At 68.1% G+C, this 57,671-nt stretch carries 51 protein-coding genes and 1 riboswitch (1 of these 52 running past the window's edge); of the genes, 20 read left to right on the top strand and 31 right to left on the bottom strand.

Translation table 11 applies throughout. The features are described 5' to 3' along the window. From RJ1_RS19500 to RJ1_RS19535, 8 genes are all read right to left on the bottom strand, one after another. Positions 1-562 (bottom strand): GNAT family N-acetyltransferase (locus tag RJ1_RS19500; RefSeq protein ID WP_073363087.1); only part of this gene is annotated, 562 nt, incomplete at its 3' end. Positions 563-598: 36 nt separating this feature from the next. Continuing rightward, positions 599-1,588, bottom strand: coding sequence for an LLM class F420-dependent oxidoreductase (locus RJ1_RS19505; protein ID WP_073362824.1), 990 nt, complete (start codon positions 1,586-1,588; stop codon positions 599-601). A 13-nt stretch (positions 1,589-1,601) separates the two neighbouring features. Then, a complete protein-coding gene (locus RJ1_RS19510; RefSeq protein WP_073362827.1) occupies positions 1,602-2,825 on the bottom strand; it encodes an MFS transporter in 1,224 nt (407 codons plus the stop codon). Then, complete coding sequence (locus tag RJ1_RS19515) at positions 2,822-4,168, bottom strand: LLM class flavin-dependent oxidoreductase (RefSeq protein ID WP_073362830.1); 1,347 nt, start codon at positions 4,166-4,168, stop codon at positions 2,822-2,824. Before RJ1_RS19515 ends, RJ1_RS19510 begins: the two co-directional genes overlap by 4 nt. Positions 4,169-4,194: 26 nt before the next feature. Then, positions 4,195-5,064 (bottom strand): ABC transporter permease, encoded by an 870-nt coding sequence (locus tag RJ1_RS19520; protein ID WP_073362833.1) that lies wholly within the window; start codon positions 5,062-5,064, stop codon positions 4,195-4,197. Continuing rightward, positions 5,057-5,893 carry an ABC transporter ATP-binding protein gene (locus RJ1_RS19525; RefSeq protein WP_073362836.1) on the bottom strand — a complete coding sequence of 279 codons (837 nt, stop codon included), beginning with the start codon at positions 5,891-5,893 and terminating at the stop codon, positions 5,057-5,059. The genes RJ1_RS19520 and RJ1_RS19525 overlap by 8 nt, the downstream gene beginning before the upstream one ends. Further along, complete coding sequence (locus RJ1_RS19530; RefSeq protein ID WP_073363090.1) at positions 5,890-6,978, bottom strand: ABC transporter substrate-binding protein; 1,089 nt, start codon at positions 6,976-6,978, stop codon at positions 5,890-5,892. Before RJ1_RS19530 ends, RJ1_RS19525 begins: the two co-directional genes overlap by 4 nt. Before the next feature lie 38 nt (positions 6,979-7,016). Then, positions 7,017-8,087, bottom strand: a complete 1,071-nt coding sequence (locus tag RJ1_RS19535; RefSeq protein WP_073362839.1) for an ABC transporter substrate-binding protein — start codon at positions 8,085-8,087, stop codon at positions 7,017-7,019. A 281-nt stretch (positions 8,088-8,368) separates the two neighbouring features. On the opposite strand from RJ1_RS19535, the gene RJ1_RS19540 reads away from it, so the two are divergent. Then, on the top strand, positions 8,369-9,289 hold the full coding sequence (locus tag RJ1_RS19540) for a sigma-70 family RNA polymerase sigma factor (protein ID WP_073362841.1): 921 nt from the start codon (positions 8,369-8,371) through the stop codon (positions 9,287-9,289). Here RJ1_RS19540 and RJ1_RS19545 read toward each other — a convergent pair. Next, positions 9,264-9,863 carry a carboxymuconolactone decarboxylase family protein gene (locus RJ1_RS19545; protein ID WP_073362844.1) on the bottom strand — a complete coding sequence of 200 codons (600 nt, stop codon included), beginning with the start codon at positions 9,861-9,863 and terminating at the stop codon, positions 9,264-9,266. The two genes, RJ1_RS19540 and RJ1_RS19545, sit on opposite strands and share 26 nt — an antisense overlap. Positions 9,864-9,983: 120 nt before the next feature. Here RJ1_RS19545 and RJ1_RS19550 point away from each other — a divergent pair, with 120 nt between their 5' ends. Both RJ1_RS19550 and RJ1_RS19555 read left to right on the top strand, forming a co-directional pair. Beyond that, positions 9,984-11,171, top strand: coding sequence for a pyridoxal phosphate-dependent aminotransferase (locus RJ1_RS19550; RefSeq protein ID WP_073362847.1), 1,188 nt, complete (start codon positions 9,984-9,986; stop codon positions 11,169-11,171). After that, a complete protein-coding gene (locus RJ1_RS19555) occupies positions 11,168-12,199 on the top strand; it encodes an AraC family transcriptional regulator (RefSeq protein ID WP_073362850.1) in 1,032 nt (343 codons plus the stop codon). The genes RJ1_RS19550 and RJ1_RS19555 overlap by 4 nt, the downstream gene beginning before the upstream one ends. A gap of 9 nt (positions 12,200-12,208) precedes the next feature. Here the strand turns inward: RJ1_RS19555 and RJ1_RS19560 are convergent, their stop codons facing one another. From RJ1_RS19560 to RJ1_RS19570, 3 genes are all read right to left on the bottom strand, one after another. After that, positions 12,209-12,634 (bottom strand): VOC family protein, encoded by a 426-nt coding sequence (locus RJ1_RS19560; RefSeq protein WP_073362853.1) that lies wholly within the window; start codon positions 12,632-12,634, stop codon positions 12,209-12,211. A gap of 66 nt (positions 12,635-12,700) precedes the next feature. Next, the gene (locus tag RJ1_RS19565; RefSeq protein WP_073362856.1) at positions 12,701-13,744 is read right to left on the bottom strand and encodes a zinc-binding dehydrogenase; all 1,044 of its coding nucleotides are present in this window, start codon (positions 13,742-13,744) and stop codon (positions 12,701-12,703) included. Positions 13,745-13,856: 112 nt separating this feature from the next. Further along, positions 13,857-14,504 (bottom strand): LysE family translocator, encoded by a 648-nt coding sequence (locus tag RJ1_RS19570; RefSeq protein WP_073362859.1) that lies wholly within the window; start codon positions 14,502-14,504, stop codon positions 13,857-13,859. Between the two features lie 145 nt (positions 14,505-14,649). On the opposite strand from RJ1_RS19570, the gene thpD reads away from it, so the two are divergent. From thpD to RJ1_RS19585, 3 genes are all read left to right on the top strand, one after another. After that, the gene (thpD, locus tag RJ1_RS19575) at positions 14,650-15,561 is read left to right on the top strand and encodes an ectoine hydroxylase (RefSeq protein ID WP_073362863.1); all 912 of its coding nucleotides are present in this window, start codon (positions 14,650-14,652) and stop codon (positions 15,559-15,561) included. Between the two features lie 171 nt (positions 15,562-15,732). Continuing rightward, the gene (locus RJ1_RS19580) at positions 15,733-17,883 is read left to right on the top strand and encodes an MMPL family transporter (RefSeq protein ID WP_073362866.1); all 2,151 of its coding nucleotides are present in this window, start codon (positions 15,733-15,735) and stop codon (positions 17,881-17,883) included. 160 nt (positions 17,884-18,043) lie between these two features. Beyond that, positions 18,044-18,691: an alpha-ketoglutarate-dependent dioxygenase AlkB gene (locus RJ1_RS19585; RefSeq protein WP_073362869.1), complete on the top strand. Its 648-nt coding sequence runs from the start codon at positions 18,044-18,046 to the stop codon at positions 18,689-18,691. Here RJ1_RS19585 and RJ1_RS19590 read toward each other — a convergent pair whose 3' ends face one another. Further along, on the bottom strand, positions 18,692-19,780 hold the full coding sequence (locus tag RJ1_RS19590; protein ID WP_073362873.1) for a 3-deoxy-7-phosphoheptulonate synthase: 1,089 nt from the start codon (positions 19,778-19,780) through the stop codon (positions 18,692-18,694). Between the two features lie 281 nt (positions 19,781-20,061). On the opposite strand from RJ1_RS19590, the gene RJ1_RS19595 reads away from it, so the two are divergent. The 10 genes from RJ1_RS19595 to RJ1_RS19640 all read left to right on the top strand — a co-directional run bounded on the left by RJ1_RS19595 (position 20,062) and on the right by RJ1_RS19640 (position 32,027). Continuing rightward, complete coding sequence (locus RJ1_RS19595) at positions 20,062-21,012, top strand: ABC transporter ATP-binding protein (RefSeq protein WP_073362876.1); 951 nt, start codon at positions 20,062-20,064, stop codon at positions 21,010-21,012. Next, positions 21,009-21,785, top strand: coding sequence for an ABC transporter permease (locus RJ1_RS19600; protein WP_073362879.1), 777 nt, complete (start codon positions 21,009-21,011; stop codon positions 21,783-21,785). The genes RJ1_RS19595 and RJ1_RS19600 overlap by 4 nt, the downstream gene beginning before the upstream one ends. Before the next feature lie 19 nt (positions 21,786-21,804). Then, positions 21,805-22,920: a sensor histidine kinase gene (locus RJ1_RS19605; protein ID WP_240319779.1), complete on the top strand. Its 1,116-nt coding sequence runs from the start codon at positions 21,805-21,807 to the stop codon at positions 22,918-22,920. Next, on the top strand, positions 22,917-23,525 hold the full coding sequence (locus tag RJ1_RS19610; protein WP_073362885.1) for a response regulator transcription factor: 609 nt from the start codon (positions 22,917-22,919) through the stop codon (positions 23,523-23,525). Before RJ1_RS19605 ends, RJ1_RS19610 begins: the two co-directional genes overlap by 4 nt. A gap of 124 nt (positions 23,526-23,649) precedes the next feature. Continuing rightward, a riboswitch (cobalamin riboswitch) is annotated at positions 23,650-23,855 on the top strand. A gap of 128 nt (positions 23,856-23,983) precedes the next feature. Then, positions 23,984-26,245 carry a 5-methyltetrahydropteroyltriglutamate--homocysteine S-methyltransferase gene (metE, locus tag RJ1_RS19615; RefSeq protein WP_073362893.1) on the top strand — a complete coding sequence of 754 codons (2,262 nt, stop codon included), beginning with the start codon at positions 23,984-23,986 and terminating at the stop codon, positions 26,243-26,245. A gap of 156 nt (positions 26,246-26,401) precedes the next feature. Then, entirely contained in the window at positions 26,402-27,832 is a 1,431-nt protein-coding gene (locus RJ1_RS19620; protein ID WP_073362896.1) for a GntP family permease, read from the top strand. 25 nt (positions 27,833-27,857) lie between these two features. Further along, on the top strand, positions 27,858-29,111 hold the full coding sequence (locus RJ1_RS19625) for a CaiB/BaiF CoA transferase family protein (RefSeq protein WP_073362898.1): 1,254 nt from the start codon (positions 27,858-27,860) through the stop codon (positions 29,109-29,111). After that, a complete protein-coding gene (locus tag RJ1_RS19630; protein WP_073362901.1) occupies positions 29,108-30,046 on the top strand; it encodes a hydroxymethylglutaryl-CoA lyase-like TIM-barrel protein in 939 nt (312 codons plus the stop codon). Before RJ1_RS19625 ends, RJ1_RS19630 begins: the two co-directional genes overlap by 4 nt. Continuing rightward, a complete protein-coding gene (locus tag RJ1_RS19635) occupies positions 30,043-31,038 on the top strand; it encodes a 2-hydroxyacid dehydrogenase (RefSeq protein ID WP_073362904.1) in 996 nt (331 codons plus the stop codon). The genes RJ1_RS19630 and RJ1_RS19635 overlap by 4 nt, the downstream gene beginning before the upstream one ends. After that, positions 31,035-32,027, top strand: coding sequence for a glycerate kinase family protein (locus tag RJ1_RS19640; protein ID WP_073363093.1), 993 nt, complete (start codon positions 31,035-31,037; stop codon positions 32,025-32,027). Before RJ1_RS19635 ends, RJ1_RS19640 begins: the two co-directional genes overlap by 4 nt. Here RJ1_RS19640 and RJ1_RS19645 read toward each other — a convergent pair. Then, positions 31,993-32,778 (bottom strand): IclR family transcriptional regulator, encoded by a 786-nt coding sequence (locus tag RJ1_RS19645; RefSeq protein ID WP_073362907.1) that lies wholly within the window; start codon positions 32,776-32,778, stop codon positions 31,993-31,995. The genes RJ1_RS19640 and RJ1_RS19645 overlap by 35 nt on opposite strands. 323 nt (positions 32,779-33,101) lie before the next feature. Here RJ1_RS19645 and RJ1_RS19655 point away from each other — a divergent pair, with 323 nt between their 5' ends. Then, entirely contained in the window at positions 33,102-33,569 is a 468-nt protein-coding gene (locus RJ1_RS19655; RefSeq protein ID WP_073362913.1) for a DIP1984 family protein, read from the top strand. A 267-nt stretch (positions 33,570-33,836) separates the two neighbouring features. On the opposite strand, the gene RJ1_RS19660 is transcribed toward RJ1_RS19655, so the two are convergent. The 3 genes from RJ1_RS19660 to RJ1_RS19670 form a co-directional block, all read right to left on the bottom strand. Beyond that, complete coding sequence (locus tag RJ1_RS19660; protein ID WP_073362916.1) at positions 33,837-36,257, bottom strand: ATP-dependent Clp protease ATP-binding subunit; 2,421 nt, start codon at positions 36,255-36,257, stop codon at positions 33,837-33,839. Positions 36,258-36,412: 155 nt separating this feature from the next. Next, entirely contained in the window at positions 36,413-37,300 is an 888-nt protein-coding gene (locus RJ1_RS19665; protein WP_073362919.1) for an arginase family protein, read from the bottom strand. Between the two features lie 83 nt (positions 37,301-37,383). Beyond that, the gene (locus RJ1_RS19670) at positions 37,384-38,397 is read right to left on the bottom strand and encodes an Lrp/AsnC family transcriptional regulator (protein ID WP_073362922.1); all 1,014 of its coding nucleotides are present in this window, start codon (positions 38,395-38,397) and stop codon (positions 37,384-37,386) included. Positions 38,398-38,538: 141 nt separating this feature from the next. On the opposite strand from RJ1_RS19670, the gene RJ1_RS19675 reads away from it, so the two are divergent. The 3 genes from RJ1_RS19675 to RJ1_RS19685 all read left to right on the top strand — a co-directional run bounded on the left by RJ1_RS19675 (position 38,539) and on the right by RJ1_RS19685 (position 43,396). After that, the gene (locus tag RJ1_RS19675; protein WP_073362924.1) at positions 38,539-40,002 is read left to right on the top strand and encodes an MFS transporter; all 1,464 of its coding nucleotides are present in this window, start codon (positions 38,539-38,541) and stop codon (positions 40,000-40,002) included. 28 nt (positions 40,003-40,030) lie between these two features. Beyond that, positions 40,031-41,296 (top strand): amidohydrolase, encoded by a 1,266-nt coding sequence (locus tag RJ1_RS19680; protein WP_083400503.1) that lies wholly within the window; start codon positions 40,031-40,033, stop codon positions 41,294-41,296. 75 nt (positions 41,297-41,371) lie between these two features. Next, positions 41,372-43,396 carry an APC family permease gene (locus tag RJ1_RS19685; RefSeq protein WP_073362927.1) on the top strand — a complete coding sequence of 675 codons (2,025 nt, stop codon included), beginning with the start codon at positions 41,372-41,374 and terminating at the stop codon, positions 43,394-43,396. On the opposite strand, the gene RJ1_RS19690 is transcribed toward RJ1_RS19685, so the two are convergent. The 14 genes from RJ1_RS19690 to RJ1_RS19755 form a co-directional block, all read right to left on the bottom strand. Continuing rightward, on the bottom strand, positions 43,365-44,981 hold the full coding sequence (locus RJ1_RS19690) for an FAD-dependent monooxygenase (protein ID WP_073362929.1): 1,617 nt from the start codon (positions 44,979-44,981) through the stop codon (positions 43,365-43,367). The genes RJ1_RS19685 and RJ1_RS19690 overlap by 32 nt on opposite strands. Before the next feature lie 96 nt (positions 44,982-45,077). After that, positions 45,078-45,836, bottom strand: coding sequence for an ABC transporter permease (locus RJ1_RS19695; RefSeq protein WP_073362930.1), 759 nt, complete (start codon positions 45,834-45,836; stop codon positions 45,078-45,080). Between the two features lie 42 nt (positions 45,837-45,878). Continuing rightward, on the bottom strand, positions 45,879-47,192 hold the full coding sequence (locus tag RJ1_RS19700; protein WP_338049567.1) for an MFS transporter: 1,314 nt from the start codon (positions 47,190-47,192) through the stop codon (positions 45,879-45,881). Between the two features lie 17 nt (positions 47,193-47,209). After that, the gene (locus tag RJ1_RS19705; RefSeq protein WP_073362931.1) at positions 47,210-48,241 is read right to left on the bottom strand and encodes an ABC transporter substrate-binding protein; all 1,032 of its coding nucleotides are present in this window, start codon (positions 48,239-48,241) and stop codon (positions 47,210-47,212) included. Continuing rightward, a complete protein-coding gene (locus tag RJ1_RS19710; protein ID WP_073362932.1) occupies positions 48,238-49,263 on the bottom strand; it encodes an ABC transporter substrate-binding protein in 1,026 nt (341 codons plus the stop codon). The genes RJ1_RS19705 and RJ1_RS19710 overlap by 4 nt, the downstream gene beginning before the upstream one ends. Positions 49,264-49,330: 67 nt before the next feature. Further along, entirely contained in the window at positions 49,331-50,170 is an 840-nt protein-coding gene (locus RJ1_RS19715; RefSeq protein ID WP_073362933.1) for a metallophosphoesterase family protein, read from the bottom strand. Positions 50,171-50,202: 32 nt separating this feature from the next. Continuing rightward, entirely contained in the window at positions 50,203-51,093 is an 891-nt protein-coding gene (locus RJ1_RS19720) for a carbohydrate ABC transporter permease (RefSeq protein ID WP_073362935.1), read from the bottom strand. A gap of 8 nt (positions 51,094-51,101) precedes the next feature. Further along, positions 51,102-52,055, bottom strand: coding sequence for a carbohydrate ABC transporter permease (locus RJ1_RS19725; protein WP_073362937.1), 954 nt, complete (start codon positions 52,053-52,055; stop codon positions 51,102-51,104). After that, positions 52,055-52,918, bottom strand: coding sequence for a phosphodiesterase (locus tag RJ1_RS19730; RefSeq protein ID WP_073362940.1), 864 nt, complete (start codon positions 52,916-52,918; stop codon positions 52,055-52,057). The genes RJ1_RS19725 and RJ1_RS19730 overlap by 1 nt, the downstream gene beginning before the upstream one ends. 26 nt (positions 52,919-52,944) lie before the next feature. Continuing rightward, on the bottom strand, positions 52,945-53,694 hold the full coding sequence (locus RJ1_RS19735) for a tyrosine-protein phosphatase (RefSeq protein ID WP_073362943.1): 750 nt from the start codon (positions 53,692-53,694) through the stop codon (positions 52,945-52,947). 31 nt (positions 53,695-53,725) lie between these two features. Beyond that, entirely contained in the window at positions 53,726-55,087 is a 1,362-nt protein-coding gene (locus RJ1_RS19740) for an extracellular solute-binding protein (protein WP_073362945.1), read from the bottom strand. Then, positions 55,087-56,238, bottom strand: a complete 1,152-nt coding sequence (locus RJ1_RS19745) for an ABC transporter ATP-binding protein (RefSeq protein ID WP_073362948.1) — start codon at positions 56,236-56,238, stop codon at positions 55,087-55,089. The genes RJ1_RS19740 and RJ1_RS19745 overlap by 1 nt, the downstream gene beginning before the upstream one ends. A 147-nt stretch (positions 56,239-56,385) precedes the next feature. Then, positions 56,386-57,255 carry a MurR/RpiR family transcriptional regulator gene (locus RJ1_RS19750; protein ID WP_073362950.1) on the bottom strand — a complete coding sequence of 290 codons (870 nt, stop codon included), beginning with the start codon at positions 57,253-57,255 and terminating at the stop codon, positions 56,386-56,388. 88 nt (positions 57,256-57,343) lie between these two features. Beyond that, on the bottom strand, positions 57,344-57,671 hold the 3' portion of the coding sequence (locus RJ1_RS19755) for a carboxymuconolactone decarboxylase family protein (protein WP_073362952.1). The gene runs 260 nt beyond the window's last position; the window shows 328 of its 588 coding nt (coding positions 261-588); its start codon lies off the right edge, out of view — the gene reads right to left on this strand; the stop codon is at positions 57,344-57,346.

A 57,671-nucleotide genomic window follows, 5' to 3' on the forward strand; every position in this document is an offset into this window, starting at 1 on the left:
AGCCGGGCCAGCCGTCGGCCGGTTCCCGTGGGTCGTCGGCGAGCAGGCCGGCCACCCACGAATCGCGTCGGACACCGCGCTGCATCAGTCCGGCGCGCTGGACCCCTTCGAACCGGAATCCGACCTTGCGGGCGACCGCCGCGGAGTCGCGGTTGCCGACGAAGGCGCGCCATTCGATGCGTTCGAGTCCCATGCCGTCGGACCGAAACGCGAAATCGCACACCAGGTTCACCGCGGTCGTCATGAGTCCCCGCGAGCGGGCGGCGGGCGAGAGCCAGTACCCGATCTCGGCTGCCGTCATGTCCCGTGACATCAGTCCGATCATCCCCAGCACGGGTCCGGTTTCGTGTTCGCGCAGCGCCCAGGTGGGACTGCGGTCCGCCCAGCCGGACGGCACCGTCTGCCGGACGAACTGCTCGGCGTCCGACCGCGCGTAGGGTGCGGGCATCGTCGTCCACTCGGCGATCGACGCGTCGCTGCACGCCGCGCAGATCGCATCGACGTCGGTGACGACCGGCGGACTGAGCCACAGGGTGTCGGCGGCGAGGGTGACGACGAACATGCCCGCCACTCTATGCCCGGTGACGCGGCCTGCTGATCAGCGCAGCGCGGGCAGGACCTCTTTCTCGAAGAGTTCGATGCCCGACGTGTCGTAGGCGGCCTCGGGGAAGTAGAAGATGCCGTAGGACATTCCCTGGTCCTTCAGCGCCGACAGTTTCTCGACGATCTGCTCCGGCGTTCCGACGCCGGGCATTCCGCGGAACGCGCCCAGCGCACCCTCCGCGGCGTCGGCGCCGACGTGCGGGGTGAGCCGCTCCTTCAGAGTGAGCAGTCGCTGCTCGACCTCCGCCTCCGTGGTGCCGATCGCGACGTTGTAGTTGGCCGAGCGGACGATGGCGTCGAAGTCGGTGCCGACGGTGTCGCAGTGCTTCCGCAGAATCTCGGACTTGAGCGCGAATCCTTCGGGTGTTCCGTCGAAGTTGGTGTACTGCGCGTACTTGGCCGCGATCTTCAGCGTCACCTTCTCGCCGCCGCCGGCGATCCACAGCGGAATTCCGCCTTCCTGCAGAGGAAGTGGGCGGACGATGGCGCCGTCGACCTGGTAGTGCTTACCTTCGAGGGTCGCGGTGCCGTTGGTCCAGGCCTGGCGCATGATCTGCACGCCCTCGTCGAGGCGACCGAGACGCGTACCGGCAGAGGGGAATCCGTACCCGTAGGCCTGCCACTCGTGCTCGTACCAGCCGCCGCCGATGCCCATCTCGACTCGCCCGCCGGAGATGAGGTCGGTGGTGGCGGCAACCTTCGCGAGGTAGGCGGGGTTGCGATAGCTCATGGCCGTGCACATCTGGCCGAGCCGCACCCGCGAGGTGACCGCGGCGAAGGCGGACATGAGGGTCCACGCTTCGTGCGTGGCCTCCTCCGTCGGTGCGGGGACGGTGTGGAAGTGGTCGTAGACCCACAGCGAATCCCACGCGGAACCCTGGTCGGCGCGCAACGCGAAGTCGCGCATCACCGACCATTGATCCGCGGGATCGATTCCGACGAGATCCAGACGCCAACCTTGAGGAACGAACAATCCGAAGCGCATGAAACGAATGTACCTATGCTTCCTGTTTTTCGAGCGGTGGGGAATCCGGCGCCGGCGTGGCCGGTGGTGGCCACGGGGAATAGACCGGGATGAACCGGAAGAGGAGTCCGGCGCCGACCAGCGCCGCTCCCCCGATCGCGGCGACGGCCGCACCCAGCGGGACGACCGCGGCGAGCGCGCCGACCCCGAAGGGCCCGGCGAACATGCCGGTGTCGTGGGTGAGCCGCCAGGCGGCGAGGAATTCGGCGCGCGTCGCCGGTGGGGCGATGTCGGCGCCGAGCGTCATGATGACGCCGTTGCCGAGCCCGTTGCCGATTCCCATCACGACGGCGACGATCCCGATCGACAGCAGGTCGTGTGAGAACGGCAACGCCAGGTAGGAGGTCCCGATCACCAGCAGCGACGGCACCGCGATGAACCGGCGGCCGTATCGGTCCATGAAATGTCCGGCCGGGTACGAGCACAGCAGGTCGACGGCCGCACCGACACCGAAGACGAGGCTGACCTGGGCGGCGTCGAGTCCGAGGTGCGCTGCCCACAGCGGCAGCACCGCCTCCCGGGACGCGCGGGCCGCTCCCATGAGGAGCGATCCGGCGCCGAGGGTGGCCAGCAACTTCCGGTGTCGACGCAGAATCGACGGCAGCGTGGCGTGTGCACTCGCGGTGGCGCTGCGACGCGGCGGGTCGGGGACCCTCGACATCAGCCACCCGGACAGCACGACGCCGACGAACTGCACCATGAACCCGCCGCGGGCACCGACCACGAGGATCACGGCGGCGCCGAGCAGCGGTCCCACGAAGAAGCCGAGCCGCCACATCGCCGCGAACGACGACATCGCCCGGGCCCGCAGCCCGATCGGCACGGCGTCGGCCAGGTAGCTCTGGCGGGCCAGCCCCCACACGGCGTTGGCGAGCCCCGTCAGCAGTGCGCCCACACCCAGCATCCACGGTGTCTGCGCGAGCAGACACACCAGCACACCGACGGCGCCGACGGTACTGCCGCCGATGATGGACCGCCGCTCCCCGAACTTGGCGACGATCCGGCCGGCGGGCAGGTCGCCGAGGACGGCGCCGAGCCCGACGACCGCGACGATCAGCCCCGACACGGCAACGGACGCGCCGAGTTCGCGGGCCGTCAGCGCCATGACCGGGGCGGCGGCGCCCTGGCCGATGCCGAAGATCGCGGCGGGAACGAAGACGGTGGTGACGAGAGGTTTCAGACCGGTCTGGCCGCTCATGCGCTCGCTTCGTCGGCCGCGTCCACGAACCGATTACCGACGTCGGCGAGGCCGTAGTGGCCGCGCAGCGTCGTCGCGGTGTATTCCGTGCGGAACAGTCCACGCTGCTGCAGGATCGGGACGACCCGGTCGACGAAATCGTCCAGGCCGCCGGGCAGGTACGGCGGCATGATGTTGAAACCGTCGGCCGCGCCCTGCTCGAACCACGTCTGCAGTTCGTCCGCCACCTGTTCCGGGGTCCCGGCGAACGTGCGGTGTCCGCGTCCGCCGCCGAGCAGTCCGATCAGTTGCCGGACGGTGAGCGAACCGTCCGCCGCGAGATCTTTCACCAGCTGGTACCGGCTCTTGTTGCCCTGGATCTCGTCGAGGGGCGGCAGCGGTGGAAGCGGCGCGTCGAGGGAATGCTTCGTCAGGTCGACACCGAGCATCGTGGACAGCTGGCGCAGCGAGTACTCGGGCGAGATCAGGTCGGTGAACGACTGCTCGAGCGCCTCCGCCTCTTCTTTCGTGTCCGCGATGAACGGGACGATGCCGGGCAGGACCTTCAGTTCGCCCGCGTTGCGGCCGTGCTTGACGACGCGGGCCTTGAGGTCGCGGTAGAACTCCTGCCCCTGTTCCAGGGTGCGTTGTGCGGTGAAGACGGCCTCGGCGTACCGCGCGGCGAACTCCTTGCCGCTCTCGGACGACCCGGCCTGCACCAGCAGCGGCCGCCCCTGCGCGGACCTCGGCGAATTGAGCGGACCCCTGACCCGGAACCGCGGTCCGTCGTGATCGATCGTGTGGACCTTTCCGGGGTCGGCGAACACGCCGGTCTCCGGGTCGAGCACCACCGCGCCGTCCTCCCAGCTGTCCCACAGCGCGAGGGTGACGTCCACGAATTCCTCGGCGCGCTCGTACCGTCCGCTGTGCGCGGGGATGCCGTCGACGCCGAAGTTGGCCGCCTCGTCCGCGCCGGCCGACGTCACGATGTTCCACCCCGCCCGGCCACCACTGATGTGGTCGAGCGAGGTGAACTTGCGCGCCAGGTTGTACGGGTCGGAATAACTCGTCGACGCCGTGGCGATCAGGCCGACGTGTTCGGTGGCGACGGCGATCGCCGACAGCAGCGTGACGGGTTCGAAGATCGCCTGGGTGTTGTGCGCGATCCGCGGTCCGACGGCGAGGCCGTCGGCGAAGAACACCGAATCGAGCTTGCCCCGCTCCGCGATCCGGCCGAGTTCCTGGAAGTGCGCGACGTCCAGAACGCGGTGGGCTTCGGTGCGGGGGTGCCGCCACGCCGCCTCGTGATGTCCCACGCCCATGAGGAACGCGTTGAGGTGGAACTGCTGGGAATCCTGTGACATGTGGAGTTTTCTTTTCCGGTAAGTGACTAGACCCGCCAGCGGGACAGCCTGCGTTCGATCAGTACGAGGACGGCGTTGAGCGACAGCCCGAGAACGGAGATGGCGACGATGCCCGCGTACATGTTGGGGATCTGGAAGTTGAACTGGGAGGCGGTGATCAGGTAGCCGAGCCCGGCCTTCGCCCCGACCATCTCGGCGGCGATCAGCACGAGGATGGACGACGCCGCCGCCATGCGGATGCCGGTGAAGATGGTCGGCACCGCCGCGGGCAGCACGACCTTCTGGAACAGACGCACCGGCGACAGCCCGAGCGAGGACGCCGACTTGATCAGCAGCGGGTCCACGGTGCGCACACCGGAGATCGTGTTCAGCAGGATCGGGAAGGTGCAGGCGTAGATCACGAGGGCGATCTTGGATTCCTCACCGATGCCGAGAATCAGGATGAAGACGGGAAGCAACGCCAGCGCCGCCGTGTTGCGGAACAGCTCCAGGATCGGGTTCAGGAAGTCCGACACGGGCCGGTACCAGGCGATCGCGATGCCCAGCGGGATCGCGATCACGACCGCCACGAAGAATCCGATCAGGGCCCGGGAGAGGCTGGCGGACACGTGCTGCCACAGTTCACCGCTCTTGACCAGATCGAAGAATGCCTCGACCACCGTGCTGAACGGGGGCAGGAACACCTCGTCGACGAGACCGACCCGGGGGGCGATCTCCCACAGTGCCAGGAAGGCGACGATCGCGACGGACGGCTTGAGGATCCGCCAGGCAATCGGCCCGAGGACCGCACCGACACGCTGGGCGGCACCCGGCTCCGGCGGGGTCGGAGCCGGTGCCCCGACCGCGGTCGGATCGGTGACGACGGGAGCTTCCGGTGTCGCGAGTGCGCTAGACATGTGCTTCCTCCTTCTCGATCACCTGTGCACGCTCTACTTCGCCGTGCAGCAGCGTCCAGATGCGGTGGCGGTAGTGCCGGAACTGCTCGTTGGACCGGACGTCCTCGCCCGAGCGATCGATGTCGATGTCGACGAACGTCTTCACCCGGCCGGGCCGCGACGTCAGGACGGCGACCCGCTGCCCGAGGTAGATGGCCTCGTCGATCCCGTGGGTGATGAACAGGATGGTCTTGCCGGTGGCCTTCCAGATCCGCAGCAGTTCGTCCTGCAGCGACTCCCGGGTCTGGGCGTCGAGTGCGGCGAACGGCTCGTCCATCAGCAGCACCTCGGGGTCGAACGCCAGGCTGCGGGCGATCGCGACACGCTGCTTCATGCCGCCCGACAGCTCGTGCGGGTACCGGTCGCCGAACCCCTTCAGACCGACGAGTTCGAGGTAGTGCTCGGCGAGTTCGCGCCGTTCCTTCTTGGGCAGTCCCTTGGCTTCGAGCCCGAACTCGATGTTGTGCCGGGCCGTCCGCCACGGCAGGAGTGCGTACTGCTGGAAGACGATTCCGCGGTCCAGACCCGGCCCGGTGACCGGCTTTCCGTCGAGCAGGATCCGGCCGGACGTGGGCGTGCTGAGCCCACCGAGAAGGTCGAGCAACGTGGACTTTCCGCAACCACTCGGCCCGACGAGGACGAGGAACTCACCGTCCGCGAGATCGATGTCGATGTCCTCGATCGCGGTGAACTTGTCCTTGGACCCGCGCACGTCGAACTGTTTGGTGACGTGTTCGAGGCGGAGCTTGGGCGTCTGAACCCGATCGGGGTTCGGGGCGATGGTGCTCATTTCTGTCCTTCCAGTACTTCTCCGTCGGGCCCGCTCTCGGGCTGGAACGTGCCGTTGGCGTACGGGTTGAATTCGTTGGTGTAGAGGTCGGTTGCGGTCAACTTGCCCTCGTCGAGCTCACCGTTCCGGACGAGCCAGTCGATCCACGTCTGCAGCTCCTTCTCCTGGATCACGGCTCCGGCGACGGGAATTCCGGAGCTGCGCCAGTAGTCGATGGCCTCGTCGCTCTCGTTGCGGCCACGCCGGTCGATGATGCTCTTGAACCGTGCGACCACCTCCTCGCGCGGTGTCACCTGGGTCCAGCGGATGGCCCGGGCCGTGCCCTGCACGAAGTCCGCGACGGCGTCCTCGTTCTTCGCCAGGAAGTCGTCGCGCACCACGTAGGTGCCGTAACTGAACGCGCCGAACAGATCCCGGTCCGTGAACAGGGGCCGGATACCGCCGCGCTCCTGCGCGGTCTCGCGGAAGATGCCGTTGATGGCGGCCACGTCGATCTGACCTTCGCGCAGAGCCGTTTCGTTGTTCACCGGCGGAACCACGGTCAGCTCCACCTGCTTGATCTCGTCCTGGGTCAACCCCTGCTGTGCCAGCCACTCGCGGACCAGGAACTCGTGGTGCGCACCGAGCGTGTTCATCCCGACCTTCTTGCCGATCAGGTCCCGCGCCGAGCGAATGGGGCTGCCGTCGAGCACGAAGTATCCCGTGTACTCGCCGGCATCCGCGCCGTAGGAACTGAGCACCGACGTGATCGGTGCCCCCGCAGCGTTGAGCTTGACGACGGCCCCGTTGAAGGCCGAGCCGAACTCGATGTCACCGGTGGCCGCCGACTGGATGTCCTGCGGGCCGCTGGTGGTGTCACCGACCCATTCGAGCTTGATCTTGTCGTAGTACCCCAGGTCCTCGGCGAGTTCGTGGAATCCCACGTCACCGGCCCACCCCTGGTAGCGCAGGACCGTCTTCCCGTCCTCGGTGGTGGCGGTATCCGACGAGCCGGCACACCCCGCCACTCCCGAGGCCAACGTGAACAGTGCTGCGGTGGCGGCGAGTGCGCGCACGGCACCGCGCCGGAACCGGGAGTTCGACATCGGAATCACTTTCTCTTCGTGGGGATCTGGGGTTCAGGTCACTTGACGGCGAGCGCCTGGCCGTCGGCACCGCTGTCTGCGGGGTACGTGCCGTTGGCGTACGGGTTGTATTCGTTGGTGTAGACGTCGGCCGGCGTGAGCTTGCCGTCCTCGAGTTCGCCGTTGCGGACGAGCCAGTCGATCCAGGTCTGGATCTCCTTGTCGGTGATCACGCCACCGGGACCCGCCACACCCGGCGACTTCCAGTAGCCGACGAGGTCGGTGGTTTCGTTGCGGCCGCGCTTGGTGATGATGTCCTTGTACTTCGCGATGACCTCGTCGCGCGGAGTCGTCTGGGTCCAGCGGATGGCGCGGGCGGTGCCCTGCACGAAATCGGCGACGGCGTCCTTGTTCTTCGCGATGAAGTCGTTGCGGAACAGCAGCGAACCGTACGTGAAGGAACCGAAGATGGATTCGTCGGTGAACAGCGGACGGATACCGCCGCGTTCGACGGCCTTGTCACGGAACACGCTTCCGAGCGTGCCGACGTCGATCTGCCCCTGCCGCAGCGCCTGTTCGGTGTTCACCGGTGGCACGACGGTCAGCTCGACCTGCTTGATCTCGTCGGGGGTCAGCCCTTCCCGTGCCAGCCACTCACGCACGAGGAACTCGTGGTGTGCGCCGAGCGTGTTCATGCCGACCTTCTTGCCGATCAGGTCACGTGCCGACGTGATCGGGCTTCCGTCGAGCACGTAGTACCCGTTGAACGTCTCCTTGTCAGAGCCGTAGTAGCCGATGACGGACGTGATCGGGGAGTCGGCCGCGGCCAGCTTCAGCACCGCACCGTTGAACGCTCCGCCGAAGTCGGTCTGCCCCGTGGCGGCATTCTGAATGCTCTGCGGCCCACTGGTGGTGTCGCCGATCCAGTTCAGCTCGACCTTCTGGTAGTAGCCCAGGTCGGCCGCGAGTTCCGGGAACGAGACCTGTCCCGTGGTCCCCTCGTAGCGAAGTACCGTCTTGCCGTCGGCTGTCGTGGTCGTCTCCGAACTGGAGCACGCGACAGCAAGGCTGGTGAACGTGAGAAGGGCGGCCGCTGCGGCCAGAGTCCGCGCGAAACGTGGACGAATCATCGAAGGTCTTCCTAGTGTGTGATGCCCGCGGACGACGAAGCGGCGGGTCGTGCGACGCGCACTTTCCGAACCCGCACGGCGGGTCGCCGAGCGAGGTGTGCAGAACGTGCTGAAAAAGGGGGTGCGAAAAAGCCAGGTCAGCTACGACAGCCGAAACACTGGAACATGGCAGACTCCCTGGAGGTGGTGTGGTCGCCACACCATACGTCCGGACCCACCACCAGGGTCAACGGTTACGCACACGGCGGATTTTATGTCTGGACCGCACGTAGGATATCGGCATGCCCACTGCGACGCTGGTAGACGAATTCGAGTCCCACCGGCCGCATCTGCTCTCCGTAGCCTACCGGCTGACGGGCAGCGTCAGCGACGCGGAGGACGCCGTGCAGGAGTCGTGGCTGCGACTCGACGACACGGACGCCGCGAACATCCGCGACCTCGGCCCGTGGCTCACGACGGTGGTCGGGCGGATCTGCCTCGACCGGTTGCGTTCGGCCGCGGTGCGGCGCGAACAGTATGTCGGTCAATGGCTTCCGGAACCCGTCGTCACCGGCCTCTCGCCGTCGGCCGAACCGGATCCTCTGGAAGCGGTTGTCCGGGAGGAGGACAACCGCCTGGCCGCGCTGATCGTGCTCGACACGCTCACCCCGCAGCAGCGGGTCGCGTTCGTGCTGCACGACGGTTTCGGGGTGCCGTTCGACGAGGTGGCCGACATTCTCGGGATCGAGACGCCGGCGGCGCGGCAGCTCGCGTCGAGAGCCCGCAAGGCCGCCGCCGCAACCATACCCGCCGTCCCCGACGAGGAGCATGCCCTCGCCGTGCAGCGACTGCTCGAGGCGCTTGCCGAGGGTGACCTCGACGCGGTGGTCGCGGCGCTGCACCCGGAGGCCCTGGTCCTCGGCGACGCCAACGGCACCACGCGCACCGCCGTCAACGTCATCCGGGGTGCGGACAAGTTCGCGCGATTCTTCCTCGGCCTCCTGCAGCGGTACGGACCGGAGGTGTTCACAACGCTCCAGCCGGTGCTGGTCAACGGCCAGCTCGGCGTCTTCACCGCGGGATACACCGGCGACGATGCCCACCGCAGCTCGCCGCCGCGAGTGGGTGGGTTCACCGTCCGGGACGGGCTCGTCTACGCGGCGTACGACATCGCCAATCCGGAGAAGTTCACCGGGATCAGACTTCCGGACCCTCCTTCGTGACCGCGGTGTCGTCGGCCCACGGCACCCGGCACGAATCGGTGCCGAATCCCTGCTCCGTGATGCCCAGCGCCGAGTACATCCGGGCCCGCATGTTCTCGATGCCGATCTGATAGGACAGTTCGACCACACCGGCGCGGCCGAACCGGCGCTCGAGATCCGCCACCTGTTCGTCGGTGACCGTGGTGGGCGTCGCCGTCATCGCGTCGGCGTATGCGATGGCCGCGCGCTCGTCGTCGCTGTACGCGGGCGAGTCGGCGTAGTCGGCGATGTGCTGGAGCCGCTCCACGTCCAGGCCGTCGAGGCGTTGCAGCATCGTCCCGAAGTCCACGCACCACGAGCAGCCGATCGTCCACGCCACGCGGTAGACGGCGATCTCCCGGACGTTGGCGGGAAGTACGGTCGACGCCTTCTGCACCGCCATTTCGTGGCGGGCCGACGCGACGAACAGCTTGCGGTGATGGGCGAGCACGGCGAACGGCTCGGGCACCTCGTCGAACTTGTGGGCAGCGAACTTGTACGCGACCTTGACCAGCGGGCTCGCGTCGGCCGGGGCCACTGCGGGAATGCGGGGCATTGCGTCCTCCATCGTCACCGGGCGCCCTTCGCGCGCCGTCTACAGAGAAGACGAGACAGCCCCGCCGAACGTGACACGGCCGTGTGCAACCCTTGGTGTCACACCGACTACGCTGCAGTAATGCCCGCAACGCCGCGCAACCGCACCGTCCAGCGCTTGCAGCCGTTCGCATCCACCATCTTTGCGGAGATGACCGCGCTCGCCGTGAGCCACGACGCCATCAACCTCGGTCAGGGCTTCCCCGACACCGACGGTCCGGTGTCGATGCTCGACACGGCGCGGCAAGCCATCGCGGACGGGCTCAACCAGTACCCGCCCGGCCCCGGCATGCCCGTGCTCCGCCACGCGGTCGCAGCCGACCGACTGGCCCGGTACGGGCTCGACCACGACCCCGATTCGGAGGTGCTGATCACCGTCGGAGCCACCGAGGCCATCAGTGCCGCGATTCTGGGTCTCGTCGAACCGGGCGAGGAAGTGGTGCTGATCGAGCCGTACTACGACTCCTACGCGGCGTCGGTCGCACTGGCGGGCGCGGTGCGACGCAGCGTGCCACTCGCCCGTTCCGGGACGAAGTTCGTCGTCGACCTCGACGCCCTGCGGGCCGCAATTACGCCGAAGACCCGGATGCTGGTGATCAACACCCCGCACAATCCGACGGGCACCGTGTTCACCCCGGACGAGATCGCCGCCGTCGCGGAACTGGCCTGCGAGCACGACCTGCTGGTGCTCAGCGACGAGGTGTACGAGCACCTGGTCTTCGACGGCCGGACGCACACCGCCCTGGCCACCCTGCCGGGGATGTACGAACGGACCGTGTCGGTGTCGAGCGCCGCCAAGACGTTCAACGTCACCGGGTGGAAGATCGGCTGGGCCTGCGGTCCGGCAGAACTGATCGACGCGGTGCGAACCGCGAAGCAGTACATGTCCTTCGTCGGCGGCGGTCCGTTCCAGCCGGCGGTGGCGCACGCGTTGACCCACGAGCAGCGGTGGGTGAAGGAACTGCGGGACAGTCTCCAGACGAAGCGGGACGTGCTGTACGACGCGCTCGTCGCGTCCGGTCTGGAGGTCCATTCGGGCGGCGGCACGTACTACCTGTGCGCCGACATCACCCCGATCGGCGAACGTGACGGCATCGAGTTCTGCCGCAGCCTCCCGGAGCGCATCGGCGTCGCGGCGGTGCCGGTCAGCGTGTTCACCGACCACCCGCAGCCGTGGAACCCGCTGGTGCGCTTCGCGTTCTGCAAACAGGACCACGTGCTCGAGGAGGCCGCGCGGCGACTCCGGACACTCGGGGAGCCCGGATCGTGACTGCCCGCACCATCCCCGCCGACTTCGTGCGGCGGTCGCTCGAACTGTCGGCGCGCAGCGGGATCGACCTCTCCCCCGCACTGTCGGCGGCGGGGATCGCGGCGGCGTCGCTCGAGGATCCGCTGGCCCGGCTGACGCCGACGCAGGTCACCGCGTTCACTCAGGCCGTCTGGCAGATCACGGGCGACGAATTGTTCGGACTCGGGCCGGCCCCTGTCCCGCGCGGCACTTTTCGGCTCGTGTGCCTCGCCCTGATCCACACCGCGGATCTGTCCGCCGCCCTGGAGCGGATGGCCGACATCCTCCGCGCACTGCCGTCTCTGCCCGCATTGCACGTCGGCCCCGGCGACAACGGCGGAACCCGCATGACCATCGACATCCGCCCGGCCTCGGCTGCACGGTCGACCGACGACGTGCAGGCGTCGGTCGAGGCGACGCGTGTCACCACCGACTTCCTGCTGATCCTCCTCCACCGGTTCGCGGCGTGGCTCGTCGGAAAGAGGGTCCGGTTGCTGGCGGTGGAACTGCCGTATCCGGCCCCCCTCCCGCAGCTCGCCGAGAATTACGACCACATCTTCGGCGTTCCCGTGACGTTCGATTCCGACATTCCCGCAATCGAATTCGACAACGCCGTGATGCGGGCCCCCATCATCCAGACGGAGGAGACGCTCGAGGACTATCTGCGGGAGTCGCCGACGCTGCTGATGTCGGAACGCGACTACGACAGCACGGCGTCGGCGCAGGTGCGCCGGGTTCTCGAACTCGGCATGAAAGGTCGCACCTCGACGGCCGAGGACATCGCGGAGATGCTGTCGATCAGCGTCCCGCACCTTCGCCGGCTGCTGCGGCAGGAGGGGACGTCGCTCAACCAGCTGCGGGAGGAAGTGCTGCGCGATGCCGCAGTCGCCGGGCTCCGGCGCGGAGAAACGGTGGAAGACCTGTCGGCGCGGCTCGGCTTCTCCGAGCCCAGCGCCTTCCGTCGTGCCTTCAAGCGCTGGACCGGAAGCACCCCGAGCTCGTATCGCTGACTGCGCGCGTCAGCTGACGCAGAACTCGTTGCCCTCGGGATCGGCCATCGTGATCCACTCGCTCGGCCCCTGCCGACCGCGGTGGAGCACGGTGGCGCCGGACAGCTCGAGCTTCTCGGCGACCTCGTCGCGCCCGTCCCCGACCCGGAGGTCCAGGTGCAGTCGATTCTTGACCGTCTTCGCTTCGGGAACCAGTTGGAACAGCACACGCGGGCGCTCGGAATGCTCCGGATCGCGGATGGCTGCGCCCTCCCGCCAGACCAGGACACCCTCGAACTCCATGGTGTCGGATTCCTGCGCGTGGCCGGCCCGGACGAGCCCGCGGATGAACTCCTCGTTGCTCGGTTCCACCTCCCAGCCGAGTGTCTGCGCCCACCATTTGGCCAGGGTATGCGGGTTCTCCGAGTCCACGGTGACGTGAAATTCATATCCCATGCGCCGACGGTACAGCGGGACACCGACAGGTCCGGAGCGTCTAATCCGTGAAACCTGCCGGCCGGGTCAGGGCTTGACCAGGATCCGGATGGGATTCCCCTCGTGGTTCTCGAGCTTCTCGATGCCCTTCACGACGTCCTCGAGCGGGACGACCTCGCTGATCGAACGCGACAGGTCCAGACGGCCCCGCGACACCAGTTCGGCGAGGGTCTCGATGTCGACGTTCTTGTACCCCAGATGACCGAGGACCTGCTTCTGCGACAGCCCGAACTGCGCCGTGGTGCCCACCGAGGCCTCCTGCGCGCTCAACCCGACCGCGACGAGACGGCCACCCACGGTCAGGCAGTCGAGCGCCTGCTCGAACGTCACTTTCAGTCCGGCAGCGTCGAACGCGACGTCGAGCATCCGGCCGCCGGTCGCCTCGGCGACCTTCTCCTTCAGGTCCTCGTCCCGGGAGTCGAAGGCGTAGTCGGCGCCGAGTTCCAGGGCGCGTTCCCGCACAACCGGATTGATGTCGAAGGCGATCACCGGGACGGCGCCCACCAGCCGCGCCAGCTGCACGATGTGGGTACCGACCCCGCCGACGCCCCACACTCCGACGGTCTCCCCGACGCCCACCTTGCCGGTGCGCACGACGGCACCGAACGGCGTCGACACCGCGTCGGCGAGGATGGCCGCCTGCTCGAACGAAACGTTGTCGGGGATGCGGGTCAGTCCCCCGGCCTGCGCCACCGTGTATTCGGCCCACGCGCCGTCGTAGGCGAACGCCATGAGCTGGATGTTCAGGCAGTTCGTGAGGTCGCCGCGGCGGCAGTTGCGGCACGCGAAGCAGGGCCTGCCCGCGGACGGCACCACGCGGTCTCCCTCGGACCATCCGGTCACTCCGGCACCGAGTTTCGCGATCGTGCCCGACGCCTCGTGTCCCTGGGTCACCACGGGCAGCAGCGCGGGGAACGTTCCGTCGATCAGACTCAGATCGGAATGGCAGATGCCACAGAACTCCACCTTGACCAGCACTTCGCCCGGACCCGGTTCCGGGATCGGAACATCCTCGACAGCAAAGGTTTTCGTGTCGGCATGGAATCGTTCCGCCCGCATGGTCCCGGCCATCTCTCGCCCTTCGTCGTCCTCCCCTCCGACCGTACCCGCGAAACATGTCCAGGTGTGCATGATTCAGGCCACTGCCGGTTCAGACCACGGCCCGTTCAGACCACGAGCCCGTTCAGACCACTGCCGGGCGCGTCCGGTCGAGTGCCAGGTGGACGGCGAGACCGCCGAGGACACTTCCCATCACGGCCTTCTGGGCGCGCAGCCACACCGGACGTCCCGAAAGGAACGTCGCGACAGTGCCTGCGACGCAGACGATCAGCGTGTTCACCGTGAGCGCGACCGTGATCTGGACGCTGCCGAGCAGCAGACTCTGCAACCAGACGGGCCCGGCGCCGGCGTGGACGAACTGCGGGATCAGGGCCAGATACGTTACCGCGATCTTCGGATTGAGCAGATTCGTCGTGAGACCCATCAGGAACAGCCGGGCGGACGAATCCCGGGGCAGGGCGCGGGACGGCGCGAACGGCGTGCTCCCGCCGGGCCGCAGCGCCTGCCATGCCAGCCAGCCCAGATAGCACGCACCGGCCACCTTCAGCGCCGTGTACGCCTGCGGGACGGCGGAGAACACCGCCGAAATGCCCAGTGTCGCAGCCGCGAGATAGCACAGGAACCCCAGGGCGACACCACCCAGCGAGACCAGGCCGGCCGCTCTGCCCTGAGTGATGCTGCGCGAGACCAGATACACCATGTTGGGTCCCGGTGTGAAAACCAGGCCGAGCGCGATCGCCGCCACCCCGAGTACCGCCGTCGAATCGATCATGCCCGTGACGATCCCACTGCGGCGACTCGCCGTCGCGGTCCAGTCCAGCCTCGGTGGACCTGTGTCCGGGTTGCATTCGTCGACGACCAGTGGGAACGTCGGAAGAGTAAAGCGTTGTCCAATCCGAAAGGGTGAAACACGAGTTATGCGTACGGCCGTAGCCGACAACTACCCCACGCGGGACCGCAACGAGTGCACGATGACCGTCCGTCAGGACCCGGTCACCTGGTTCGACCCGAAACGGGGTGATACCAGGTCCGGTCCGCTCACCGCGAATCAGATTGCCGACTACGACGCACGCGGGTACCACTCGGCCGACGCGATCATCCCACCGCGGGACGTGTTCGACCTGGTCGACGAGATGACCCGCCTCGCCGACGCCGACACCCTGCGCGGCGACAACCGGGTGGTCCGGGAGAACGGTGACGGCGCGGTCCGTTCCGTGTTCGACGTCCACCGTCTCAGCGGCGTCGTCGACGAGATCATCCGCCGCCCCGAGGTGGTCGGGATCGCCCGGCAGATCCTCGGCTCGGACGTCTACGTGCACCAGTCGCGACTCAACTTCAAGCCCGGTTTCACCGGTGGACCGTTCTACTGGCACTCCGACTTCGAGACCTGGCACGCCGAGGACGGAATGCCCACCCCACGCGCAGCGAGCATCTCGATCGCGCTCACCGAGAACTACGGGCACAACGGCGGGCTGATGATCATGCCCGGTTCCCACCGCGCGTTCGTCTCGTGCGCGGGCGAGACCCCGGCCGACTACTACAAGGAGTCGCTGGTCAGCTATGTTCCTCCGACCGGGTCGCCGGATCAGGCGACGCTCACCAGGATGGCCAACGAGTACGGCATCGACATGATGACGGGGCCTGCCGGTTCCGCCACCGTCTTCGACTCCAACTGCATGCACGGCTCGAACGGCAACATCACCCCGTTCGCGCGTTCCAACCTCTTCATCGTGTTCAACAGTGTCGAGAACACCCTGAACGAACCGTTCTCGGCGCCCGCGCCGCGCCCCGACTACCTCGGGAGCCGGGATTTCACCCCCATGCGGTGACGAGCACCATGACATACTGCGGCCCCGCTCCCTGACATGGGAACGGGGCCGCGGTCCGTCGATGCCGCGAAACCCGTAGCCTTCGCGGCACCCCGCATGCGACCATGACTTGGCACGGTTCGACCGCCCGGCCCCGGGCGCCGGCCGAACCCTCATCTCCCGGAACGGGGAATGATGTTTGCCTACATCGCTCGCACGGTCGTCGCGCACCCCTGGCAGATCATTGCGGCCTGGGTGGTCGCAGCCATCGCCGTCATTCTGTTCTCGCCCAGTCTCGACGACTACACCACCGGGAACCAGCAGACGTTCCTGCCCAGTTCCTTCGAGTCCTCCGAGGCGCAGGCCGTCGGCAACCAGTACTTCCCCAGTCTGTCGGGTGCCACCGGCAGTCTGGTGGTGGTGCGCGCAGACGACGCCCCGCTCTCGCCTGCCGATCAGCAGGCGGCGTTGAATCTCGCGACCACGCTGCAGAATTCGGCGATTCCCGGGGTCGTGAGTGTGCAGGGGTCGCCGACGTCGCTGTCCACCGACGGGAAGGCCGCCGCACTGCAGGTCGTGTTCGGCGGACAACCCGGCGACGACCAGGTCAACGACGCCGTGCCGGTGCTCCGCGACCAGGCCGGGCAACAACTGAACGGCACCGGACTCGTCAGCGGGCTGACGGGCAACGCCGCCATTCAGGTCGACACCACTGCCGCATACGACAACGCGGACAAGGTCATCACGATCGCCACGGTCGTCGTCATCCTGACCCTGTTGGGCCTGATCTTCCGCAGCCCCGTTATCGCCGTCCTGCCGGTCCTCGTCATCGGGGTGGTGTTGGCGGTGGTCACCGGGCTGACCGCCGTGCTCGCCGATCTGTTCGATTTCGAGGTCAGCACGTCGCTGCAGTCCATCCTCGTGGTCGTCCTCTTCGGTGTCGGCACCGACTACATCGTCTTCCTGTTGTTCCGCTACCGCGAGCGTCTCCGGCAGCAGGCCGCGGCAGGGTCCACCGCGGACACGCATCGCGAGGCCCTTGTCTTCTCCACCGACGTCGTCGGGCGCGTCATCGCGTCGTCGGCACTCACGGTCATCGTCGCGTTCGCCGCGCTGCTGCTGGCGAAGCTCGGCTCGCTCACCACCCTCGCTCCCGGTCTCATCGTCGCCGTCGCCGTCATGCTGGTGACGGCGTTGACGCTCATTCCCGCCGTGTTCACCGTCCTCGGCCGCCACCTGTTCTGGCCGCTCGGACCGGGACACGACAGTCCGCACACGCTGTTCGCGTCGATCGGCGCCGCGATCGGGCGCCGCCCCGCGGTGTTCGCCGTCGCGGTCGGCGTCGTCCTGATCGCACTCGCCTCCTTCGCATCCGGCTACAAGTCGACGTACAACACGCTGGGAGAACTACCCTCCGACACACCGTCTCAGCAGGCGTTCGACACCCTCGGGCAATCCTTTCCCGCGGGTGCGCTCAGCCCGACCCAGGTCTATGTCGTGGCTCCCGGACCGCTCGATCCCGCCTCGCTCACCCCGCTCGTCACCGCCCTCACGCAGGTGCAGGGTGTGTCGTCGGTGGCCCCGCCGCGACCGAGCCAGGACGGCCGCGCCGCACTCGTCAACGTGATCCTCGCCGACGACCCCTACGACAACTCGGCCCTCGACGTGGTGGAGGGACCGATCCGCGACGCCGCCCACGGCGCGGTCCCGGGTTCGGAAGTCGTGGTGGGAGGACAGACGTCCACGTTCGTCGACGTCCGCGCACAACTCGCGAAGGATACGCGTCTCGTGTTCCCCGTCGCCGCAGTCGCGATCGCGTTGATCCTCGCGCTGCTGCTGCTCGCGGTGCTCGCCCCGCTCAATCTGCTGATCTGCGTCGCGCTGACATTCGTCGCCACGCTCGGGGCCGTGGTGCTCCTGTTCCTGCACGGCCTCGGATACCCCGGAATCGACTTCTCGATCCCCATCGTCCTGTACCTCTTCGTCGTCGCGATCGGCACCGACTACAACATCCTGCTCGCCTCACGGCTGCGCGAGGAATTCCGCAACGGGTACTCCTCGCGTGACGCGGCGCGGATCGCCGTCTCCAACGACGCCCCGACCGTGGCCGCCGCCGGTCTGATCCTGGCGCTGACCTTCGCATCCCTGACCCTCACCGGTCTCGCGAACCTCGCCGAACTCGGCTTCGGCGTCGCGATCGGAGTCGCCATCGCCGCCTTCGCGATGGCACCCATGCTGGTACCCAGCCTCTCGGCGCTCGAAGGTCGCGCCTTCTGGTGGCCCAGCCGGCAGAAGGCGGCCATCGACACCGGCGACGAGCGCGAGCCCGCGGTGCCCCGGTAGCTGCGCCGTCGGCCACGTTCCCTCACAGACGCACCACTTCTCTGCAGCCGCAACACTTTTCGGGCCCCACAAGCAGTGCGGCTACAGAAGAAGGGTGCATCTGTCCGCGCGTCCGACGCCGATGGGAACATACGTTCGAATCTCGAGGTAGTATGGCCGCATGACTTCCGCGGATGCGCGGTACGCGCTCCAGGCTTCGCTGTTCGACGACGCGTCGGGCGGTGTCGAGCTGGGCGAGCTCGGTTCCACGGTGACTCGCCGCCGACTGACGGCCGGGGCGTGGGTGGATGTGCGGCCCGGGTGGCTGACCGGGTCGGACGACCTGTTCGCCACGCTCGCGGAGACGGTGCCGTGGAACGCGGAGCGGCGCCAGATGTACGACCGGGTGGTGGACGTGCCGCGCCTCGTCCGGTTCTACGGCGAGGGCGAGCCGCTCCCCGACCCGCTGCTGTCCGCGGCACGCGGCGCCCTGAGCAGGCATTACCAACCGGAGCTGCGCGAAGACTTCGCGACGTCGGGTCTCTGCTTCTACCGCGACGGCTCCGACAGCGTCGCCTGGCACGGCGACGACACCGGCCGCAGCCGCACCGAGGACACGATGGTGGCCATCCTCTCCCTCGGCACCGCGCGACCACTGCTGCTGCGACCGCGCGGCGGCGGGCACTCGATCCGGTACTCGCTCGGCCACGGTGACCTGCTGGTGATGGGTGGTTCCTGCCAGCGCACCTGGGAGCATTGCGTACCGAAGAGCACCCGCCCGCTCGGACCGCGGATCAGCGTCCAGTTCCGGACGCGAGGCGTGCGGTGATCACCCGCGCCGGGCCGCCACTGCCTGGGCCAGACGATCGAGCTGCGCTGCCGTCGTGTTCCAGTCGATGCAGGCGTCGGTGATGGACTGGCCGTAGGTGAGGTCCTCGGCCTTCCCCAGTGTGAGGTCCTGGCGGCCGGCCTCGATGAAGCTCTCCACCATTACGCCGACGATCCCCTGTTCGCCTGCCTCGAGACGCGCCGCGATGTCGTTCAGCACGTCGACCTGCTTCTCGTGGTTCTTGCTGCTGTTGCCGTGGCTCGCGTCGATCACGACCCGCTCCGGCAGACCGGCCTTGCGCAGCCGCGCAATGGTGTCGGCGACGGTCTCGGCGTCGTAGTTGGGTCCGTCGCTGCCGCCGCGGAGGATGACGTGGCAGTCGGGGTTGCCGACGGTGCGGATCAACGCGGCCTGGCCGTCGAGGTCGGTTCCGGGGAAGACGTGGCTTGCCGCCGCCGCACGGGTGCCGTCGACTGCGACCTGCACGTCACCCTCCGTCGAATTCTTGATTCCGACGGGCATGGACAGGGCACTGCACAGCTGCCGGTGTACCTGGCTGGCGGCGGTGCGGGCACCGATCGCACCGTAGGTGACCAGGTCTGCGATGTACTGCGGCATGATCGGGTCGAGGAACTCGCACCCGACCGGAAGTCCCAGCGAGGACACGTCGAGCAGCAGCTTGCGACCCATGCGGATCCCGGTGTCGATGTCGAACGTGCCGTCCAGGTGGGGGTCGTTGAGCAGGCCCTTCCAGCCGAGTGTGGTGCGCGGCTTCTCGAAGTAGACCCGCATGACGATGTGCAGGTCGTCGCGCAGTTCCTCCGCCTTCGCGGCGAGCCGGCGGGCGTAATCCATGGCGGCGGCCGGATCGTGCACCGAGCAGGGTCCGACGACGACGAGCAGGCGGTCGTCGTCGCCGTTCAGCACGTTCACTGTGTCGGCGCGGCCGGAACGCACGGTCGCGGACGCGACGTCGTCGGGGGCATGCTCGGCACGGACCACGGACGGGGCAACCAGTGGGCTGATGCTCACGGTGCGCTGGTCGTCCAGCCGATCACTGCTGGTAGTGGTGTCGAGAGTGACAGTCATGGGTTCGGGTTCCTGTTCTCAGGCCGGCCCTCGAAGACTGTGAAGATTCCCGCGAGCCGGTCTGTAATCCGGCTCTGGGGTGGAAGAAGTCAGCGCGTGGTTACGCCGACCGGCCCACCCGGGGCCGGCCTGCTAAACCAGAAATATGCGCGCTGCATGGCGCCCACAGTAACGGCTGCCTCCGGTCGGCGCCACACCTACCCCTCCCCCTGACATTTGTCACGGTGAGGTCGTGACGGACGTGTGAGGGTCCGAGAGCCCCCGGATCGCAGTCTGAATGCATGACATCGACAGAACTCCGCACCTCCGCGAAGGCCTCCGCATCGCCGGCTCCAGCAGTCAGCCTGCGCGGTATCCACAAACGCTTCGGTGACGTCCACGCCGTCCGAGGACTGGACCTCGAGATCCAGCCCGGCGAGATCGTCGCATTCCTCGGCCCCAACGGGGCCGGCAAGACCACCACGGTCGACATGGTCCTCGGCCTGTCCCGGCCCACGTCCGGCGAGGTGTCCGTCTTCGGCACCGACCCGCGCACCGCGATCGCGAGGGGCCTCGTCTCCGCGGTCATGCAGACCGGCGGTCTGCTGAAGGAGTTGACGGTCGAGGAGACCATCCGGCTCACGGCCAGCCTGTTCGCCGACACGAGGCCCGTAGCCGAAGTGCTCACCCGGGCCGGGATCGCGGATCTCGCGAACCGGTTGGTGGGCAAGTGTTCCGGCGGACAGCAGCAGCGACTGCGGTTCGCGATGGCACTGCTCTCCGACCCCGAACTGCTGATCCTCGACGAGCCGACGACGGGCATGGACGTCGAGGGCAGGCGCGACTTCTGGTCCGCGATCCGTGCCGACGCGGACCGCGGCCGGACCGTCGTCTTCGCAACGCACTATCTCGAGGAGGCCGACGCGTATGCGGACCGGATCGTGCTGGTACGCAAGGGGAAAGTGGTGGCCGACGGCACCGCTGCCGAGGTGAAGGCGCTGGCCGCGGGACGCACGGTGCGCGCCCACTTCCCGGGCGCCGACAAGGACCAGTTGTTCGCGATTCCCGGTGCCGACAGCATCGAAGTACGGGGCGACAGCGTGCTCGTCCACTCGCGGGACACCGACGCCGTCGCGCGTCATCTCCTCACGCAGACACCCGCCTGCGACCTGGAAATCATCTCCCGGGGTCTCGAGGACGCGTTCATCGCGCTGACCTCCGACGACTCCGACACGGAAGGACAGAACGCATGACCACCCTCGCCGCGGACCGCCGCGTTCCCCCGCTCGGCGGCCTCAACACGACCCTCCTCGGGCTGGAAGTCCGCCGGCTGCTGCGCAATCGGCGCACGATGATCATCACGCTGGTGATGCCCGTCGTCTTCTTCCTCATCTTCGGCCTCAACCCCGACTACGCCGGTGAGAGCGCGGGCAACGGAAACGTGTCGGCGTACGTGATGATCAGCATGGCGCTGTACGGCGCGATGATCGCCACTACCAGCGGCGGCGCGATGGTGTCGGTGGAACGAGCGTCGGGCTGGAGCCGGCAGCTGCGGCTCACGCCGCTGTCCCCCGGGGTCTACATCTTCGTCAAGGTGCTCGTCGCGATGATGCTGGGACTGCTCGCCGTCGGCGTCGTGTACACCGTGGGCGCCTTCACCTCCGTCCACATGGACACCTCGCTGTGGTTCACGACGGCCCTGATCACCTGGCTGGGTTCCGCGGTCTTCGCGGCCTTCGGCCTATTCATGGGCTACCTGCTGCCGAGCGAGAACGTCATGCAGATCCTCGGCCCGGGCCTCGCGGTGCTCGGCTTCGCGGGCGGCCTGTTCATGCCGCTGCAGGACGGCTCGGTGTGGGCGTCGATCGCGCAGTTCATGCCGACCTACGGGCTCAGCCAGTTGGTGCACGCGCCGCTCACCGGCGACGCGATGCAGTGGACGTGGCTGGTCAACGTCGCGGTGTGGCTGGTGATCTTCGTCGGCGGCGCGGCGTGGCGGTTCCAGCGCGACACCGAGCGAGTGTGACGGCGGTATCGTGACTTCCGTGACCACCCCCGACGGCCCCGTCGTAACCAGACGATGGGGCCGCTTCGGTTTCCTGTTCGCGGCCGCGTGGACGGTGTTCCTGGCCCAGCCGTTCCTCGACGGCTGGGCCGATCGCGATCACGTCCGCGGCTGGATCGCGATGGCCGCCACCCTCGCCTTCGCGGTCACGTACCTCGGGATGTTCCGGTGGTCGCATACCCGGCGGGCGCACAACGAGTTTCGGCCGCCGCTGAACCAGGCGATCCCACTCATGGTGGCCCTGTTCGCGCTCGCGACCGTCATGGTGGTGGCCGTCGGATCGTCGGGACTGTCGGCCGGCGTGTTCCTGGCGGTCTCCGCGATCATGCTGCTCCCCGCGTGGCTCGGCGGACTCACCGCACTGAGCGTCGCGGCCCTGGTCGAGGTGATCTCGTCGGTCATGGACTGGGGGTCGGGCACGGGGCTGTCGCTGGGCGTGTGCGCGGCGGCGTTCGCGATGTTCGGGGTAACCAAGCTGATCAACCGCAACATCGAACTGGTCCGGGAACGGGAGGAGAGCGAACGCCTCGCCGTGCAGGAGGAACGCACCCGGATGGCCCGCGACCTCCACGACATCCTCGGGCACTCCCTCACCGTCATCACCGTCAAGGCCGAACTCGTCGGCCGCCTCCTCGACCTCGACCTCGACCGCGCCCGCACGGAAGTCGCCGACCTGGAACGCCTTTCCCGCGACGCCCTCGCGGACGTCCGGCAGGCCGTGCAGGGCATCCGGGGGCTGTCATTGCCGGTGGAGATCGCCAGGGCCGCGGAAGCGTTGCGGTCCGCGGGAATCGAGGCCGACATGCCCAACAGCACCGAGTCGGTGCCGACCGGCCTGCGTGAGTTGTTCGCGTGGACGGTGCGCGAAGGCGTCACCAACGTCGTCCGGCACAGCGGGGCGACACGCTGCTCGGTGACGGTCGGCGAACACGAGGTCACGATCGTCGACGACGGCTCGGGCTGCAGTGAATCCGCACACGGGAACGGGCTGGTGGGCCTGCGGGAACGCGCGGCCGCCGCCGGAGCGCGGGTCGTCATCACGCATCCACAGCCCGGCGGATTCTCGTTGCAGGTGCAGAGAGAAGAGGTCTCGTGACGATCCGGCTGCTGCTCGCCGACGACCAGGCCCTCGTCCGCGGCGCCCTCGCGGCACTCCTCGACCTCGAACCGGATCTGACGGTCGTCGCGGAGGTCGGGCGCGGCGACGAGGTGGTCGCGGCGGCGCACGAGCACTCCCCCGACGTCGCACTCCTCGACGTCGAAATGCCCGGGCTGGACGGAATCGCCGCGGCCGCGGCCTTGCGTGCCGCGGTGCCGCAGACCCGGGTCCTGATCGTGACGACGTTCGGTCGTCCCGGCTACCTCCGCAAGGCGTTGCAGGCGGGGGCGTCGGGGTTTGTCGTGAAGGACACCCCGGCCCGGCAGTTGGCCGACGCCGTCCGGCGCGTGCATGCCGGCTTGCGCGTCGTCGACCCCACGCTGGCCGCCGACAGCCTCGTCAGCGGGGAGTCGCCGCTCACCGACCGCGAAACCGACGTGCTGCGCGCGGCACGAGACGGTGCCCCCGTCGCGTCGATCGCCGCGGGACTCTTCCTGTCGGCGGGCACGGTGCGCAACCACCTCTCGTCGGCGATCGGCAAGACCGGTGCCAGCACCCGCGCCGAGGCCGTCCGCGTCGCGGAGTCGAACGGCTGGCTATAGGCGCTTCGCGCCCGTGAGTGGTTCACGAGTCCAGGGACCCCTTAACCACGCACGGGCCGGAGGCCTATGCTGGCCTGTGCAGCTGGTTCGCCCGGTCAGGTCGTGAGGAGCCCCGAAGACCGGACCGGGCGTCGAAGCACGCCGCACCCTTCTGGGTTCGGGGTGTGAGAGGGAACCCGGTGAGAATCCGGGACTGTCCCGCAGCGGTGAGTGGGAACGACCGCCGTCATCATGCACTGGGCACCAGCCTGGGAAGCGACGGCCACTAGGTCCGGTGGAGTGCGCCGGGTGCCCGCGAGTCCGAAGACCTGCCGACTGTGTCGGGCACGCCGTGCCCGTCGGTCCACCGCCTCGGGGAATGGGCGTGTAGATCTCCACGTGCCGCGGTCTGCCCTGCGGCCGAGAGGTGTACCCGTTTGCCGGTGGTGGCCCTCCACGCAACAGCACATGGAGACACCGTGACTGCTATTTTCACCGCGACCATACTGGGCTCACCTCGTATCGGTCCGAATCGCGAACTGAAGAAGGCCGTCGAGGCCTACTGGTCGGGCCGGCTCGGCGCCGACGCCGTCGCCACCGTCGGGAAACAGCTCCGCGAGCAGACCTGGACGGCGCTGAGGGACGCCGGCCTCGACTCGATTCCCGTGGGCACGTTCTCGTACTACGACCACGTCCTCGACACCGCGGCCATGCTCGGCGCCCTGCCCGACCGCGTGGCCGGCATCAAGAACGAACTCGACCGGTATTTCGCCTCGGCCCGCGGCACCGACACCGTCGCACCGCTCGAGATGACCAAGTGGTTCGACACGAACTATCACTATCTGGTGCCGGAGATCTCGCCGTCGACGACGTTCACCCTGGACCCGTCGAAGATCCTCGCCGAACTGGACGAGGCTCTCGCCCTGGGCATTCCGGCCCGGCCGGTGGTGGTGGGTCCGGTCACGTTCCTGCTGCTGTCCAAGGCGGTCGGCTCGGACGCACCCCTCCTCGACCGCCTCGACGAACTGCTCCCGCTGTATGCGGAACTGCTCGGCAGGCTCGCCGCCGCGGGCGCCGACTGGGTGCAGATCGACGAGCCCGCGCTGGTCGCCGATCGCACACCCGAGGAAATCGAGGCAGCCAAGCGGGCTTACGACCTGCTGTCCGCGGACCCGTCGCGTCCGGCGATCCTCGTCGCGTCCTACTTCGGGAGCCTGGGTGACGCGCTTCCCGCGCTCGCCTCGACCGGCGTCGAGGGATTGTCGGTCGACGTGGTGGCCGGATCCGATTCGCTCGCTTCGGTTCCCGAGCTGACCCGCAAGCACGTCGTCGCCGGCGTCGTCGACGGACGCAACATCTGGCGCACCGACCTGGATGCGGCGCTGGCCTCGCTCGGCACCCTCCTGGGAAGCGCCGGCTCGCTCGCCGTCTCCACGTCGTGCTCTCTGTTGCACGTCCCGTACACGCTCGACGCGGAGACCGGGCTCGACAAGGCGCTGCGGTCGTGGCTGGCGTTCGGCACCGAAAAGGTGCGCGAGGTCGTCACTCTCGGAACGGCACTGACCAGCGGCCGGGAGTCCGTCGAGGACGACTTCGCGCTCGCCCGGGCAGCCGCGTCCACCCGCAGGACCGACCCGAGACTGCGCGATGCGACCGTTCGCGCCCGGCTGGACGCGCTCAGTGCGTCCGACCCGGGACGCAGCCCCGCGGCGCAGCGGCGGGAAGCCCAGTCGGCGTTGGACCTGCCGCCGCTGCCGACCACGACGATCGGGTCCTACCCGCAGACCACGCAGATCCGCGTCGCCCGCGCCGCACTGCGCAGGGGTGAGATCGGCGAGGCCGAGTACCTGGACCGGATGCGCGCCGAGATCGCCGATGTCGTTGCACTGCAGGAAAAGCTGGACCTCGACGTCCTGGTCCACGGCGAGCCGGAACGCAACGACATGGTGCAGTACTTCGCCGAACAGCTCGACGGGTTCTTCGCGACGGACAACGGCTGGGTGCAGTCGTACGGCTCCCGGTGCGTGCGTCCGCCGATCCTGTACGGCGACGTGCGACGGCCGAACCCGATGACCGTCGACTGGATCACGTACGCGCAATCGCTCACCGGGCGCCCGGTCAAGGGCATGCTCACCGGCCCGGTGACAATCCTGGCGTGGTCGTTCGTGCGCGACGACCAGCCGCTGGCCGACTCCGCCAACCAGGTGTCGCTGGCCATCCGCGACGAAACGGTGGATCTGCAGGGCGCGGGTATCCGGATCGTCCAGGTCGACGAGCCGGCGCTGCGCGAACTGCTGCCGCTGCGGGCGGCGGATCAGCCCGCGTACCTCGACTGGTCGGTCGGCGCGTTCCGGCTCGCGACGTCAGGGGTCGCGGACTCGACACAGATCCACACCCACCTCTGCTACTCGGAGTTCGGTGAGGTCATCGCGGCCATCGCCAGGCTCGACGCCGACGTGACGTCCATCGAGGCGGCCCGCTCGCACATGGAGGTGCTGGGCGACCTCAATGCCGTCGGCTTCGACCTCGGTGTCGGCCCGGGTGTGTACGACATCCACTCGCCGAGGGTGCCCAGCGTCGGGGAGATCGCCGCGTCACTGCGGGAGGCACTGAAGGCGGTGCCGGTCGAACGGCTGTGGGTCAACCCCGACTGCGGCCTGAAGACCCGCGGCAAGGCGGAGGTCGAGGCGTCGCTGCGCAACCTCGTCGAGGCTGCTCGGCAGGTGCGCGCCGAACTGTAGGCGGCTCCGCCGCCCGTGAGTGGTTGACGAGTGTCTGGACTCGTCAACCACTCACAGCCGTGTCAGCGCCATTGCTTATATCGTGAGTGTGTGCTCATAATATGGGTGTACCTGTGACACCAGTCACTGCCCCGCCTCCTCGATAAGGACGCGCACATGTCAGATGTAGGAATCCTGATCAACACCGCGGTCGCCGTAGCGGCGGTGGTTCTGTTGATCGTGCGTTTCAAGTTCAACCCGGTGGTGTCGCTGGTCGTCGGCTCCGCCTACCTCGGCCTCACGACGGGACTCGGCACCGCCGAGACGGTGAAGGTCATCAGCACCGGTTTCGGCGACATCATGGCCGAAGTGGGACTTCTGATCGCCTTCGGCGTCCTGATGGGCGCCATGCTGAAAGAAATGGGCGCCATCCAGCGCCTGGTCGGGACGCTATTGCGCGTCTTCGGGCCGAAACGAATGCCCTATGCGCTGTCGCTGACCATCGCGACGCTGCTGCAATCGATCTTCCTGGACGTCCTGCTCGTCATCTCGGCGCCGCTCGCCCGCAACCTTGCACCGAAGGTCGGCCGGGTCGGCACCGCACGCATGGCAACCGCCCTCGCCATCGGCCTGGAGTGCGGCATCGTGCTCATGGTGCCGGGTGTCGGCGCCCTCGCCCTCGCCGGACTTCTCGGGGTACCGCTGGGCAAGATGCTGATCTGCGGACTGATCCTGGTCATCCCGACCGTCGCGATCTCGGTGGCGATCATGTCATTTCTGTTCACCCGCGGTTGGTGGAACCCGGACAAGGACGAGGAGCACTTCCATCAGACGGTCGTCGACGACGAGGAAGAGACCTGGTCCGACGGCGGAAGCGGCGGGACAGCCCCTCGGCCCGACACCGGCGGGGGCGTCGCCCAGGCGCAACGCACCGCAGCCGTCACGACCGAGCGGACGCAGCACGACCGCCCCCTGATCCTGCTCCTCGCTCCGCTGCTCCTCTCGCTCCTGCTCATCGCGACCGGCGCGATCCTGGACATCGCCGACATCAGCAACCCGGTCATCTCGTTCGTGTCCGAGCCGCTCATCGCGCTGCTGATCGGTCTGATCGGGACCAGCTTCGTCGGACGGATCACCGTCGGGCAGCATCGCGTACAGAAGGCGATCGCCAGCGGTTTCAGCGAGAGCGGTCAGATCCTCATCCTCACCGGTGTGGGCGGGTCCCTCGCCGCGACGATCGCCGCCGCCGGACTCGGCGACATCCTCGGCAAGTACTTCACCGCCAATCACGCGGCTCCGCTGCTGATGGTCTGGGCGATCGCCGCCGTCCTGCACATCGCCGTCGGTTCCGTGACGATCTCCGCCATCACCGCGGCAGGCGTCCTCGCACCCATCGCACCGACCCTCGGCCTCGACCCCGTCCTCATCGCCCTCGCCGCCGGCGCCGGTTCCCTGTTCGCGGTGCACGTCACCAGCAACACCTTCTGGCTGCTGCAATCCTTGATGGGTCAGACCACACGCGGCACGCTGAAGACGTGTTCGGTGGGAGTATCAGTGGCATCGGTCGTCGCCATACTGCTCGTCCTGCCCATGAGCCTCGTTCTCTGAGCGTCACTATCAGTTAAGGATCACCATGTTCTCCGACAACACCATTCGGCCACTCGACGGAGTGCGGGTACTCGAGCTGGGCAATTACATCGCCGCCCCGACGGCGGGCCGGATGCTCGCCGACTTCGGCGCCGAGGTCATCAAGGTCGAACGCCCCAAGACCGGCGACGAACTGCGCAACTGGCGGCTCTACTCCGGCGACACCTCGATGCTGTACCGCACGATCAACCGGAACAAGAAGTCGATCGTGCTGGATCTGCGCACCGAGGAGGGCCGGCAACTCGTCCTCGACCTCGCCGCCCGGTGCGACATCCTGCTGGAGAACTTCCGGCCCGGCACCCTGGAGAAATGGGGCATCGGACCGGACGCGCTGAACGCGGCCAATCCCGACCTGGTGATCACCCGGATCTCGGCGTTCGGGCAGACCGGGCCGATGTCGCAGCGACCGGGGTTCGCCGCGGTCGCGGAGGCCGCGGGCGGATTCCGGGAACTCGTCGGCGACCCGGACCGGCCCCCGGTGCGGGTGGGAGTGTCGATCGGCGATTCGATCGCCGGCCTCTACGCGGCGTTCGGGGCGGTGATGGCCCTGTTCCAGCGTGAGGCCGCGAAGGTCGCCGGAACGCAGGGCCCGTCGCTGCCGCATCGGATCATCGACGTCGCGCTCAACGAATCGATCCTGTCGATGATGGAGTCACTGATCCCCGACTACCTCGCGTACGGCATCAAACGCGAACGCGTCGGCGGACGAATGGAGGGCATCGCCCCGTCGAACGCGTACACCTGCAACGACGGCAACAGCATCATCATCGCCGGCAACGGTGACGCCATCTTCCAGCGCTACATGGAGACGATCGGCCGCCCCGACCTCGGCGCCGACCCCGGCCTGTCCACCAACGCCGGACGGTGGGCGCGCCGCGACGAACTCGACACGGCAATCGGCGAGTGGACCATCCAGTACTCGCGCGACGAGGCGCTGAAGATCCTCGATTCGGCCGGGGTGCCCTCGGGCCCGATCAACACGGCCGCCGACATCTGCAGCGACGAGCAGTACGCGGCCCGCAACATGATTCAGCAGTTCACCGTCGACACCGGCGAGGCCGAGCCGAAGCAGGTCGGGTTCCCCGGCATCGTCCCGGTCATCGGCGGACAGTCGCTGCCCATTCGTAGCATCGGACCGGACCTCGGTGAGCACACCCGGGAGGTCCTCGAAACCCTGCTCGGCATGACCCCGGAACAGATCGACACCATCGTCAACGACACAGTAGGTGGCACCTCATGACGCAGACCTTCGAATCACGCACCCTGCTCCGCGACGTCACGTTGCGTGACGGATTGCAGTTGACGGGCAAGATGCTGCCCACCGCCCGCAAGCTCGAGATCGCGCGGCGACTCCTGGAACTCGGCGTGCCCGCTCTCGAGATCGGGTCGATGGCCCGCCCCGACGTGGTCCCGCCGATGGCGAACACCGTCGAGGTGATCTCGGAACTGACCCCGGAGGAACTCGAGCACTGCTGGGTGTGGGTGGCGACACCCCGGCACGTGGAGAAGGCCGCCGCCGCCGGCGCCCGCCATTTCCAGTACTGCTTCTCCGCCTCCGATTCCCACAACCAGGCGAACATCGGACGCTCCACCGACGACAGTCTCGCCGCGATGCCCGCGGCGATCGAACTCGCGCAGGAGATCGGCGGGAGCATCCAGTTGTGCATCGCGACGTCGTTCACCTGCCCGTTCGAGGGCCGGGTGCCGGAGCAGCGGGTGATCGACATCGCGAACGATCCGCGCGCGCACGGCGCCGTCGACGTCGTCATCTGCGACACCCTCGGACAGGCCGTCCCCGCCGAGGTGTACTCGCTCGTCTCCCGGGTCCGGCTGGAAACCCCGCAGCGCGGAATCGTCTACCACGGCCACGACACCTGGGGTCTGGGAGTCGCGAACAGCCTCGCCGCGGTCGCGGCCGGCGCGATGACCGTCGACGGCGCCCTCGGCGGACTCGGCGGCTGCCCGTTCGCACCCGGCGCCAGCGGCAACACCGCCAGCGAGGACCTGCTGTTCGCCACCCGCCCCGACTGGCTTACCCCCACCATCTTCGGGTCGCTGGTGGAACTGTCCGAGAAGACGCTCGCGGAACTCGGTGAGGCCAACCGGTCCAAGGCCGCGCAGGGCGCACGCTCCAACGCCACCGCGTTCGAGTGGGTCATCGGAGGCGGCCGATGAGCGACGCCCGGTTCTACGTCACCACCCCGATCCCCGAACCCGGTCTCACGCTGCTGCGCGCCGCGGGCAGCGTCCACGTCCCCGACGAGTTGCCCGACGCCGCGCAACTACGGGACGCGTGCGTGTCCGGGAACTACGACGTGGTCGTCTCCCAGCTGCGCGACGCCTTCGACGCCGACCTCCTGGCCGCCGCGAAGATCCGCGGCATCTCCAACTACGCGGTCGGGTTCAACAACGTCGACATCGACGCGGCGACCGCCCGCTCGATCCTGGTCGGCAACACCCCCGGCGTGCTCACCGACGCCACCGCCGACGTCGCGATGCTGCTGATCCTCGCCACCGGCCGCCGGGCGGTGGAAGCCGACACGTTCGTCCGCGCCGGAAAGTTCACCGGATGGGAACCGAACCTACTTCTCGGCCAGGACATCTCGGGACGCACCCTCGGTCTCGCGGGCTTCGGGCGTATCGCGCGTGCCACCGCGAGACGGGCACTCGCGTTCGGCATGGAGGTGCTGTTCTGCCCCCGACCTCCCGGTGACCGGCCGGTGCCGGACGAGGAGCTCGGCGAGTTCGCCGGACGCGTCACGCACACCGACTGGGACACCCTCGTCACCACCAGCGACTATCTCTCCCTGCATGTTCCGCTGAACGAGCAGACCCGGCACCTGGTGGGCGCGGACGTGTTGCACGCGATGAAGCCGACCGCGATCCTCGTCAACACCGCGCGCGGTCCCGTCGTCGACGAGGCCGCCCTCGTCGCCGCCCTGAAATCCGGGGAGATCGCCGGGGCCGGACTGGACGTCTACGAGGACGAGCCCGCGCTCGCACCCGGCCTGGCAGATCTGCCCAACACGGTCCTGCTCCCCCACGTCGGCAGCGCCACCGTCGCCGTGCGGTCCGAGATGTCGCGGCTGTGCGCCGAGAACGCGGTGGCCATGGCGCAGAACCGGATCCCGCCGCATCCGGTCAATCCGGAAGCGTGGCCGTCGTGACGGTCCTCGTCGCCCCCGACAGCTTCAAGGGCACCTACACCGCGGCCGAGGTCGCGGACGCGGTCGGCGGCGGCGTCGAGTCGGAGGGCGGAACCGCGATCAGGCTGCCCGTCGCCGACGGCGGCGAGGGCACCCTCGACGTTCTCACGGTCCCGCTGGGATTGCGCCCGGTCGTCGCCCGTGCCCGCAACCCGTGGGGTAGTCCGTGCCGGCCGGCGTACGGGATGTCCGAAGACGGGACGGCGGTCATCGAGATCGCCGCCGCCTCCGGAATCACCACACCCCACGACGGTCCCCGCGACGCGGTCACCGCCACCACCTACGGCACGGGCATGCTCATCGCCGACGCCGCCCGGCGCGGTGCCCGGCGCATCGTCGTCGCGGCCGGCGGCTCGGCCACCACCGACGGCGGCACCGGTGCCATCGCCGCCATCGAGGCCGGCGGCGGACTCCGGGGCGCATCCCTGACCGTGCTCACCGACGTCACCACCCGATACGTCGACGCCGCCACGGTGTTCGGACCGCAGAAGGGCGCCGACCCCGGCACCGTACAAGTCCTCACCCGGCGCCTCGCGGCGAAGGCCCAGGCGCTGCCGCGCGACCCGTCCGACGTCGACGGCACCGGCGCGGCCGGCGGATTCTCCGGCGGCATGTGGGCACGGTACGACGCCGAACTACGCTCCGGCGCCGACTACATCCTCCACGCGATCGGCTTCGACATCCTGGTCGGGGACGCGTCGGCCGTCGTCGTCGGCGAGGGCAGGCTCGACGGACAGACGAAGGCCGGCAAGATCATCTCCGCGATCCTCACCCGCGCCGGCACGACACCCGTCTACGCCGTCGTCGGCTCCGTCGGCGACGACCTCGGCGAGTACCGGTCCCGATTCGCCGACGTCCTCGTCGCCACGGACCGGGACGCCATGCACGACGCCGGACGCACCGTCGCGGCCCGGCTCACGACGGGTAGCGGCCACCCAGCGTCCGGGTGACCTTCTCGGCGCTGCCGACGAGCAGATCCACCCACTTCTCGCACTGCTCGCGCGGCATGCGGAGCGTCGGCCCGCTGATCGCGAGGGCACCGATCACGTCGGCGGACGAATCGAACACGGGCGCAGCCAATCCCGATGCGCTGTCTTCCCGCTCCCCGGCGGTGATGGCGTACCCGTCGGCCCGGGCCTGGTGGATCAGCTCGCGCAGCACGGTTGTGTCGGTGACGGTGCCCTCGGTCATCGGCTCGATGGGGCCGGCCAGCACCTGTTCGGTGAGGTCCGGGTTCCAGGCGAGCAACACCCGGCCCGCCGAGCCCGCGGGGAGCGGGACGATCTTCCCGACGTACATGTTCCGTCGCAGCGCGTGCTCGGTCTCCGCGATCGCCACGCACACGCGGTAACCCTGCTCCACCCGGAAGAAGCTGGCGGTCTCGCCGGTGGCGTCGCGGATCTCCTTCAGCACGGGGGTGACGACGGCCAGCACGTCGAGCCCCTTGGTGGCCGTCGCGGCCCAGAACGCCATCTTCACGCCGATCCGGATCTGGTCGCCCGAGCGGTCGAGGAACTCCTGCGCCACCAGGTTGCTGACCAGCCGTTGGACCGTCGACGTCGGCAGACCCGTGGCCTGGTGGATCTCACCGAGGGTCATCGACGGTCGCGACAGGCTGAACGCATCGAGGATCTCCGTGATCTTGCTCAGCACCAGCAACGGTTGGTGCTTGGAAGTCAATTCGCCGTCATCCGCTCGCATACCCCCGACGATAGTCGCCCCCACCAGCACGTGAGTGCCAACGAACGGCGGAACACACATCGGCACTCACGTGGGGCGAATCGACTGTCGCCACACGAGCGGGGATGTGGTACTTATTGAAGATGCTCGATTTCAAGTCGACGAAAGGCGCATGAGCGCCCACCGAGATATCTCTCCGACACGATGGTTCGGGGAATTCATCCGCGCATTCGACGCGCGTCGATCCGTGCCCACACGGTGCCGCGACCCCTCCGCCCCACGGCGCACAGTTTCCCACCCCTCATTTGTGATGCCATTCAACGACTTCGAGAAAGGAGGTACACATGAAGTTGGCTGAGGCACTGGCCGAACGCGGCGATCTGACACGCCGGGTGGAGCAGCTGAAGTCGCGCATCCTCACCAATGCGCGGCACCAGGAGGGCGAGTCGCCGGCGGAGGACGCGGCGGCACTGCTCCTCGAACTCGAGGAGGTCCTGGACCGCACGGAGGTCCTCGTCAGGCGCATCAATCGGACGAATACTGCTGCGCCACTGGGCGACGCGACCATCACGGACGCGCTGGCCCGCCGGGACATGCTCCGAATTCGGCACCGGGTGGTGTCCGCTGCCGCGGATGCCGCGTCGGGGCGTGAGCAGGACCGATACGGCAGGCAGCTCCGCTCCGAGCTCGTCTTCGTCGCCGCGCTGCCCGTGCGGGATCTGCGGCGGCGGTCCGACGATCTGGCCCGTCAGATCCGGGAGATCGATCTGCAAGTGCAGAAGGAGAATTGGGAAGTCGAGTTGCTCGACTGACTCCAACTGGGTAGCAGGTAACCGTTTCCGGAGGCGAGCACATACCGCGGTCGGCGGCAATCCGGCCACCTTCTCCGCGCGGAGGGCGGCGCACCCCGGGCACACCCCGGATCACAGTGCAGCCCTGCACAACGCACAGGTGACGGTGCACGATGCACACCTCAACACCGGGTGCTGATTCGGAAACGGCGAGGGCGGGCAAGGGGCCTACCCACACAGGTGAGTGGCAATGCGTGCCGGAGCACACATTGCCACTCACCTGCAGTTCTAGCCGACCACGAGGTCCAGTTCGTCGTCGGACACTCCGACGGCGACGCTGCCACCCTCGACGAGCACGTCGTCGAGCAGCAGATCGGCGATCCGATCGTCGAGGGCCCGCTGGATCGAACGGCGCAGCGGACGCGCCCCGAACTCGGGCTGGTGCCCGTGCTCGGCGATCCAGTCGACGGCGGCGTCGCTGAACGAGATCTCGATGCCCTTGGACTGCAGCCGCTTCCGGCTGTCGTCCAGCAACAGGTCGGTGATCCGGTGCAGCTGCTCGGTGTCGAGCTTGCGGAAGATCACGATCTCGTCGATCCGGTTCAGGAACTCCGGACGCATCGACTCCCGCAGCCGGCCCATCACCCGGTCGCGCAGCGGCTTCTCCGAAGCCTCGGCGTCACCGGTGGTGAAGCCGAGCGCACCCGACTTGCTGGAGATGATGTCGGATCCCAGGTTGCTGGTCATGATCAGAACAGTGTTCTTGAAATCCACCGTCCTGCCCTGACCGTCCGTGAGCCGACCGTCGTCGAGCACCTGCAGCAGCGTGTTGAACACGTCGGGGTGCGCCTTCTCGATCTCGTCGAGGAGGATCACCGAGTACGGGTTCCGGCGGACCTGCTCGGTGAGCTGTCCCGCCTCCCCGTATCCGACGTAGCCGGGAGGGGCACCGACGAGCCGGCTGACCGTGTGGCGTTCACCGAACTCGCTCATGTCGAGCCGCAGCATCTTGTTCGCGTCACCGAACAGCGTGGCTGCCAGCGCCTTCGCGAGCTCGGTCTTGCCGACCCCGGTCGGCCCGAGGAACAGGAAGCTCCCCACGGGACGGTCCGGATCGTTCATGCCGGTGCGGCTTCGGCGCACCGCCCGGGCGATGGCCCGCACGGCGTCGTCCTGCCCGACGACGCGACGATGCAGTTCGTCCTCGAGCCGGCGGAGACGTTCCTTCTCCTCCTCGGTCATCTGGCTGGCCGGGATGCCGGTGGCCCGCGACACGACCTCGGCGATCTGCTCGGCAGTCACCTCGGGTGCGGGGTCGGACGCATCGGCCTTGCCGTCGATCCTGGCCTGGACACCCACGACCTGGTCGCGCAGCGCCGACGCCTTCTCGTACTGCTCGTCGGCGACGGCCTGCTCCTTGGCCTCCTCGAGTTCCGCGAGCTTCGCCCGCAGCGCCTCGATGTCGACGCTCGGCATCTGCAGCCGCAACCGGGCGCCGGCCTGGTCGATCAGGTCGATCGCCTTGTCGGGCAGGAAGCGGTCGCCGATGTAGCGGGCCGACAGCTCGACGGCGGCGGAGATCGCCGCGTCGGTGTAGCGGACACCGTGGTGCTCCTCGTACCGGTCACGCAGACCGGACAGGATCGCCACCGCATCCTCGGCGCTCGGCTCCGCGACCGTCACCGGCTGGAAACGGCGTTCGAGTGCCGGATCCTTCTCGATGTGCTTGCGGTACTCGTCGAGCGTGGTGGCGCCGACGATGTGCAGCTCACCGCGTGCGAGCTTCGGCTTGAGGATGTTGCCCGCATCCATGGCGCCGTCGGCTCCGGCCCCGGCACCGGCGATGGAGTGCACCTCGTCGATGAACACGATCAGCTCGTCCTTGTGCGCGGAGATCTCGTCGATCACCTTGCCCAGGCGTTCCTCGAAGTCGCCGCGGTACCGGGTGCCCGACACCATGCTCGGCAGGTCGAGCTGGACTATGCGCTTGCCGGCCAGGCGGTCGGGGACGTCGCCGTCGACGATGCGCTGGGCCAGGCCCTCCACGATCGCCGTCTTGCCGACGCCGGCCTCACCGACCAGGACGGGGTTGTTCTTGGTGCGGCGCGACAGGATCTCGATTGTCTGCTCGATCTCGTCGGCGCGCCCGATCACCGGATCGACTCCGCCGCCGCGTGCGCGTTCGGTGAGGTCGAAACCGTACTTGTCGAGCGTGGGGGTCTCGGAGTCCGGGGACTCTTCGACCGTTCCGCCCTGCACCGCAGTCTGCAGACGCTCGGGGGTGATGCCCTCCGAGGCGAGCAGGCGTCCACCGGCGTGGTCCTGATCGGCGGCGAGCGCCAGGAACAGGTGTTCCGGGTCGATGTAGGTGGAGCCGAGGGCGCGCGCGAGTTGGTGCGCCTCGAGCAGAGCGGTCTTGAGCGCACCGCTCAGTGCGGGTGTGGCAAAGCCCGTCGTGTCCCGGCCCTGCGGAAGTCGCAGTTCGATGGCGTCGGAGACGGCCGACGGGTCGGCGCCTGCACGTTGCATCAGGGATTTGACGGGGTCGTGTTCTGTCATGGCGCGCAGAACATGGAGTGCATCGAGGTCCGCATCGCCGCGACCGGCGGCGAAACGTGCAGCAGCTGCCATGAGCTCCTGAGTGGAGCGACTCATGAGCCGACTGATGTCGATGCGACCTGGGCCCTCCGGCCCGAAGAATGCTGGCATTCCTCAGCCTCCTAATAAGTTGAGCGTTACTCACTCAACTAACGTGCCAACCCTCCGATCAATTCCCGCAGGGAGTAGATGTGAGCGCGGTCACGAGGAGACGCCATACCAGTGCCGACCCAGTGCAACGACGAGCGGAACCCCGATCTTCCCGCTCACGGCAGGGAGCGTCCGAGAAAGTCGAGCACTCGGGTCGCCTGGTCGCCGGCGGGATCGAGATCGGGGCGGAAGTCGGCGACGCTGACACCCACGAGTCGAGGTGACCGCGCCAGCGGCGCGACGACGTCGGCGAGTTGACCCCAGTCGAGGCCTCCCTGCTGGGGGTACGTCACCGCACCGAGCGACTCGGGGTCCAGCACATCCAGGTCGAGGTGCAACCAGACCCCATTGCCCGTGCCGGCCAGCCATTCGGCCGCCTGGCGACCTGCGGCGATCGCGTCACCCGCGACCCTCGGCGCCTCGATGCGGCGCAGGTCGGGTGGCAACCGGGCCAGTTCGGCGGCGGACGCCGCGTCCAGGCCCTCGGTGCGATGACCGATCAGAACGATGTCGCTCGCCCTAATCATCGGCGGCGTCCCGGACAGCGTGATCAATGCCTCGGCGCCGACTCCGGTGAGCACCGCAAGCTCCATGTCCGCCGTCTCGCCCGTGTCCGAGGAGCGTCCGTCGAGATAATCCGGATGCCCGTCGACGAACCACAGTCCCGCCGAACCCAGGTGCCTACGCAACGCGGGAAAGATCCCGAGCAGAATGCTGCAGTCGCCGCCGACCACCAGCGGTCGCCGGCCCGGCAGGTCCGTCATTGCGACCGCCAGATCTTCCGCGAGCGCGTGCGCGGCCCGCACCGTCTCGAAAAGTGCGATCACCCCTGTCGGTCCGTCCCGGTCCGTGCTGTCGATCGCGGTCGCGGCGTCGCCGACATCCCGGCCGACCATCGCGGACAGGCCGGCCTCCCGAAACGCGTCCGGGGCTGCCTGCTCGCCGCGAGCCGAACCGGAGCAATCCCACGGTGCGCCCAGCAGGAACCAGCCGGCAGCGTCCATTCCGCCATGATCCACCAGGCGCTTCGCACCCGTGCGCCTTTTGGTAGCTGGAACAACCGGAATGGCGCACAGGCGCGGAGCGCCTACGTCCCTGACCACGGCACGACATGCATGGGCAGTTCGTCCTCGTCGAACACCCGGCCCATGCGCTTCCGGACGCCGAGCACCAGGCATCGGTCGAGGATGCTGACCGCGGGTAGTTTCTGCTCGACGACGGCCTCGAGCCCCTCGACGTCGGACAGCTCACGCAACCACACCGATACGAGCAGATTGGCGGGCCCGGCGACCGACAACACCGTCCGCACCGCAGGCAGCCCACTGAGGTTGGCGCCGACCCGGGCCATCTGTGCGGCGGAGACCCGGAGGAAGTACCACGCGCAGACCGGATAACCCGAGGCCCACCGCGGCATGTCCGTGCGGAGTTCGAATGCCCCGGACGCGAGTGTCTCGCTCAGCCGTTCGCGCGCACGCCGCGTGGAGGTTCCCAGCGCCTCCGCGACCGCCCGTGTGGTCGCGCGACCGTCGCGGGACAGGATCGACACGATGTCGCGCTCGGCGGCGGGCGGACGAGCGAACATCGCGGAGAGTCGAGCGGCGTCGCGGTGCCGGGCGGCGTCGATCGCACTCGCCTCGTCGGCGTCGAGGGCGCGGAGACGCCACTGCGAGGCGCCGGAGATCGTGGTGACGATCGGGTGCGTGCGGACGGTGCGGACGTCGGGGATGCTCGCGATCCGGGAGACGACATACCGGTTGAATGCGGCCGGGTTGTGGCAGCCGACGGTGAGGATCAGGTCGCGACCGCCCGAAGCGACGTCGATGGACATGCACTCGCTGTCCTGGGACAGCTCGGTGATCACGGTGTCGATCGATCCTGCGACGCATTCGACCTCGACGATCGCGCCGCGGGCGGTCTCGAACATCGGCGGCTGGGCGGTCACCCAGGCCATGCCCCGTTCGGTCAGTCCGGACCACCGCCGCGCAAGAGTGACGGGGTCGGCGTCGAGGATCGGCCCGAGTTGCGACCACGGGGCCCGCGGCCATACCTGCAGTGCGTGAATAAGTCGAAGTTCATCCTCCGTGGGCGTCTTCTCCTGCATATCGGTGGCTCCTCAGGTACAAAATCTGCGCATTTACACCGCAGAAACTCACTCACCCGACACTCGGACGCATCGATTCGGTCGTTTCGCTCATATTGTCATGTCGCCACGTCAGGGCGACCCACCACCTGGGAGTCACACATGGGAGCACCCCACATCGGCGCCGGTCCGGACAAGCGCCTCGGCGTCGCGGCCGGTTTCGTCGGATTCCTCTTCGCCATGGAACTGTCCAGCGGATTCCTCCAGGCGTGGTTCAGCCCGGTCCTCTCTGCGATCGGTGAGAAGTACTCGGTCGGTCCCGCCGACCTGAACTGGGTGCAGACGAGTTATCTGCTCGCGACCGCGGTTCTCGTCCCGCTACTCGCGAAGATGGGAGACCAGTACGGGCACAAGAGGATGCTCGTCGTCGCGACGGCGATGGTCACCATCGGCAGCATCGTGTCGGCGCTGGCCCCGACCTACGGCATCTTCATCCTGGGCCGGGCAATCACCGGCGCACTCGCCGCGTTCCTGCCGCTCGAGTTCGCGATCGTGCGTGAGCGCGCCGGGGAGCAGTCGGGGAAGGCGATCGGATTGCTGGTCGGCGGGCTCACGCTCGGCGCCAGCGTGGGCGTCGTCCTGTCCGGGATCCTCGCGTCGTTCCTGAGTCTCACTGTGCTGCTTCTCGTTCCGGCGATGCTCATGAAGCTCGCGCTCGTGGTGGTGATCTTCTTCGTACCGGAAACGACGGCCCGCACGACCGGCCGCCTCGACTGGGCCGGCGCGATCCTGCTCGGTGCGGGACTGGCGTTTGCGTTGTTCGCGATCAGCACGGGAAACAGGTTCGGGTGGTCGTCGGGGCCGGTGCTGGGCGGGCTCCTGCTCGGCGGCGCGCTGCTCGCCCTGTGGGTGGTGGTCGAGCGGCGCGTGGCCTCACCGCTGGTCGATTTCGCGATGCTCTCCGGCCGCGCAGGCGTCGGACTACCGATCCTGCTTGCGGCGCTGTTCGGAGCACAATTGTTCGGCAGCCAGACCCCGATCGCCCTCTTCGTGGGCACCGACCCGGCGGCGGCCGGCTTCGGGCTCGGCCTGACGTCGTCGATGATCGGGCTGGTCCTCGTGTTCGCGTCGATCGCGGCGTTCGCCGGCACGTTCGTCGGACCGCTACTCGGCGCACGGGTCGGCGACGTCACGGCCGTCATCGTCGGCGCCGTCACCGCCGCACTGGGCTACGCCCTGCTCACGGTGCTGCACTCGGACACCGTCAGCGTTCTCGCGTGGCTCGTGGTGTCCGGTCTCGGTAACGGCATCATCATCGCCGCCCTCCCCAACGTGGTGGTGGCGCGGGCGCCGCGGGACTCGGTCGGGATCGCGTCGGGCCTGTACAACAGTGCCCGTACGGTGGCCGGTGCCATCGCCGGCGCCAGCTTCACGGCGGTGATGTCCGGGTTCACGGCGACGCTCGACAGCGGGTCCGTGATCACGAGTGAGGCGGGTTACCAAGCCGTGTGGGTGATCTGCGGGCTCCTCTCGCTCGCCGTCGCCGGCCTCGCAGTGGTGACCCGCGGCCCGGCGCCCGACCGCGACGCACCCACCGTCCCTGCGGCCGCGCCCGCCGAAGCGTAGTCAGAGTCCCCGGAGAGAAGGAAAGTTCATGACCGACACTGCAATGACCGCAGGCATCGATGCCCCCGGCGGCCCGCACGCGGCGGCGGAGGAGCTGAAGCGACGCGTCGAGGACACCGTCCTCGAGTGGCGTGACCGGCTCGTCGCCGCGAGCCACGATCTGCACGCCCACCCGGAACTCGCGTTCGAGGAACATCGTTCGGCGGCACTCGTCGCGGACCTGCTCCGCGACGCCGGGTTCGCGGTGGAGGTGGGTGTGTGGGGGCAGGACACCGCCCTGGAAGCCGTGTACGGCAGCGGTGAACTGACGGTCGTGGTGTGCGCCGAGTACGACGCCCTGCCCGGCATCGGGCACGCGTGCGGCCACAACATCATCGCGACCGCCGGTGCCGGAGCGGCGATCGCGCTGTCCCGGGTGGCGGACGAACTCGGCATGCGGGTGAAGCTTCTCGGGACCCCCGCCGAGGAGAAGGGTGCGGGCAAGGCGCACATGCTCGAGGCCGGGGCCTGGGAGGACGCGACGGTGTCGGTGATGGTTCATCCCGGCCCCGGCGTGGTCGTGCCCACCGCGGGCAGCACGTCGCAGTCCCGCGACCGGTTCCGCGTCGAGTTCAGCGGGCGGGCGTCGCACGCGGCCGCCGCACCGACCGTGGGGATCAACGCGGGCGACGCGGCGACGATCATGCAGGTGTCGGTGGGACTGCTGCGGCAGCATCTGCGCGACACAGTGCGCGTCAGCGCCGTCACCCTGTCCGGTGGCGACGTCTCGAACATCATCCCGGCCTCCGCGGTCGTGGAGGCGGAGGTGCGGTCGTTCGATCTCGCGGAGACCGCTGAACTGAAGAAGAAGGTGCTCGCCTGCGTCGACGGCGCCGCGACGGCGACGGGATGCTCCTACACGGTCACCCCGGTCGACCCGATCTACGAACCCCTCGTCCAGCACCCGTTCCTGGCAGACCGTTTCGACGCCGCACTCGAGCATCGCGGCCGGGTGGTGCAGCCCCGGGGCGGCAGCGCACTCGGCGGCGGATCGACCGACATGGGCAACGTCTCCCAGGCCGTCCCGGCGATCCATCCCTTGATCGGGGTGATGGGTTCGACGGCCGCGCCGCACACGGCCGCGTTCGCGGCGGATGCGGTCACGCCCGGTGCCGACGACGCCATCGTCGACGGGGCCTACGCCCTGGCCGCGGCGATCGTCGACCTCGCCACCGACGACGAGGCCAGGGCCGAGGTTCTCGAGCGGCAGCGCACTCGAGGTCCCGGCGCCACGCGCCGACCGGCCTACGTGTAGGCCCCGGCGGGGTGCGGCGCGGCCGGACATCGGGAAAGCCGCGCCGCCGCCCCGCCACGGTTCTACGCTGAACGTGTGGTGGCTCTCGTGCGAGCGGTCCGGCGGCTGGCTCTGGGACGCCCCCTGCGCAGCGACGACCTCGGGGAGCAGTTGCTGACCAAGCGCCTCGCTCTCCCGATCTTCGCCTCCGACCCCCTGTCGTCCGTGGCGTACGCGACGCAGGAGATCCTGCTGATCCTGTCGCTGGGTGGGCTCGCGTACTTCTACCTGACGCCGTATCTGGCGGTCGGGGTGGTGGTCCTCCTCGCCGTGGTCGCGTTGTCGTACCGCCAGGTGGTGTTCGCCTATCCCAGCGGCGGCGGCTCGTACGAGGTGGCCACCAAGAACCTCGGACCGTCCGCCGGCCTGACGGTGGCGTCGGCACTGCTCATCGATTACGTCATGACGGTGGCCGTGTCGGTCTCGGCGGGCGTCGACAACCTGATCTCCGCCGTGCCCGCCCTGAACACGCATCGGGTGGCGCTGGCCGTGGCGTTCGTCGTGCTGCTGACCGTGATGAACCTGCGTGGGATCCGCGAATCCGGGACGGCGTTCGCGTTCCCGACGTACGGGTTCATCGCCGGCGTCATGATCCTCATCGTCACCGGATTCGTCCGCGTCGCGGCCGGATCCACACCCGTCGCCGAAAGTGCCGGGTACACCATCGAACCGGAACTGTCCGGGCTGACCGGACTGGCCCTCGTGTTCTTCGCGCTGCGCGCGTTCTCGTCCGGATGTACCGCACTGACGGGTGTCGAGGCGATCTCCAACGGGGTGCCGGCGTTCCGTAAACCCAAGAGCGCCAACGCCGCGAAGACACTCATGGCGATGGCGGCGACGGCGATCGTGATGTTCGCCGGGATCACGGCCCTCGCGATCGTCAGCAAGGTGCACGTCGCGGTGAACCCGTGCGATCTGATCGGGTTCGCCGGGAACTGCGAGACCGACCCGCAGCGCACCGTCATCGCCCAGATCGCGGCGGCCGTGTTCGGTGGCACCACCAACATCGGCTTCTTCTACATCCAGGCCGCGACCGTCCTGATCCTCGTACTCGCCGCGAACACCGCCTACAACGGATTCCCGCTGCTCGCCTCGGTGCTCGGCCGCGACCGCTACCTTCCCGTCCAGCTCAACACTCGCGGCGACCGGCTGGCGTTCAGCAATGGCATCGTGCTCCTCGCCGTGACGGCGGGCGGGCTGATCGTGCTGTTCGACGCGTCCGTCACCCACCTCATCCAGCTGTACATCCTCGGGGTGTTCACGTCCTTCACACTCAGCCAGGCGGGCATGGTCCGGCACTGGAATCAGGTGCTGGCAACCGAATCCGACGGCCGGGAGCGCCACAAGATTCGCGCTCGACGGGTACTCAACGGCGCCGGAGCCATACTCACCGGCACGGTCCTGATCATCGTCACGATCACGAAGTTCACCCAGGGCGCCTACCTGGTGGTCATCGCGATGCCGATCCTGTTCTTCCTGATGCGCGGGGTGCGGCGGCACTACGACCGGATCGCGGCGCTCCTCATCGTCGACGAGGACAGCTTCACCCTGCCCTCCCAGGTGCACACCATCGTGCTGGTGTCGGTGCTCAACAAGCCCACCGCGCGGGCCCTCGCCTACGCCCGCGCCACCCATCCGACGACGCTCGAGGCCGTCACCGTGCTCGGCGACAAAACCGGAAAACTGAAGCGGGACTGGGAGAAGTACGAGGTTCCGGTGCCGCTGAAAGTCCTCGAATCGCCCTACCGTGAAGTCACCACCCCCATCGTGGGGTACGTGAAGTCGGTCCGGAAACGGATCCCGGACGGGGTGGTCACCATCTTCATCCCCGAGTACGTGGTGGGTCACTGGTGGGAACACCTGCTGCACAATCAGAATGCGCTGCGTCTCAAGGGCAGGTTGCTGTTCACGTCCGGTGTGATGGTCACGAGCGTGCCGTGGCTGCTGGATTCGGCCACCCGTGCCGGGGCACCCCTCAGCAAGCCTGCACCGGGTGACATCCGGCGCGGGCTCCCGCCCACCGCCGAGATCAGCGGAAAGTCGACTTCAGGTACTCCGTGAGCCCGTCGACGGCGACGGGACCCTGACGGAACCCCAGATAGCCGTCAGGGCGGACGACGAACGCCGCGGACCCCTCGGCGCCGTACGCATTCGCGAACTCGCCGTCGCGGTCCCGGACGAGGGGAAGGATCGTTTCCCCGACCTCTGCGCCGGGCGAGGCGACGAGGTAGGTGTCGACGAGTCCGTGGGTCGCGGCGTCCGCCGACTTCGCCACCGCCTCCAGCAGTTCCAGTCCGCGCGAATCGACCGAATCGTCGGCGTAGAGCAGCAACGTGTGGTTCGGGCCCGCGAGCAGCGTGAACAGCCTGATAGGTGAGCTGACCACGGCACGGGTCAGCCCGCGGGCGTCCGGCGCCCGGCCACCGGGCTCGACCACCGCAGTCGAGGCCGGGGCCGCGACGATCGGACTGTCCGAGTAGCGGATGAGAAGCTGCGCCTCGCGGCGGATCACGAAGTCCGGATCCGACGACCCCGCCCCGATTCCCTCCCGCGCGCTGCGCACCGTGCGTCCCACCACCTCCTCCCCGACCGGCCGCCGTTCGGCGTCGTAACTGTCCATCAGGTCGGGGGCCGCGGCACCGGACACGGCGAGCGCGACCTTCCACGCGAGGTTGTGCGCGTCCTGGATGCCGGTGTTCATGCCCTGCGCACCGGTCGGCGGGTGAATGTGTGCGGCGTCGCCCGCGACGAACACACGTCCGCGCCCGTAGGAGTCGACGATGCGGTGGCTGATGCGAAACACGGAGGCCCAGCGGAGGTTCGACGCCCGCGTCGGCTGGGGCGACAGTCGGTCGATCACCGCCTGGATGTGGCTCAATTCGGGTTTCGGTCCCGCTCCGAACCCGTGCTCGATCTTGTCGGTGGCGGGGGCGCCGGCGCCGGCGAGGTCGTCGGGCACCAGCATCGACATCCGATATCGCCGATGCCCGGGCAGCGGAATGCACACGAGCAGATCGTCGGTCTCGCCGTCCGTCTGATGCATCGACCGGATTCCCCAGCCGCGGGGCATCGACCAGTCGACCTCGACGTCACCGAGCATGTACTGCTCGGTGAACGCCCCGCCCTCGAACGTGAGTCCGAGACCCTTCCGGACCACGCTGTGCGCGCCGTCGCAGCCGAGAAGGTACTGGATGCGGACGGTGTCGTCGCCACCCGCGCCGGCCAGCGTGGCGGTCACCCCGTCGTCGTCCTGTTCGAATGCCGTCAAACTCGTGCCACGTTCGATCGTCGTGCCGAACGTGGCCAGGTGTTCGGTGAGGATGCGTTCGGTCGCGTACTGGGGCAGCCCGATGAATCCGAACGGAATGTCGGCCGGCACCGCCAATTCCAGACGGGCGACCTCGTCACCGTTGACGTACACGATCTGCCCGCGCATCTGGATCGACGCGTCCAGGACGTGCCGCAGCACGCCGAGGCTCTCGAAGACCTCGAGGCTGCGCGGCTGGATCCCCACCGCCTTCGCGTACTGCGGCGGTTCGAGCAGCGGATCGATGATGCGGCAGGAGACGCCTTGCCTGCGCAATTCGATCGCCGCCGTCAGACCCACGGGACCAGCTCCGACCACCAATACCTCGGGATGCACCACAGAACACCGCCTCGTCAGCAGGGACCGACACCGATCAGTATGCGGGACCGATGACGGGCTTGACCGGCGTTCGGGCCAGACCAGGATCCTTCACGTTCACACGGCGGGGTGTCGCGGACGGTGGACGGCTTCCCGGCCCACCAGTTCGACGGTCACGGCCACGGCGCACGTCTGGGCCAGCAGCAACCCGACGAGGACGAGGATCTGGACGGCGCCGGCCTGGACGGCGGACCCGCTGGCCAGCAGCACCCCGACGAACGCACCCGGCAGGGTGACCAACCCGACGGTCCGGGTCTGATCGAGCCCGGGCAGCAACGCATCCGCGGCGGCGGACCGCACCACCTCCATGCGGGCGTCGCGCACGGTGAGACCGAGGCTCAGCCCCGCCTCTACCTCGCCCCACCGCTGCTCGACCGCGTCGAGTCCGCGTTTCGCGGCAAGGGACGTCGCGGTCATCGCGCCGCCGAGCACGATGCCGCCGATGGGGACGAGGGCGACCCCTTCGAGGGGAACCACCCGGCTCAGCAGCATCATCGGCAGGACCAAGCCCACTCCCGCGCCGAGGGACAATGCCAGCCACCCGGCGGACCATCCGGCTCGCGCGCGCCGGGCCGACGTCGCCACGGCCGCCGCGAACATGACGACCAGGACGAGGATCGACGACCACAGGTGCGCGAGTGCGGCAGCCAGGATCAGTGACACTGCCGCGAGTTGGACAGCGCCCCGAATCGCCGCGCTCGGCACGACGAGTGGGCTGCCGAGACGGGTGATGCGGTAGATCACCGCCGCGCACACGACCATGACCGTGCACAGCACAGCCAGCCCGACACCGGGATTCGCCAACGACGTACTCACCCGGCTCAGTGTTCCAGGTTCCGCCGACCGGCAGCTGCGGGATCAGTTCACGGTGGGACGGCGAATCATGCTGGTTCGGCCGGTCCACCACCACAGACCGGTCGCCGCGGCGGCCACGGTCGCGGCGAGAACCCACCACGGCCTCACGAGACCGGCCGCACCCTCGTCGACGAGGTCGTAGATCCTCCCGACACCCAGCGCGACCAGGAGCGTCAGCACGCCGCCGAGCGTGTTGAGCATCCCGAAGTGGGCGCCGAGGTTACGTTCGCCCGCCAGGATCGCGATGGTGTCCCGCATCGGCGGCACCATCAGCATCTGTCCCAGGTGCAGTAGAGCGACCCACACGATCAACCCCGACAGTTGCGCCACCGCGGACCCCGGCGCGCACAGCGCGGGCAGCACCGGTGCCAGGAACGATGCGGCCACCACCGCCATTCCGGCGACAGTGGCGGCGCGGTGGCCCAACCGGTTCGCGACCGCCACCATCGGGGACTGCCCGAAGATCACGAGGAGCGCGGCTCCCGTGAAGAACCAGCCCAGCGCCGCTTGCGATCCGACTCCCCGCTCGAGCTGCTCGGGCAGCATCAGGTACAGCTGGTTGTACGCAGCCAATTGGGCACCGCAGAGCGCGGCGAAGACGAGGAAGCCCCGATTCTTCAGAACCGTCCGCCACACATGCTGCAGACTGCCGGACGGGGACGCGTCCGAAGGCTGGTACGACGTGGACACATCCGCGGGAAGCCAGATCGCGAACGCGACCCACAGCCCGGTGAACAGCACTGCCGCCGCGACCGCCGTCCACACGAACGGCACCACCAGGAGCACCGCGCCGAGAGCCGGACCGACGACCGTTCCGAGCCGACTGCACATCTGCTCGAGCGCAAACAACTCGGTGCGGCGGAGCACCCCGTCCTCCTCCAGCTGCCGGCCGTACGCCGCATCCGCCGCTTCGACGGCGGGCGCGAACAGGGCGGCCGCCAGCCCGACCAGGAGAACCCCGACGATCATCCCCTCGAACGTCGCCGCCACCCCGAGCACGAGGAAACCGACGACCCGCAGTGCGATCCCCAGCAGGACCAACGGCCGCACGCCGAATCGGTCGGCGAGACTGCCGCCGAGAAAGAACAGGCCCTGCTGGCTGAAGGTACGCAGCCCCAGGACGAGCCCGACCGCCCAGCTCGCCAAGCCCAGATCCTCCGACATGTGAACCGCGAGAAAAGGCACCACCAGGTAGAAGCCCACATTGAACAGGACCATCGACAGAAGGATCAGACGAACGGGCGCGGGGAGGACGCGTGCCAGACGGAGCGAACGAGCAAGAGAACTCAGCGGTCGGGCACGCAGCACAGTCGCCACCCTATCCGGGGGCGGGATCACTTCTGCTGCACGGTCTCCCCGAGGACGGTCAGAACCTGCCTGGCGGCGGTGGGTCCGGTGTTGAGATAGAACACGTCGTCGTCGACGGGGATCGCCCGACCCGCCCGCACCGCCTGAAGCTCCGGCCAGAGTGGCGCCTTCGTGAGCGTCGACGCGTCCCCGCCCTGGACGCCGTAGAAGATCCACTCGGCGTCGGCGACGGTCAATTCCTCCTCGCTGATGTCCCGGGACGTCTCGCCGAACTGCTGGGAGGCCGGGCGCGCGAGTCCCGCGTCTTCCGCGATGCTTCCCGTGAACGACGGAACTCCGAAGATGCGCAGGCGGTTTCCGTTCTGGCGGGTGAACGACACGGTGGGCGCCGCTCCGAGTGACGTCCCGACCGCCGCCGCATCGGCATGGAACGTGTCGAGCAGAGACTGCGCCTGCTCCGTCCGTCCGAGCGCGTCGGCGGCGAGGAGGAAGTCCTGCTTCCAGTACACCCCGGTCCCCTGTGTCGCGACCGTCGGCGCGATGGCCGACAGTTGCGCGTACAGCGTGTCGGCGTCCTTGCCTGCGGTGTTCATCAGGATGAGGTCGGGGGCAAGGTTCGCGATCGCCTCGTAATTGGGGGTGAAGCGCCCGCCGGCGTCGACCACGCTGTCGAGACCGGAGCGGTACTGCGGGTACGCGGCGAGGAGGTAGGGTGGGATCAGTTCGGCGCCATCGCCTCTCGTCGATCCGGCCGGGACGACACCGAGGGAGAGCAACGCGTCCGCCTGGCCGGTGGAGATCACCACCACCTTCTCCGGCTCGGCGTCGAGGGTGGTCTCGCCCTGGAAGTGGGCCACGGTCCGCGGGAATTCGCCGTCCGGCTTTCCGCTGCCCATGCCCTCCGGAACTGTCCTCGGGGCCACGAAGTCGCCGGTGGCCGCCGGCGGTACGACGGTAGTGATCGTCGACGATGCGGTGTCCTGGGTGCTCGAACACCCACTGAGCACCAGCGCGAACGCCGCGACAGCGGCTATCCCTACGGCCCCGACTCGAATCATCGTCGTGCGACCGCGGTCTCGTTGATCTTGGCGACGAACTCCTCGAGGACGAACGGAATCGTGAGCGGATTCGGCATCGACACCGCGTCGCTGACGATCGGGTCCAGGCTGATCACACCACCGCTTCGGACGACGTTCAGGTTTGTGAAGGCGGGCTGGGACTCCATCTCGCCGCGAGCCTTCTCGTAGTTGTCGAACAGCAGGTAGTCGCACTCGAGCAGATCGTAGTTCTCAGCCGAGATCTCGACGTTGAGCTTGTTCTCGAATCGGTCCTTCAACGCCGGAGGCGTCTCGAAACCCAGCTGGGTCAACAGTTGCGCCCGGGCGGCGGAGGGGCTGAACGCGCGCAGATTCCCGTCGCTCCACCGAATGACCAGCGCCGCCGTCTTTCCGGCGAACTGCGGGTTCTCGTCCCGGGTCCGCGCGATGAGGCTCTCGATGCCCTGCACTTCCTGCTTCGCCTGCGCGGGAAGTCCGACCGCCGTACCGATCCGGGTGGTGACCTCCTGCCACGGCAGTACCCAGTCCGTCTGGTCGGCGGCGTGCAACAAGGTCGGCGCGATCGCGCTGAGCTGCTGGTACGTGCTCTCGTCGATCGCATTGTTGACCGCGATGATCAGGTCGGGGTCGGCCGCGGCGACGGTTTCGACGACGAACTTTGTGGTGGCGTCGGCAAGGGCGACGGGATCGGCACCGTGCACGCTCGGATCCGCCCACACCCCGATGCCGTCGTCGGTCGAGCCCTTCCACACCGGCACCAGCACCGGCGTCAGCCCGAGGGAGAGGAGCACGTCGGCGTCTCCGATGCCCACCGCCGCGATGCGCGTCGGGGCCTGAGTGACGGTGGTCGAACCGAATTTGTGATCGATCGTGACCGGGAAGGCAGCCGGTTCGGCGTGGCCGGCAGCAGCGTCACCGACGTCGCTGCCGGAGCCGTCGTCGCTGCAGCCGGCCACGGCTATCCCGGCAAGTGTCGCGAAACTGATCGACAGCATGGCACGTCGGCTCAACGTCGGAGTCATATCCGGTCCTCTCAGGCTTTGGGTAGCCTAACCATAGAGGACACGTCGGGCACGTGCGGCCGCGACCTCAGCTCACCGCGCCGGCGTCGAGGTCGGCAATCGCCCCGGTCACCTCGGGCACGGAGGTGGCGGTGACATCGTCGAGCCCCGGGACGGACCGGTAGTACGCCCGGACCCGGTTGTCCTCGCAGTGGTACTCGACGACCCCGAGTTGCTGCAGCGTTCCCGGTACGGCGTCGTCGACGTCCCCGACGAAGCCGGTAGCTGGCGCCCAGACCTCGACGGCGTCACCTCGCCACGTCTGGCGGTAGCAGTGCAGGTGTCCGCTGCCCACGGCCGCGAGGGACACCTGGTCGAGCAGAGCGAGCAGACGCGTCCTCGACTCTCCGATGTCGACGGCATGCCCGACCGGCTCGTCCAGTGCGCTCCAGATCGGCTTGTGGAGGAACACGATCACCGGCCGGCCGCTCAGTTCGGCCACGGACCGTTCGATCCACTGCCACTGCGCGGCCTCCCGGTCGAGTCCCGACCCGAACAGTTCGCTGTTCAGGCCGAGGACGGTCCACCCGTCGACGTCGCGCCGCCAGTGATCGGGGCCCCACACCGCCTCGAATGCCGCGACCCGCTCGTCGCTGACACCGATCCCCTTCCACGGCGTCTCCCCCGGTTCCCCGACGTCGTGGTTGCCGGGCACGACGACCACGGGAGCGGTGAACCGCTGCATCAGTTCACGGGCGTGCGCACGGTCGTCGGCGTCGTCGGGATGGATGATGACGATGTCACCGGAGTGGACGATCAGGTCGGGACGGACCTGATCGTTCACGTAGTCGACGATGCGATCGAAGTTCTCCTGCGTGCGCCCGCCGCGGGCGGTCAGGTGTGTATCACTGATCTGGACGATCTTCATCGAAACTCCTTCGAATTATGTTTGGCCGTGCACTATTTGAGGCCCGAGCGGACGAATGCGTCACGCACGTAGCGCTGGAGGAACAGGTAGATCAGGAAGATGGGCAGGCAGGCGAGACCGGACGCCGCCATCACCGCGCCCCAGTTGTTGCCCTCCGCACCGAGGAAGCCGCGAATTCCGATCTGGACGACCGCGTTCGACTGCCGCATGATCAGCGAAGGCCACAGGTACTCGTTCCACGCCGAGATGAACAACATGATGCCCAGTGCCGCGAGCGCCGGCCGCATGTTGGGCAGCACCACCTTCCACAGCGTGGACCACGAGTTCTGGCCGTCGATCTGCGACGCGTCCAGCAACTCCCGGGGGAAGGCCTCCATGTGCTGGCGCATGAGCAGGACGCCGAACGCCGAACACAGGTTCGGGATCACGATCCCGGCAACGGTATCGAGCAGGCCCATCTGTGAGATGAGGAGATAGTTCGGGATCATGGTGACCTGGAACGGCACCAGCCAGGATCCCACGAACAGCAGGAACAGGACCTGCTTCCCGAAGAAGGTCCACCGTGCGAACGCGTAGGCGGCCAGGATCGCGACGAGGAGCTGGCTCACCGACATCGCCAGCGCCATGACGAACGTGTTGACCAGCATCGACGCCATCGGAATGGTCTCCCACACGTAGCGGAAGTTGTCGAGACTGAACGGGGACGGCACGGGGCTGACCGACAGGGAGTCCTCGGGACGGCGGAACGCGGTGGCGAACATCCAGTACACCGGGAAGATGCTGAAGACGGTGACCGCGGCGAGCACCACGTGTCCCGTCGCCACCCGTCCGACGGAACGGGTGGCGACCGGGGCGTCGCCGGGATCGCGGGCCGGGACTGTGGCGGCCGTGCGGGTCGGCGCCTCGACGAGTGCAAATGCCATGGGGTGTCCTAGTTGTCGTAGAAGCTCAGCCGGTCCGACACACGGACGAACACGACGGCGATCAGCCCGAAGCCCAGGAAGAACAGGGTCCCGGCCGCAGCCGACAGCCCGGCGTCGAAATTCTGGAATCCGAACTCGTACAGCAGGTAGTAGATGTTGGTGGAGGCGCCGCTGGGGCCGCCCTGGGTGACGATGTCGATGATCGGGTAGGCCCACTGCGCGCCCAGCAGGATCGTCATGAGGCCGAGGAACACGAGCGTCGGCGACAGCAGCGGCAGCGTGATCCTGCGGGTGATCGTCGATTGCGATGCGCCGTCGAGTGCCGCAGCCGATGCGTAGTCGGGATTGATTCCGGCCAGTCCGGCTGAGATGACGAGCACACCGAAGCCGAGCATCTGCCATCCGACGATGAGCACGACCCCGAGCATCGCCAGGCCGGGTTCACGGAACACGTTGCCCAGTTCGAATCCGAGGGTCGCGGCCACCCGGGGAATCGTGCCGCCCTCGGGATTGAACAACCACCGCCAGATCGCGCTGCCCGCCACCGGGGTGATGAGAAACGGAACGAAGATCAGCGCCTGGTAGAGCGTCTTCCATCGTCCCGCGACCCGGTTCGACAGCAACGCGACGACCATCGGCAGCAGCAGCGAGAACACCATGAACGCGAGCACGTACACGATCGTGTTCCGCAGCGCCTGGTGGAGTTCGGGCAGCGACAGAACCCGGACGTAGTTGTCCATTCCCACGGGAACTTTCGGGCTGGTGGGCACCATGTTCCACTGGTAGAACGACAGCCCGACGGTCTCCCCCAGCGGCTTGTAGATCCACACGACGAGCAACACGACGGCAGGCAGCAGGTACAGGTACGGCGCAAGACCGCGTCCTACCCGTGCAACCGGTGACGGTCGCGTCGTCGTCTCGGCGCTTCCGGCGGACGACGTGGGCGGAACTTCGACGAACATCAGACGCCGGGCGCCGTGAGCTGTTCGATCGACTGCCGAATGTCGTCCGCAGTCATCTCGTACACCGCCGGGGACACGTCGAGCGGGACCACCGTGTGCAGCACGCGGTCGCGGTAGACGTGCACCATGTTGAAACCCTGGGCGCCGTCCTGGCCACGGATGCTGCCCGCGTCGACGAGCAGATCCTGCGTGTAGCAGGTGGCCGAGGCGACCGACACCGGGATGCCCGCGAACGTGCACGTCGTGGAGTAGTGCAGGTGGCCCGCGAGGATTCCGCGAACGTCGGTGCCCGCGAGCACCGCCTCGAGCCGGTGCTGTTCCTTCAACTCGACCGACTCGATGGCGTCGAGCAGGCCCGGCACCGGCGGGTGGTGCAGGGCGAGCAGGGTGCCGTGCGGTGCGGGCTCGGCCAGGACGTCGGTCAGCCAGGCGAGCTGCTCTTCGCTGATCAGCCCGTGATGGAATCCTGGAACCGTGCTGTCCAGCACGATGATCCGCAGTCCGTTGACATCGACGACCGCGTCGACCGACTCCTCGGTGGGTTCGGCGTCCAGCAGACCGCTCCGAAAGGCAGGCCGGGCGTCGTGGTTGCCCATCACCCAGATCACCTTCGCGCCGAGTCGCTCCGCGGCAGGCTCGACGATCCGGCGCAGACGCACGTATGCCTCGGGCTCGCCCATGTCGGCGAGGTCGCCGGTGAACACGATGGCCTCGGGCCGCCTGCCGGCCTTCTCGAGTCGGTCGAAGAGACGGGTGAGGTTGGCGTCGCTGTCGACGCAGTCGTGGAGCAGGTCACCGTCGGTGACGAAGTGGGTGTCGCTGACGTGCAGGATGTAGTGATCCGGTTCGCCGTACTGGGACATGAATGTTTCTCCTGTGGATGTGGATGTCAGGCGACGAGTGCGCGACGCAGGTCGTCGAATTCGCCCTCGGTCATGCCGTGGGCCCGGAGGTAGCCGCGGACGCCTCCGTGGGTGGTGGTGATCGAGTCGAGAGTCGTGCGCATCAGCGCGGACGGGCTGGCGCCGACCAGGTGGTCGACGTCCACGCCGTCGGGAAGGCCGCGGGCGCGCATCTTGTCGGCCATCGCGAGCGCCCACTCACCGGCCAGCAGAACCTCGGACATTGCGTAGTCGGCCACGATGTCGCGCTGATCGACACCCACCGCCGCAAGGGTCAATGCGACGACCAGACCGGTGCGGTCCTTGCCTGCGGTGCAGTGCACGACGGTGGGGTCGTCGCCCGAGCCGGCGATGGCACGGACTGCGCGGGTCAAGCGATGTCCGTAGTTCCCGACCATCTCGCGGTAGACGACGGCGAGGTCGAAGTTCGCGCCGTCGAGGTCGATCTCCCCCTCGTACACCGGCAGGTGCTCCACCCGATGTCCGACACCGTCGAGAGCGTTCGGGCTGTCGTCCAGTTCCTGCTGTTCGCGGAGGTCGATGACGAGTGCGAGTTTCCGCTCGCGGAGGAGGTCGCGCGCCGGCTGGTCGAGCTTGTGCAAGGCGTCCGACCGGAACAGCTTGTTCCACTTGGTCGTTCCCGCGTCCGTGGAAAAGCCGCCGAGATCGCGAAAGTTGTACGTGCCGGTCAGATTCAGGCGCCGATGATTGCTCGGCGCCGGCAGAGTGCTGGTCATGTTTCGGTGTCTCGTTCCGTTCGGAAGGTGGTTACCGGATGAGGTCTTGGACGCGCTGCTGCGCCGCCTGCATGGTGGTGGCCGGGTCCTTGCCGTAGTACACCGAGTCCTCCACCGCCTGTTCGAGAATGTCGTCGGCCTGCACGTAGCTGTTGCCGGGGTAGGACTTCCACGCCTCGAGCTTGTCGAGTTGTCCGAGGTTGGGCGCCAGCAGCGGATTGTTGTCGGCCCATTCCTTCAGCGACGCCGGGTCCTGCGTGAGTGACGGGCGCAGCGGCAGGTAGCCGATCTTGCTGGAGATCTCGGTGTACGCGTGATCGCTCGTCATGAACGTGATGAACTCCCACGACGCGCGCTGCTTCGCCGGATCCTGCGAGAACGTGAACAACGCCGACCCGGAATTGGTGGGCACGGCGTCGTGGCCGTCGAAGGCGGGCATCGGTGCGGCCCGCAGGTCCCAGCCGCCGGTGGCCGCCGACTTCATGAACATCCCCTGCAGCGCCGACGTCTGCAACTGGATCGCCACGTCACCCTTCGCGAAACTTTCGTACTGGGTGGTCGAGTCGAGATTGGCGAGGACGCCGTCGTCGTACATCTGCCGCAACGTGGTCACCGCCGATACCGCCTCGGGCTCACCGAATTCGATGGTCGTGCGGTCCTGCGACAGCACGTCGCCGCCGGCCGACCGGAACAGCGCCTGCATGCACCAGTTTCCGCCCTTCACCGAGCACGACACGGACAGCGCCGGCTTGCCCGTCGCCGCAGTCACCGCCTTCGCGGCGGCCGCGACCTTCGGCCACGTCGACAGGTCCGCGTCGGCCGGCAGGCCGGCCTTCGCGAGTGCCGTCGCGTTGTAGAAGAGGGTGGGTGTGGAGAACACGTACGGGATGCCGAACGTCTCGCCGTTCCAGTCGCCGAGCGTCGCGGCCCGCGGGTGGAACGGGTGCTCGCCGCCGAACGTCGCGTCCACGGCCTCCGCGCCGAACAGTCCGTCGAGCGACTGGGCACCGAGTTCGTTGACGGCGAAATCGAGGGTGTCGAAGGTCAATTGGGCCACATCGGGCGGCGAGCCGGCGAGCATCTGTGTCTGCACGCTACTCGCCGTTCCGGACCCTGCGGTGCCGCTGCCCTGCGGCGGCTGCGCCTTCACGTGGATGTTCGGGTGCTCGGCCTCGAAGTCGGCGACGAGGCCGTTGATCGTGTCCGACCACAGTCCCGCCTGCTGGAGGTTGTACGACTCGAAGACGATGTCGACCTGCTGGTTCGGGTCGAGTTCGGGCACCGGTTCGCCGCTGCCGGCAGCCCCGGGTGCGGCGCCGCCCGTGGCACAGCCGGCCAGGGTGGCGGCGGCCACGGCCGCGGCCAGCACGGCAGAGAGTGTCGATTTACGCATCACGCTGCTCCTGTTGCGGAAAGTGTTTCGGAGTGAATCGGGGGTTGAAGGTCGGCGAGTTCGGGGACGTCGACCCATTCCAGACGGCGTCCGGTCGCGCGGTCGAAGAGGTGCAGGTGGGCGGGATCCGCGGTGAGGACCGCGGACCGGTGGGCGTGCAACGCGATCGGCCGGGGCGCCCGGACGCAGACAGTCGCACCGCCGACCTCGCAGTACGCGACCTGCTCGCTGCCGAGGTTCTCGACCGACGTCACGTCCACCGACAGCCGCACGCCCGCTTTCTCGGCGGGATCGACCACCCGGAGATGTTCCGGCCGGATCCCCAGGACGATGTCGCGGCCCTCGGTCTGTCCCGGCCACAGCGGCGCGGTCACTCCCTCGGCCGACGCCACGACCGTCCCCTGCACCGTGCGGACCCGCGCGTCGAGCAGATTCATCGCGGGACTGCCGAGGAAACCGGCGACGAACACGGATGCCGGACGGTCGTAGACGTCCTCGGGCGTTCCGACCTGTTCGAGAGCGCCGTTGTCGAGCAGGGCGATCCGCGTCGCCATCGTCATCGCCTCGACCTGATCGTGGGTGACGTACACGAACGTGGCTCCGAGCCTGCGATGGAGTTCGGTGAGTTCGCGCCGCGTCGCGGTCCGGAGCTTGGCATCGAGATTGGAGAGCGGCTCGTCCATCAGGAACGCCTTCGGATTGCGCACGATCGCGCGCCCGACCGCGACGCGTTGCCGCTGGCCGCCGGACAGCTCCTTCGGCTTTCTGCCCAGCAGGTGAGCGATGTCGAGTTGCTGCGCGACGGCCTCGACACGCTCGGCGGCCTCGGACTTGCGCATCTTCTTCACGCGCAATGGAAACGCGAGGTTCTTCGCGACGCTGAGGTGTGGGTAGAGCGCGTAGCTCTGGAAGACCATCGCGACGTCCCGGCGCCGGGACGGGGCGGCGGTGATGTCTTCGTCGTCGAGCAGGATACGGCCGCCGGTCGGCTCGAGGAGGCCCGCGAGCATCCTCAGCAGCGTGGTCTTGCCGCAACCGCTGGGCCCGAGGAGGACGAGGAAGTCGCCGTCCCGGATGTCGAGGTCGATGTTGTCGACCGCGGTGAAATCTGCGAACTTCCGACTCAGATTCTCGATCCGAATCCTGCCCATTGGCCTCTCCCGATGAAATGACGTTACCCAATCTCAGCGAGACGGGAATTTCGTTACATCGGTAGTTAGCCAGGCTCAGGTTAATGGCGAGCGAATGGCTGTCCAATCATCGGTGATGCTTCGCGCAACTACCGGAGCCGGACGCCCTCACGGATGGATCAGCGGCACAATCTGTTTGAACGTCGCCGCGGCCGCCTCCGCCGATCCACCCCGCACCCGGCAGACGGCGATCTGCAGGCTGATGAGGAACGCAATCTGCACCACGGTGGCCGACGCACCCAGCCCACCCCACGGCCCCGTGCCGCCACCGATGACGAGCCCGATATCGGATTTCTCCACCAGCGTCGATCGGGCGTAGCTGGTGACGCCGATGACCGTGGCGCCCGCCGCGCGGGCGGCCTCCACCGGCCGCAGGGTGACCGTGTTCAGCCCGCTGTCGCTCACCGCGAGGCACACGTCGCGGGAGGTGAGGCGCCCCGCAGTCAATTGCTGGATCACGGCATCGGTCGGTGCCTCGGCGTGGCGGCCGTTGAGAATGAACCGGACGGCCACGGCAGCCGCCGACGGTCCAGAACCGCCGTTCCCCACCACGACTACCCGCTCCGCCGTCGCGAGCGCCGACACCGCCCGTTCGAATGCGTCTTCGTCGAGGGGTGCGAGAGCGCCGGCGAGGTCCGTCGCCAGTTCGGCGAACACCGCCCGCACCAGCCCCGAACCGCTCTTTTCGGCCGGGAGTTCTCCCGAGGGACCCGTGTCGGCGGCACCCAGATCCCTCAGCAGAAGCATCCGCAGGTGCTGGAACCCCTTGAAACCGAGATTCTGGCAGGCCCGGATCACCGTGGCCGTCGACGTCCCCGCATTCTCGGCCACGTCGGCGGCGGACCACCAGGCAACCTCGCTCGGGCGCGCGACGCAGACCTCGGCGACGCGACGTTCACTCGGCGCGAGTGACGGCGCAATGGCACGGATCGCGGACAGGGTCGCTCCCACGGGCGGGTCGCTCGGTGACGAACTCATCCGACCTGGATAACACACGGCCGTGAACGACCGACGTCACGCCGTGCCCCACCGCGCGATGTCCGATTACGCCGAGGACTACACGAGTTCAGGCGTCGCCGAGACCCGTGGGCGCGCGGACGTCGAAGACATGCATCATCTGAGACAAGGTCCTGTAGTACCCGACCAGTACCACGAGTTCGAGTAGCGCCGGCTGACCCAGGCCGGCTTCGAATCGACGGAAGTCCTCGTCTTCGAGGGTGGTGGTGCCCTCGAGAAGATGACGGCAGAAGTTGTGCGCCGCCTGTTCGGTGGCATCCTCGGAGCGGAACTCGCCGCGCCGAAGCGCCGCCATCTCTTCGTCTCTCAGCCCGACGGCGCGTCCGACCCGTTCGTGGGCATATCGTTCGAACTCGCTGTCCGTCGCGGCGGCGACG

It is taken from the genome of Rhodococcus jostii NBRC 16295 (assembly GCF_001894825.1).
Lineage (GTDB): Bacteria > Actinomycetota > Actinomycetes > Mycobacteriales > Mycobacteriaceae > Rhodococcus_F > Rhodococcus_F jostii.

Excerpts from the sequence above, each read along its gene's own strand:
- RJ1_RS19730 (WP_073362940.1), bottom strand. The coding sequence starts at position 52,918 with ATGTCCCAGTACGGCGAACCGGATCACTACATCCTGCACGTCAGCGAC.
- RJ1_RS19675 (WP_073362924.1), top strand. The coding sequence starts at position 38,539 with ATGGGAGCACCCCACATCGGCGCCGGTCCGGACAAGCGCCTCGGCGTC.
- RJ1_RS19520 (WP_073362833.1), bottom strand. The coding sequence starts at position 5,064 with ATGTCTAGCGCACTCGCGACACCGGAAGCTCCCGTCGTCACCGATCCG.
- RJ1_RS19740 (WP_073362945.1), bottom strand. The coding sequence starts at position 55,087 with ATGCGTAAATCGACACTCTCTGCCGTGCTGGCCGCGGCCGTGGCCGCC.
- RJ1_RS19585 (WP_073362869.1), top strand. The coding sequence starts at position 18,044 with ATGACTTCCGCGGATGCGCGGTACGCGCTCCAGGCTTCGCTGTTCGAC.
- RJ1_RS19510 (WP_073362827.1), bottom strand. The coding sequence starts at position 2,825 with ATGAGCGGCCAGACCGGTCTGAAACCTCTCGTCACCACCGTCTTCGTT.
- RJ1_RS19545 (WP_073362844.1), bottom strand. The coding sequence starts at position 9,863 with ATGCCCCGCATTCCCGCAGTGGCCCCGGCCGACGCGAGCCCGCTGGTC.
- RJ1_RS19745 (WP_073362948.1), bottom strand. The coding sequence starts at position 56,238 with ATGGGCAGGATTCGGATCGAGAATCTGAGTCGGAAGTTCGCAGATTTC.
- RJ1_RS19735 (WP_073362943.1), bottom strand. The coding sequence starts at position 53,694 with ATGACCAGCACTCTGCCGGCGCCGAGCAATCATCGGCGCCTGAATCTG.
- RJ1_RS19645 (WP_073362907.1), bottom strand. The coding sequence starts at position 32,778 with ATGCGAGCGGATGACGGCGAATTGACTTCCAAGCACCAACCGTTGCTG.
- RJ1_RS19710 (WP_073362932.1), bottom strand. The coding sequence starts at position 49,263 with ATGACTCCGACGTTGAGCCGACGTGCCATGCTGTCGATCAGTTTCGCG.
- RJ1_RS19590 (WP_073362873.1), bottom strand. The coding sequence starts at position 19,780 with ATGACTGTCACTCTCGACACCACTACCAGCAGTGATCGGCTGGACGAC.
- RJ1_RS19540 (WP_073362841.1), top strand. The coding sequence starts at position 8,369 with ATGCCCACTGCGACGCTGGTAGACGAATTCGAGTCCCACCGGCCGCAT.
- thpD (WP_073362863.1), top strand. The coding sequence starts at position 14,650 with ATGCGTACGGCCGTAGCCGACAACTACCCCACGCGGGACCGCAACGAG.
- RJ1_RS19620 (WP_073362896.1), top strand. The coding sequence starts at position 26,402 with ATGTCAGATGTAGGAATCCTGATCAACACCGCGGTCGCCGTAGCGGCG.
- RJ1_RS19625 (WP_073362898.1), top strand. The coding sequence starts at position 27,858 with ATGTTCTCCGACAACACCATTCGGCCACTCGACGGAGTGCGGGTACTC.
- RJ1_RS19570 (WP_073362859.1), bottom strand. The coding sequence starts at position 14,504 with ATGATCGATTCGACGGCGGTACTCGGGGTGGCGGCGATCGCGCTCGGC.
- RJ1_RS19595 (WP_073362876.1), top strand. The coding sequence starts at position 20,062 with ATGACATCGACAGAACTCCGCACCTCCGCGAAGGCCTCCGCATCGCCG.
- RJ1_RS19565 (WP_073362856.1), bottom strand. The coding sequence starts at position 13,744 with ATGGCCGGGACCATGCGGGCGGAACGATTCCATGCCGACACGAAAACC.
- RJ1_RS19525 (WP_073362836.1), bottom strand. The coding sequence starts at position 5,893 with ATGAGCACCATCGCCCCGAACCCCGATCGGGTTCAGACGCCCAAGCTC.
- RJ1_RS19655 (WP_073362913.1), top strand. The coding sequence starts at position 33,102 with ATGAAGTTGGCTGAGGCACTGGCCGAACGCGGCGATCTGACACGCCGG.
- RJ1_RS19750 (WP_073362950.1), bottom strand. The coding sequence starts at position 57,255 with ATGAGTTCGTCACCGAGCGACCCGCCCGTGGGAGCGACCCTGTCCGCG.
- RJ1_RS19705 (WP_073362931.1), bottom strand. The coding sequence starts at position 48,241 with ATGATTCGAGTCGGGGCCGTAGGGATAGCCGCTGTCGCGGCGTTCGCG.
- RJ1_RS19600 (WP_073362879.1), top strand. The coding sequence starts at position 21,009 with ATGACCACCCTCGCCGCGGACCGCCGCGTTCCCCCGCTCGGCGGCCTC.
- RJ1_RS19660 (WP_073362916.1), bottom strand. The coding sequence starts at position 36,257 with ATGCCAGCATTCTTCGGGCCGGAGGGCCCAGGTCGCATCGACATCAGT.
- RJ1_RS19630 (WP_073362901.1), top strand. The coding sequence starts at position 29,108 with ATGACGCAGACCTTCGAATCACGCACCCTGCTCCGCGACGTCACGTTG.
- RJ1_RS19560 (WP_073362853.1), bottom strand. The coding sequence starts at position 12,634 with ATGGGATATGAATTTCACGTCACCGTGGACTCGGAGAACCCGCATACC.
- RJ1_RS19720 (WP_073362935.1), bottom strand. The coding sequence starts at position 51,093 with ATGGCATTTGCACTCGTCGAGGCGCCGACCCGCACGGCCGCCACAGTC.
- RJ1_RS19550 (WP_073362847.1), top strand. The coding sequence starts at position 9,984 with ATGCCCGCAACGCCGCGCAACCGCACCGTCCAGCGCTTGCAGCCGTTC.
- RJ1_RS19670 (WP_073362922.1), bottom strand. The coding sequence starts at position 38,397 with ATGCAGGAGAAGACGCCCACGGAGGATGAACTTCGACTTATTCACGCA.
- RJ1_RS19725 (WP_073362937.1), bottom strand. The coding sequence starts at position 52,055 with ATGTTCGTCGAAGTTCCGCCCACGTCGTCCGCCGGAAGCGCCGAGACG.
- RJ1_RS19680 (WP_083400503.1), top strand. The coding sequence starts at position 40,031 with ATGACCGACACTGCAATGACCGCAGGCATCGATGCCCCCGGCGGCCCG.
- RJ1_RS19715 (WP_073362933.1), bottom strand. The coding sequence starts at position 50,170 with ATGAAGATCGTCCAGATCAGTGATACACACCTGACCGCCCGCGGCGGG.
- RJ1_RS19635 (WP_073362904.1), top strand. The coding sequence starts at position 30,043 with ATGAGCGACGCCCGGTTCTACGTCACCACCCCGATCCCCGAACCCGGT.
- RJ1_RS19665 (WP_073362919.1), bottom strand. The coding sequence starts at position 37,300 with ATGGACGCTGCCGGCTGGTTCCTGCTGGGCGCACCGTGGGATTGCTCC.
- RJ1_RS19530 (WP_073363090.1), bottom strand. The coding sequence starts at position 6,978 with ATGTCGAACTCCCGGTTCCGGCGCGGTGCCGTGCGCGCACTCGCCGCC.
- RJ1_RS19505 (WP_073362824.1), bottom strand. The coding sequence starts at position 1,588 with ATGCGCTTCGGATTGTTCGTTCCTCAAGGTTGGCGTCTGGATCTCGTC.
- RJ1_RS19515 (WP_073362830.1), bottom strand. The coding sequence starts at position 4,168 with ATGTCACAGGATTCCCAGCAGTTCCACCTCAACGCGTTCCTCATGGGC.
- RJ1_RS19580 (WP_073362866.1), top strand. The coding sequence starts at position 15,733 with ATGATGTTTGCCTACATCGCTCGCACGGTCGTCGCGCACCCCTGGCAG.
- RJ1_RS19535 (WP_073362839.1), bottom strand. The coding sequence starts at position 8,087 with ATGATTCGTCCACGTTTCGCGCGGACTCTGGCCGCAGCGGCCGCCCTT.